Source organism: Micromonospora coerulea, from assembly GCF_016598485.1.
Classification (GTDB): Bacteria; Actinomycetota; Actinomycetes; order Mycobacteriales; family Micromonosporaceae; genus Micromonospora; species Micromonospora coerulea.
Genome location: NZ_JAEMUW010000010.1, coordinates 115,344 through 173,014, shown reverse-complemented (window position 1 = coordinate 173,014; position 57,671 = coordinate 115,344). Strand labels below are relative to the sequence as shown.

44 protein-coding genes (2 of these 44 cut by a window edge) are annotated in these 57,671 nt (G+C 72.4%); 25 read left to right on the top strand and 19 right to left on the bottom strand.

Going from position 1 to position 57,671, the window contains the following annotated elements; all coding sequences use genetic code 11:
• On the bottom strand, positions 1–1,136 hold the 5' portion of the coding sequence (locus tag I8N68_RS15350) for a MalY/PatB family protein (RefSeq protein WP_200210650.1). The gene continues 112 nt to the left of window position 1, outside the view; only the first 1,136 of its 1,248 coding nucleotides appear in the window; its start codon is at positions 1,134–1,136; its stop codon lies beyond the left edge, outside the window.
• Between the two features lie 222 nt (positions 1,137–1,358).
• Positions 1,359–2,762 carry an aminotransferase-like domain-containing protein gene (locus I8N68_RS15345; protein ID WP_200210649.1) on the bottom strand — a complete coding sequence of 468 codons (1,404 nt, stop codon included), beginning with the start codon at positions 2,760–2,762 and terminating at the stop codon, positions 1,359–1,361.
• Between the two features lie 49 nt (positions 2,763–2,811).
• On the opposite strand from I8N68_RS15345, the gene I8N68_RS15340 reads away from it, so the two are divergent.
• The 4 genes from I8N68_RS15340 (at position 2,812) to I8N68_RS15325 (ending at position 6,556) form a co-directional block, all read left to right on the top strand.
• Positions 2,812–3,699 carry a DMT family transporter gene (locus I8N68_RS15340; protein WP_307812835.1) on the top strand — a complete coding sequence of 296 codons (888 nt, stop codon included), beginning with the start codon at positions 2,812–2,814 and terminating at the stop codon, positions 3,697–3,699.
• Positions 3,700–3,701: 2 nt separating this feature from the next.
• Positions 3,702–4,328, top strand: a complete 627-nt coding sequence (locus I8N68_RS15335) for an FMN-binding negative transcriptional regulator (protein ID WP_200210647.1) — start codon at positions 3,702–3,704, stop codon at positions 4,326–4,328.
• A gap of 202 nt (positions 4,329–4,530) precedes the next feature.
• On the top strand, positions 4,531–5,463 hold the full coding sequence (locus I8N68_RS15330) for an NAD-dependent epimerase/dehydratase family protein (protein WP_200210646.1): 933 nt from the start codon (positions 4,531–4,533) through the stop codon (positions 5,461–5,463).
• Between the two features lie 157 nt (positions 5,464–5,620).
• Positions 5,621–6,556, top strand: coding sequence for an SCO6745 family protein (locus tag I8N68_RS15325; protein WP_200210645.1), 936 nt, complete (start codon positions 5,621–5,623; stop codon positions 6,554–6,556).
• A 52-nt stretch (positions 6,557–6,608) separates the two neighbouring features.
• Here the strand turns inward: I8N68_RS15325 and I8N68_RS15320 are convergent, their stop codons facing one another.
• Entirely contained in the window at positions 6,609–7,970 is a 1,362-nt protein-coding gene (locus tag I8N68_RS15320) for a vanadium-dependent haloperoxidase (RefSeq protein ID WP_200210644.1), read from the bottom strand.
• Between the two features lie 465 nt (positions 7,971–8,435).
• On the opposite strand from I8N68_RS15320, the gene I8N68_RS15315 reads away from it, so the two are divergent.
• Both I8N68_RS15315 and I8N68_RS15310 read left to right on the top strand, forming a co-directional pair.
• Positions 8,436–14,060, top strand: a complete 5,625-nt coding sequence (locus tag I8N68_RS15315; protein WP_200210643.1) for a GH92 family glycosyl hydrolase — start codon at positions 8,436–8,438, stop codon at positions 14,058–14,060.
• Between the two features lie 266 nt (positions 14,061–14,326).
• Positions 14,327–15,553: a low temperature requirement protein A gene (locus tag I8N68_RS15310; RefSeq protein ID WP_200210642.1), complete on the top strand. Its 1,227-nt coding sequence runs from the start codon at positions 14,327–14,329 to the stop codon at positions 15,551–15,553.
• Here the strand turns inward: I8N68_RS15310 and I8N68_RS15305 are convergent.
• Positions 15,518–16,702, bottom strand: coding sequence for a low temperature requirement protein A (locus I8N68_RS15305; protein WP_200210641.1), 1,185 nt, complete (start codon positions 16,700–16,702; stop codon positions 15,518–15,520). The two genes, I8N68_RS15310 and I8N68_RS15305, sit on opposite strands and share 36 nt — an antisense overlap.
• 227 nt (positions 16,703–16,929) lie before the next feature.
• On the opposite strand from I8N68_RS15305, the gene I8N68_RS15300 reads away from it, so the two are divergent.
• The 3 genes from I8N68_RS15300 to I8N68_RS15290 all read left to right on the top strand — a co-directional run bounded on the left by I8N68_RS15300 (position 16,930) and on the right by I8N68_RS15290 (position 19,494).
• The gene (locus I8N68_RS15300) at positions 16,930–17,814 is read left to right on the top strand and encodes an NAD(P)-dependent oxidoreductase (protein ID WP_200210640.1); all 885 of its coding nucleotides are present in this window, start codon (positions 16,930–16,932) and stop codon (positions 17,812–17,814) included.
• A 158-nt stretch (positions 17,815–17,972) separates the two neighbouring features.
• Positions 17,973–19,022: an SEC-C domain-containing protein gene (locus I8N68_RS15295; RefSeq protein ID WP_200210639.1), complete on the top strand. Its 1,050-nt coding sequence runs from the start codon at positions 17,973–17,975 to the stop codon at positions 19,020–19,022.
• Between the two features lie 61 nt (positions 19,023–19,083).
• Positions 19,084–19,494 carry a hypothetical protein gene (locus I8N68_RS15290; protein ID WP_200210638.1) on the top strand — a complete coding sequence of 137 codons (411 nt, stop codon included), beginning with the start codon at positions 19,084–19,086 and terminating at the stop codon, positions 19,492–19,494.
• Positions 19,495–19,530: 36 nt separating this feature from the next.
• Here the strand turns inward: I8N68_RS15290 and sthA are convergent, their stop codons facing one another.
• Entirely contained in the window at positions 19,531–20,934 is a 1,404-nt protein-coding gene (sthA, locus tag I8N68_RS15285; RefSeq protein WP_200210637.1) for a Si-specific NAD(P)(+) transhydrogenase, read from the bottom strand.
• 295 nt (positions 20,935–21,229) lie between these two features.
• Between sthA and I8N68_RS15280 the strand changes: the two genes are divergently transcribed.
• The 3 genes from I8N68_RS15280 to I8N68_RS15270 all read left to right on the top strand — a co-directional run bounded on the left by I8N68_RS15280 (position 21,230) and on the right by I8N68_RS15270 (position 23,732).
• Positions 21,230–22,009 carry a basic amino acid ABC transporter substrate-binding protein gene (locus tag I8N68_RS15280; RefSeq protein ID WP_234039747.1) on the top strand — a complete coding sequence of 260 codons (780 nt, stop codon included), beginning with the start codon at positions 21,230–21,232 and terminating at the stop codon, positions 22,007–22,009.
• A gap of 82 nt (positions 22,010–22,091) precedes the next feature.
• Entirely contained in the window at positions 22,092–22,886 is a 795-nt protein-coding gene (locus I8N68_RS15275) for an amino acid ABC transporter permease (protein WP_200210635.1), read from the top strand.
• A 6-nt stretch (positions 22,887–22,892) separates the two neighbouring features.
• Positions 22,893–23,732 carry an amino acid ABC transporter ATP-binding protein gene (locus I8N68_RS15270; protein ID WP_200210634.1) on the top strand — a complete coding sequence of 280 codons (840 nt, stop codon included), beginning with the start codon at positions 22,893–22,895 and terminating at the stop codon, positions 23,730–23,732.
• 59 nt (positions 23,733–23,791) lie between these two features.
• Here the strand turns inward: I8N68_RS15270 and I8N68_RS15265 are convergent, their stop codons facing one another.
• On the bottom strand, positions 23,792–24,292 hold the full coding sequence (locus I8N68_RS15265) for a hypothetical protein (RefSeq protein ID WP_200210633.1): 501 nt from the start codon (positions 24,290–24,292) through the stop codon (positions 23,792–23,794).
• A gap of 158 nt (positions 24,293–24,450) precedes the next feature.
• Between I8N68_RS15265 and I8N68_RS15260 the strand changes: the two genes are divergently transcribed.
• Positions 24,451–25,800: a serine/threonine-protein kinase gene (locus I8N68_RS15260; protein ID WP_200210632.1), complete on the top strand. Its 1,350-nt coding sequence runs from the start codon at positions 24,451–24,453 to the stop codon at positions 25,798–25,800.
• A gap of 43 nt (positions 25,801–25,843) precedes the next feature.
• Here I8N68_RS15260 and I8N68_RS15255 read toward each other — a convergent pair whose 3' ends face one another.
• On the bottom strand, positions 25,844–26,551 hold the full coding sequence (locus I8N68_RS15255; protein WP_200210631.1) for a SanA/YdcF family protein: 708 nt from the start codon (positions 26,549–26,551) through the stop codon (positions 25,844–25,846).
• A gap of 175 nt (positions 26,552–26,726) precedes the next feature.
• On the opposite strand from I8N68_RS15255, the gene I8N68_RS15250 reads away from it, so the two are divergent.
• Together I8N68_RS15250 and I8N68_RS15245 are read left to right on the top strand one after the other, a co-directional pair.
• On the top strand, positions 26,727–28,517 hold the full coding sequence (locus tag I8N68_RS15250) for an HSP90 family protein (RefSeq protein WP_200210630.1): 1,791 nt from the start codon (positions 26,727–26,729) through the stop codon (positions 28,515–28,517).
• Positions 28,514–30,559 carry a hypothetical protein gene (locus I8N68_RS15245; RefSeq protein WP_200210629.1) on the top strand — a complete coding sequence of 682 codons (2,046 nt, stop codon included), beginning with the start codon at positions 28,514–28,516 and terminating at the stop codon, positions 30,557–30,559. The genes I8N68_RS15250 and I8N68_RS15245 overlap by 4 nt, the downstream gene beginning before the upstream one ends.
• Positions 30,560–30,672: 113 nt before the next feature.
• On the opposite strand, the gene I8N68_RS15240 is transcribed toward I8N68_RS15245, so the two are convergent.
• The 6 genes from I8N68_RS15240 to I8N68_RS15215 form a co-directional block, all read right to left on the bottom strand.
• Positions 30,673–31,152, bottom strand: coding sequence for a heme-degrading domain-containing protein (locus I8N68_RS15240; RefSeq protein ID WP_200210628.1), 480 nt, complete (start codon positions 31,150–31,152; stop codon positions 30,673–30,675).
• A gap of 132 nt (positions 31,153–31,284) precedes the next feature.
• Positions 31,285–32,745: an SDR family NAD(P)-dependent oxidoreductase gene (locus I8N68_RS15235; RefSeq protein WP_200210627.1), complete on the bottom strand. Its 1,461-nt coding sequence runs from the start codon at positions 32,743–32,745 to the stop codon at positions 31,285–31,287.
• Positions 32,746–33,011: 266 nt separating this feature from the next.
• Positions 33,012–35,291 carry a DUF4132 domain-containing protein gene (locus I8N68_RS15230; protein WP_200210626.1) on the bottom strand — a complete coding sequence of 760 codons (2,280 nt, stop codon included), beginning with the start codon at positions 35,289–35,291 and terminating at the stop codon, positions 33,012–33,014.
• Positions 35,291–35,683, bottom strand: a complete 393-nt coding sequence (locus I8N68_RS15225) for a hypothetical protein (RefSeq protein ID WP_234039745.1) — start codon at positions 35,681–35,683, stop codon at positions 35,291–35,293. The genes I8N68_RS15230 and I8N68_RS15225 overlap by 1 nt, the downstream gene beginning before the upstream one ends.
• A gap of 385 nt (positions 35,684–36,068) precedes the next feature.
• Positions 36,069–37,679: an ABC transporter permease gene (locus I8N68_RS15220; RefSeq protein ID WP_200210625.1), complete on the bottom strand. Its 1,611-nt coding sequence runs from the start codon at positions 37,677–37,679 to the stop codon at positions 36,069–36,071.
• Positions 37,676–38,563: an ABC transporter ATP-binding protein gene (locus I8N68_RS15215; RefSeq protein WP_200210624.1), complete on the bottom strand. Its 888-nt coding sequence runs from the start codon at positions 38,561–38,563 to the stop codon at positions 37,676–37,678. Before I8N68_RS15215 ends, I8N68_RS15220 begins: the two co-directional genes overlap by 4 nt.
• Positions 38,564–38,798: 235 nt before the next feature.
• Here I8N68_RS15215 and I8N68_RS15210 point away from each other — a divergent pair, with 235 nt between their 5' ends.
• Positions 38,799–40,061, top strand: coding sequence for a cation:proton antiporter (locus I8N68_RS15210; RefSeq protein WP_200210623.1), 1,263 nt, complete (start codon positions 38,799–38,801; stop codon positions 40,059–40,061).
• Here the strand turns inward: I8N68_RS15210 and I8N68_RS15205 are convergent.
• Positions 40,043–41,341 (bottom strand): ArsB/NhaD family transporter, encoded by a 1,299-nt coding sequence (locus I8N68_RS15205; RefSeq protein ID WP_200210622.1) that lies wholly within the window; start codon positions 41,339–41,341, stop codon positions 40,043–40,045. The two genes, I8N68_RS15210 and I8N68_RS15205, sit on opposite strands and share 19 nt — an antisense overlap.
• On the bottom strand, positions 41,338–41,784 hold the full coding sequence (locus I8N68_RS15200; protein WP_200210621.1) for a CBS domain-containing protein: 447 nt from the start codon (positions 41,782–41,784) through the stop codon (positions 41,338–41,340). Before I8N68_RS15200 ends, I8N68_RS15205 begins: the two co-directional genes overlap by 4 nt.
• Before the next feature lie 308 nt (positions 41,785–42,092).
• Between I8N68_RS15200 and I8N68_RS15195 the strand changes: the two genes are divergently transcribed.
• Positions 42,093–43,214 (top strand): DUF3103 family protein, encoded by a 1,122-nt coding sequence (locus I8N68_RS15195; RefSeq protein ID WP_200210620.1) that lies wholly within the window; start codon positions 42,093–42,095, stop codon positions 43,212–43,214.
• Positions 43,215–43,322: 108 nt separating this feature from the next.
• On the opposite strand, the gene I8N68_RS15190 is transcribed toward I8N68_RS15195, so the two are convergent.
• On the bottom strand, positions 43,323–44,072 hold the full coding sequence (locus tag I8N68_RS15190) for an SDR family oxidoreductase (protein ID WP_200210619.1): 750 nt from the start codon (positions 44,070–44,072) through the stop codon (positions 43,323–43,325).
• A 149-nt stretch (positions 44,073–44,221) separates the two neighbouring features.
• Here I8N68_RS15190 and I8N68_RS15185 point away from each other — a divergent pair, with 149 nt between their 5' ends.
• The 3 genes from I8N68_RS15185 (at position 44,222) to I8N68_RS15175 (ending at position 46,971) form a co-directional block, all read left to right on the top strand.
• Positions 44,222–44,851: a TetR/AcrR family transcriptional regulator gene (locus tag I8N68_RS15185; protein ID WP_200210618.1), complete on the top strand. Its 630-nt coding sequence runs from the start codon at positions 44,222–44,224 to the stop codon at positions 44,849–44,851.
• A 111-nt stretch (positions 44,852–44,962) separates the two neighbouring features.
• Positions 44,963–46,501 (top strand): MFS transporter, encoded by a 1,539-nt coding sequence (locus tag I8N68_RS15180; protein WP_200210617.1) that lies wholly within the window; start codon positions 44,963–44,965, stop codon positions 46,499–46,501.
• A gap of 83 nt (positions 46,502–46,584) precedes the next feature.
• Complete coding sequence (locus I8N68_RS15175; protein ID WP_200210616.1) at positions 46,585–46,971, top strand: DUF2267 domain-containing protein; 387 nt, start codon at positions 46,585–46,587, stop codon at positions 46,969–46,971.
• A 101-nt stretch (positions 46,972–47,072) separates the two neighbouring features.
• Here the strand turns inward: I8N68_RS15175 and I8N68_RS15170 are convergent, their stop codons facing one another.
• Entirely contained in the window at positions 47,073–48,095 is a 1,023-nt protein-coding gene (locus tag I8N68_RS15170) for a LacI family DNA-binding transcriptional regulator (RefSeq protein WP_234039744.1), read from the bottom strand.
• 142 nt (positions 48,096–48,237) lie between these two features.
• Here I8N68_RS15170 and I8N68_RS15165 point away from each other — a divergent pair, with 142 nt between their 5' ends.
• The 3 genes from I8N68_RS15165 to I8N68_RS15155 all read left to right on the top strand — a co-directional run bounded on the left by I8N68_RS15165 (position 48,238) and on the right by I8N68_RS15155 (position 51,320).
• Positions 48,238–48,846 carry a CGNR zinc finger domain-containing protein gene (locus tag I8N68_RS15165; protein WP_200210615.1) on the top strand — a complete coding sequence of 203 codons (609 nt, stop codon included), beginning with the start codon at positions 48,238–48,240 and terminating at the stop codon, positions 48,844–48,846.
• A gap of 150 nt (positions 48,847–48,996) precedes the next feature.
• Positions 48,997–49,692 carry an SDR family NAD(P)-dependent oxidoreductase gene (locus I8N68_RS15160; protein ID WP_200210614.1) on the top strand — a complete coding sequence of 232 codons (696 nt, stop codon included), beginning with the start codon at positions 48,997–48,999 and terminating at the stop codon, positions 49,690–49,692.
• Complete coding sequence (locus I8N68_RS15155) at positions 49,689–51,320, top strand: MFS transporter (protein WP_200210613.1); 1,632 nt, start codon at positions 49,689–49,691, stop codon at positions 51,318–51,320. The genes I8N68_RS15160 and I8N68_RS15155 overlap by 4 nt, the downstream gene beginning before the upstream one ends.
• 73 nt (positions 51,321–51,393) lie before the next feature.
• Here I8N68_RS15155 and I8N68_RS15150 read toward each other — a convergent pair whose 3' ends face one another.
• The gene (locus I8N68_RS15150; RefSeq protein ID WP_307812834.1) at positions 51,394–52,272 is read right to left on the bottom strand and encodes an alpha/beta fold hydrolase; all 879 of its coding nucleotides are present in this window, start codon (positions 52,270–52,272) and stop codon (positions 51,394–51,396) included.
• A 133-nt stretch (positions 52,273–52,405) separates the two neighbouring features.
• Between I8N68_RS15150 and I8N68_RS33615 the strand changes: the two genes are divergently transcribed.
• Positions 52,406–55,768 (top strand): ATP-binding protein, encoded by a 3,363-nt coding sequence (locus I8N68_RS33615; protein ID WP_200210611.1) that lies wholly within the window; start codon positions 52,406–52,408, stop codon positions 55,766–55,768.
• A gap of 140 nt (positions 55,769–55,908) precedes the next feature.
• On the opposite strand, the gene I8N68_RS15140 is transcribed toward I8N68_RS33615, so the two are convergent.
• Entirely contained in the window at positions 55,909–57,324 is a 1,416-nt protein-coding gene (locus I8N68_RS15140) for a coiled-coil domain-containing protein (protein ID WP_200210610.1), read from the bottom strand.
• Between the two features lie 225 nt (positions 57,325–57,549).
• On the opposite strand from I8N68_RS15140, the gene I8N68_RS15135 reads away from it, so the two are divergent.
• Positions 57,550–57,671, top strand: partial view of a (Fe-S)-binding protein gene (locus I8N68_RS15135; protein WP_200210609.1) — the start only. The gene runs 676 nt beyond the window's last position; the window shows 122 of its 798 coding nt (coding positions 1–122); the start codon lies at positions 57,550–57,552; its stop codon lies beyond the right edge, outside the window.

Genomic DNA, 57,671 nt, shown 5'->3' with positions numbered 1-57,671 from the left:
GTGCCGAAGACGTGCCCGGAGCTGAGCGCGACCCGCGCGCGGTCGAGGAACATCTTGGCGGGCCCGGCGACCTCGCTGGCCACGCCGGGTTCGCCGTCCGGCGCTTCGGTGGCGATGCCCAGCCGGGTGCAGTCCAGCCAGGCGAGGTAGGTGCCCTCGGGACGGTGGTACGTGATGGATGGGAGGTGCGTTGCCAGCAGCGTCGCCAGCAGCGTGCGGTTGGCGTCCAGCCCGTCGAGGAGGAGGTCGAGCCACTGCCCGCCGGCGCGGAACGCGGCGGTGTGCGCGATGACGCCCAGGTGGCTGGGTCCATGGCCGACCTCTTCCGGCATGCGGTTGAGGTCGGCGGCGGCCTGCGGCCCGGCGACCGCGAGCGCCGCCTTGAGGCCGGCGAGGTTCCACGCCTTCGAGGCGGAGGTCAGGGCGAACGCGTTCTCGGCGCCGGCCACCGTGAGGTACGGGGTGAATTGCGTCCCGGGGAGCACCAGGGGGGCGTGGATCTCGTCGGAGATCACCCGCAGGCCGTGCCGGCCGGCCAGTTCGGCGACGGCCTCGAGCTCGTCGCGTCGGTGGACGACGCCGGTCGGGTTGTGCGGGTTGCACATCAGGAACGCCGGCCGGCGGCCGCAGGCCCGGGCCCGGCGGAAGGCCTCGTCGAGAGCGGCGGGGTCCATCCGCAGGTCGGGTCCGAGTGGGGCCTCGATCACCTGCCGGCCGGCGTGGCTGACGAAGGCGTAGAAGGGCGGGTAGACGGGGGAGCAGACCACCACCGCGTCTCCGGGGTCGGTCACGAGCCGGAGTACCTCGACGATGCCCATCATCACGTCGGCTACGACTCTGGTGTGGTCGACGCGGAAGGTGTGCCAGCCCCAGCGCCGGGCGGCGAAGTCCCCGAGCGCCTCGGCGTACGCCGTCCCGTGCGCGTAACCGGTGTCACCGAGGTCGATCGCGCGGCGGAGCGCGTCGGCCACCGGGGGAGCGAGGGGTACGTCCAGCTCCGCGACCCAGAGGGGGAGCACGTCGGGCGGGTGCATGCGCCACTTCACGCTGGTGCGCTGCCGGAGTTCGTCCAGCGTGAGCAGGGTGAGCGGATTCCGGGCCGCGGGGCCGTCGGCGGAGGGGCCAGGGCTTGCCATGCCGCCCACCCTAAGCCGTACGGTCGACGTCACAGCCGGGCGCCGAGAGACCACAGGGCTCCGAGCTTGGCTTCGAGGCAGGCTTAGCCGGCACCAGGCTGCCGCGGTTACGGGTGGACCCGGCCAGGCGCGGCAGGTTTGCCTAGCGCTCCTTCAGAAGTTGATCGAGCGGAGCCTAGCGGGAAACCAGCAATTGTTCGCTGTGCCTCCGCGCCCTCAAGATCAAATTATCGTTCCTTTGTGGAAGGCGCGAGCGAGGCGGCGGATGGCCTCGTCCATGAGGTCGGGTGGGGCGGCGGCGTAGGTGAGGCGTAGGTGCGCGGCCGGGGGTTCGGCGGCGTACCAGGGGCGGCCGGGGAAGACGATGACGCCTTCGGCGGCTGCGGCGGCGGCCAGCGCGACGTCGTCGGTGCCCTCGGGGAGGCGGGCCCAGAAGTGCAGGCCGCCGCGCGGGACCGGCTGCTGGGCGAGTTCTGGGAGGTGCCGGCGGAGCGCGGTCAGGAGCGCCTCGCGACGGGTGCGTAGCGCGGTACGCAGGGCGCGGCGGTGACGCGCCCAGGCTGGGGCGGTGACGAAATCGAGCGTGGCCTGTTGCAGTGGGCCAGCGACGAAGAAGTCGTCGAGCAGCCGGGCCGCGCGCAGGCGGGTGCCGGCCGGGCCGCGGGCGCCGATCGCGGCGACGCGCAGCCCGGGGGCGGCTGACTTGGTCAGCGAGCGCAGGTAGATGACGTGCCCGTCGGGATCGTCGGCGGCCAGTGGCGGCGGGGTCTCCCCGTCGATGGTGAGGTCGCGGGCGTAGTCGTCCTCGATCAGGAACGCCCCGGCGTCGCGTACGGCCTCGGCGACCTGGACCCGGCGGTGATCTGCCAGTGTCGCGCCGTGCGGGTTGGCGTAGAGCGGCTGGCAGTAGAACAGCCGGGCGCCGGTGCGGGCGAACGCGGCGGCGAGCTGGTCGGGCCGTACGCCGTCGGCGTCGGCGGGCACCGGCACCACCCGCAGTCCAGCTGCCCGGGAGGCGGCCAGTGCGCCCAGGTAGGTCGGCGACTCGACGAGCAGGGTGTCGCCGGGCGCGGTGAGCGCGCGCAGCGCCGTCGACAGCGCGGCCTGTCCGCCAGGACAGATCACCATGTCGTCGGCGCGCAGCCCAGTCCCGGCCTCGCGGGCGAACCAGGCGCGCAGGTCCTCGCGCCCCTCGGCCGGTCCGCGCTGCCAGGACGCGGGCTGCCGGGCGGCGCGGGTGAGCGCGGTGCCGAGCGCGGCGGCAGGCTGCAGGTCCGCGTCCAGGTAGCCGCCGGACAGCGGGATCGCTCCTGCGGGCGGTAACGCCAGTAGCGCCTGCATCTCGTCCTCGCCGGGTCGGCGGGGACCGAGCGCGACGGTCTGCCAGGACAGGTCGGGGGTCCGTCGCTCGTCCGGTCGGGCGGCCACGAAGGTGCCTGTGCCGGATCGTGCCTCGATCAGCCCCTGGGCCACCAGCTGCCGGATCGCCTTGGCGACGGTGACGGGGGAGGCCCGATGCCGGGCGGTCAACTCGCGTACCGAGGGCAGCCGCGTTCCCGGATCCGCGACCGCCACGAGCCCACGCAGATCTTGGATAACTCGTTCGGCTGCGTTACCGTCATTCATGAAAGATCAGAGTAGCGCTACTGCCAAGACCACGGTAACAGCGCAGCGTGTGATCGGCCTCGCCCTCGGCGCGCTGGGCGTGCTGGCCTTCAGCATGTCGCTGCCGGCCACCCGCGTCGCCGTGCAGCAGCTCGGCCCCTGGTTCGTCGCCTTCGGTCGGGCCGTCGGCGCGGCGCTGCTGGCATGGGCGTATCTGCGTTTCACCGGCGCGCCGCGACCCACCCGCAGTCAGTGGCGACGGCTGTCCATCGTCGCCCTCGGCGTCGTCGTCGGCTTCCCGCTGTTCACCTCGCTGGCGCTCATCAGCCAGACCTCCGCGCACGGCGCGGTCGTCATCACCGTGCTGCCCGCCATGACCGCCGTGTTCGCGGTGTTGCGGGCCGGCGAGCGCCCACCGCTGCTGTTCTGGGTCGCGAGCGCCGGTGGGCTGCTGGCGGTGCTCACCTTCCTCGGCGCCAGCGGTGCGGTTCATGGTGCCCTGTCCCTGGCCGACCTGCTCCTGCTGGCGGCGGTCGTGCTGTGCGGCCTGGGGTACGCCGAGGGCGGCGCGCTCGCCCGCGAGCTGGGTGGCGCCCGTACGATCTGTTGGGCATTGCTGCTCTCCCTGCCCGTCACCGTGCCCATCATGATCGTCGCTGCCGTAGCCCATCACCCGCACGCCGACGCCGTCGCGTGGCGGGCGTTCGGTTACCTCACCGTGGTCTCCATGTTCCTGGGCTTCTTTGCCTGGTACGCGGGCCTGGCTCGGGGCGGCATCGCCCAGGTCGGCCAGATCCAGCTCGCACAGCCGGTGCTCACCCTGGTCTGGTCGGCGCTGCTGCTCGGCGAGACCGTCACCCCGGCCTCGATCGCGGCGGCGCTGGCGGTACTGGCCTGCGTCGTACTGATCCAACGCACCCGCAACAGCGCGCAGGTGCCCGCACTGGGAAGGGCCTGACCATGTACGTACCCGCCCACTTCTCCGCCGACGAGTCCGCTGTCCGTGAACTGCTGACCCACCACCGCGCCGCCGACCTCGTCACCGCGACCGCCGACGGCCTGGCCGCGACCACGCTGCCGTTCCTCTACGACCCGGACGGTGGCCCGCACGGCACGCTCCTGGCCCACCTGGCCCGCAACAACGACCAGTGGCGCCAGCCCGTGCTCGGCGAGGCCCTGGTCATCCTGCGCGGACCCGACGCCTACGTCTCACCGAGCTGGTACGCCACGAAGGCCGAGCACGGCCGGGTCGTGCCAACCTGGAACTACGTCGTCGTCCACGCGTACGGCGAGTTGCTGGTGCACGACGACCCGACCTGGGTCGGTGCACTGGTACGGCGGCTGACCGACCAGCATGAGGCCGGCCGCCCGCACCCGTGGTCGGTCGACGACGCACCCGAGGGCTTCGTCACCGGCCAGCTACGCGCGATCGTCGGCGTCGAGCTGCGCATCAGCCGCCTGGAGGCGAAGTGGAAGCTCAGCCAGAACCGCTCCGCAGCCGATGTGGACGGTGTCATCACGGGTCTGCGCGCAACGGGCCAGGACGCCACCGCTACCGCGATGGACCGTACCCGCCCCACCCGCTGACCCTCGGCGCCGCCGGCCGCACGGCCCGCCAGGCGAGCGGCCACGCCACACCGCGCAGGTGGGCGTCGTTACTCAGGTACGTGGCGAACCTGCCCACGGCCGGTCGACATCGGTGAGTTCGCCGAGCCTCCCAGGTCACAGCTGGCCGGGCTGTCTCGTCTCGGGTCTCGGAGACAGATTCGGAATCGGGAAGGTGATGATGGTGCGGGTTTTCGTGGCAGGCGGAACCGGGGTCCTGGGGCGGCGGCTGGTGCCGCAGCTCGTGGCCCGGGGCCACCAGGTGACGGCGACGACGACGAGCGCGGCGAAGCTGGGCTTACTGCAGCAGCTGGGCGCCGAGGCGGCCGTGATGGACGGGCTGGATGCGATGTCGGTCGGTGAGGCGGTGGCCGCGGCCCGGCCGGACGCGATCGTGCACCAGATGACCGCGATCAGTCCCGTGCACGCCGGCAAGCCCGATATCAAGCACATCGACCGGTGGTTTGCCGGCACCATCCGGCTGCGCACGGAGGGGACGGATCACCTGCTGGCCGCGGCGGAGGCGGCCGGGGTATTCCATTTCGTCGCGCAGAGCTACGCCAACTGGAACGGAATCCGGCAGGGCGGATGGGTGAAGACCGAGGAGGACCCGCTGGACCCGGAGACGGGGACGGTAATGCGCAAGGGGGCGGAGGCGATCCGCCACCTCGAGGAGGTCGTCCTCAGGGCTGGCGGCGCAGTCCTGCGGTACGGCGGGCTCTACGGGCCGGGCGCCACTGACGATCAGGTCGAACTCGTGCGCAAGCGGCAGTTCCCGCTCGTCGGAGGCGGCACCGGCTACGGCTCGTGGGTGCATCTCGACGACGCGGCGAGCGCCACCGTCCTGGCGGTGGAGCAAAAGGCGCGGGGCGTCTTCAACATCGTCGACGACGAACCGGCCCCGGCCAGCGAGTGGCTGCCTCATCTGGCTGCGTGCGCGGGGGCGAAGCGGCCGATGCGGGTCCCCAAGTGGCTGGCCCGACTGCTGGCCGGGGAAGCGACGGTGATCATGATGACCGAGGGGCGCGGCTTCTCCAACGCCAAGGCCAAGCGGGAGCTCGGCTGGGAGCTGCGCTATCCCTCGTGGCGCCAGGGCTTCAAGGAAGAGCTGGCGTAACCGGGGCGGAGGAGTTCGAGGACCTGGCCCCTGCTGTTCTCGATCGCCTACCGGATCCTCGGCAGTGTGAGCGAGGGGGCGGGGACTGGTGGGTGACACGGCCCTCGCCGGCATGGGAAGCTACCGACCGGTAACGTCGTCGACGGAAGGCAGCGACATGACGGACGTGGCGGATCCCAGCTGGCAGAAGTCGGCAGCACTCGACCCGGCCGTCGTGCGCCACGCCTGGCGGGTGACCGAGCCCCTGCATGGGATGATCTACTTCGTGCCCGAGGCGCACGAGCGGTACGCCGCCCTCGGCATCGCGGAGCCGGCCGGCTACTTCGCCTCCCGGGCGGCTGCCCTGGGGCCGGTCGGCCCCGGCCCGGTCGTCGCCAGCTTCTTCAACTTCAACCCGGACCTCATTGCCCGGGTGTTGCCGGCCGCCTGGCAGCGGGTGACGCCGTCGGCCGTGCTGGCCGCCCGGCTGGAGGCCGCCGGTGCGGCCCTGACCCGCGCGCTCGGCGACGCGGTGTACGGCCCGGAGATGGTCGAGGCCGCCGAGCTGGCCCGTCGCGCCGCCGAGTCCGCCACCGCCTACCCCGAGGGGCGGCCACTGTTCGCCGCCCACGCCGCGCTGCCCTGGCCGGAGCAGCCGCACCTGATCCTCTGGCAGGCCCAGACGATCCTGCGGGAGTTCCGCGGCGACGGGCACGTGGCCGCCCTGGTGCTCGCCGGCCTGACCGGGTTGGAGGCACTGGTGCTGCACGCCGCGTCCGGCGAGGTTCCGGTCCGCTTCCTGCGCCGCACCCGCGGCTGGACCGGCGAGCAGTGGGCAGACGCGGTCGAGCGCCTGCGTGGGCGCGGGTTGATCGAGGGCGACGAGCCGTCGCTGAGCGACAGCGGACGGGCGCAGCGGGCGTGGATCGAGGCGGCCACCGACCGGCTCGCCACGCCCGCGTACACGGTGCTCGGCGCCGACGGGTGCGCCCGCCTCGCCGAGCTGACCCGGCCGATGAGCCGGGCGGTGGTCGACGCTGGACTGCTCAACGTCGACAACGCCCCGCCGTCGCGTGTCGGCCGGGCTCCGACTTCCCCGCGACTGTCCGATTGAGGGAGTAGCCGGTCCGGCCTGACACGCCGAGCCTGGAGTGCTTGGCGGGAAGTTACCCCAGCGGGCGGAAGTAGTGCCGGATCATGTAGGCCGTGGTCGCCAGGCCGATGCGCGCCCCCTGCAGGTCGGCGCTGCGGGTGTGGATGCCTCCCCAGACTCGTGCGTCGATGACCTCGGTGAGCGCCTGGGAGAAGCTGGTGAAGTACCTTCGCGTGCCGGAGTCGCTGCTGTACGCGCTGAACGAGATGTTGTCCCGGCCGAAGAAGTAGGCCAGCGCCGACATGGTCGCGCCGGTGTTGCAGGTGTGCCCGGAGGTGTAGTCCGGGTGTGGTGGCGTGACAAGCAGGGGAGTCCAGCTGGGATCGGCGATGGTGTCCGGGTTGCCATCGGTGTGGCCCAGTTGAATCGCGGTGACGGGACGCCAGCGGCTCCATGCCTCCTTCTCGTTGAAGCACGCGATCACCGCGTCCGCTTCGGCGAGGTCCACCATCGCGAACATACGTGCGGCCTCGAGAGCATTCAGCCGTTGGGTCGTCACGAGTTGGCGCTTGATCTCCCACTCGCCGAGACGCCGGTCGTGCCACCAGATCGCCGCATCCGTCTGGTCAGCCGTGCGGACGGTGCTGGAAGCCGAGCCCACCGCCTTGATCTCGTTGTAGTCCTCGGCGTACTGGGCGCTCGTGAGCGCGGGCGGCCCGGACGTGCGGAAGGTCGACGCGCTGGGGAGGAGAAACGGGGTCAGGTGGCCGACCCAGCCCCCGTCGTTGGCGAAGAACGGCGGCGTCGGCCGCCACTGGCCGGGTTCGGTACCCACGGCGAAGGTCTGCGGTCCGAACGCGCCGTCGTTCTGCCGGGCAGTGATCATTGCGGCGGCAGCCTGAGTGCCGACGTCGATTCCCCGTTGCGTGGCAGGACCGTTCGGCAGTGCGGCCAGCGATTGGTCGTACTGCGCCCGCAGCGTGTCGTGCTGGTTCGGGAAGATGGCGTTCAGCACCTGATAGGCCGCGGTGGCGACGGCCGCGTCGGTGGACTCGCGCCCGTCGGCGGGCGGTGCGACCAGATACGGCTGGTAGGGGCTACCGGCGATCGCGTTCACCGCGTCGTAGATGGCTCCGTGCACCATCGCGGCGCTGCGTGATTGAACCTGCGGTGCCTGACGCGCGACGTCCCAGATCGCAGTCTCGGCGTTGAGGTCCCAGGTGATGACGGAATCCGCGGGGGTCGCGGCGGTTGCCGCCTGCGCGGAGGGTGGCGCGAATGCGAGCGGCGACCCGGCTGCCAGGACTGCGGTGAGGCTCGTACACAGCAGTGTGCGAACCCTTCGACGTCTGCTTGTCACGATCGTCCCCCCATGCTCCCGACCCGTCAGTTCACCCCGTGTCACGAGGATCGTTCCATTGAGCACGATGACCATAGATGCCAGTCGCTGTGCTCGTCGATAGGCCGAAGGGGCGAACCCGGCCGGCTGTCGGCCCGTCCGTCCAAAGTGGCCCGGCTGCCCGGCCACGCCCTTGCCGTCGTGCCAGAAGGTTTCGCCGCTGTCGGCCTGGCCGATTTTCGCAGGCCGACGTGTGCGGTCTGCCAGTCGTCCGGGTGGTCGTCGTACTCCGGCGTAGGCGCGAGGGCGGCTGATCGGAGCGCGGCCAGGATGACGGAGCGAGGCCGGCGTCGAGGCCGGCGAGGGCGGGGATTGATGCCTTGCGGCGCAGGCAGCAGTGCGGTCATCCGTCGGCGACGGCCTGTTTCGCTTTGATCAACCCATTGACATGGTCGTGGCTTGCCCGGAACTATCAGCGGCAGTCCCTGCGCCTGCCTTCGTAGCTCACGAGTCTCGGTGACAACGATGTCATGCCGCAGGGGAAACTCCGAAGGAGAGTGCATGGCCGAGATCCCCGGGTCAGCACCAGGGGTGCGAGCGCTGTTCGCCACGGCAGCTGCGGTTTTGCTGCCGGCGGGACTGCTCGTCGCCGCACCCCCGGCGACTGCCGCGCCCACTACGGCACTGTCCGGCAACTTCAGCTCCTCGTTCGAGTCGGCGGACCCGCAACCCGCGGCGAGCACTGTGGAGGTCGACGCGAGCGGTAAGCCGGTCCAGGCGAACCTGAGCGGCTCGAGCCCCACCGGGTTGCCCGGCAGCCTGCTCGGCCAAGTCGATGCGGTGACCGCGAGCGCCGAGAACCCGCCGAACGAAACCGCCGCGAACCTCACGGACGGCAATGCCTCCACCAAGTGGCTGGCGTTCAACCCGACCGGCTGGGTGACCTACCAGCTGGCCAGGCCGGCGGCGGTGGTGCGGTACGCGCTGACCTCCGCGAACGACGCCCCGACCCGTGACCCCAAGGACTTCACGGTGCAGGGGTCCACCGACGGCAACACGTGGACCGACCTGAACAGGCAGACAGGACAGAGCTTCAGCGGGCGGTTCGCCACGAACACCTACAGCTTCACCAACACGACCGCCTACGGCTACTACCGCCTGAATGTCTCCGCGAACTCCGGTGACTCCCTCATCCAGCTCGCCGACTGGGACATCAGCGACGGCTCGAACGTCAAGCCGCCGGCCACCCCGATGGGCAGTGTCGCCGGCACCGGTCCGGTCAGTGGCCACAACATGAAACCTGGGGCGGGATTCACCGGGCTGGCGTCGCTGCGATACTCGGGCGGCGCCGAGGTCGACGGCCGCTCGTACGCGACCAACAGGGTGTTCGACGTCGACATCCCGGTCGGGCCGAAGACCCGGTTGTCCTACAAGATCTTCCCTGAGTTCACCGGCCAGGACACCCAGTATCCGTCCACCTATGCGGCGCTCGACCTGCACTTCACCGACGGCGGCTACCTCAGCCTGCTTTCGCCCGTGGACCAGCACGGATACCCGCTCACGGCCGCCGGGCAGGGCGCGTCGAAGGTGCTCTACGCCGACCAGTGGAACGCGGTGCAGTCCGACATCGGAGCGGTCGCGAACGGCAAGACGATCGACCGCGTCCTGCTCGCCTACGACAATCCCCATGCGACGACCTCGACCCGCTTCCAGGGCTGGCTCGACGACATCACGCTGGCGGCCGCTCCGACACCGATCGACGGCTCCCGCCTGACCAGTTACGTCGACACGCGGCGCGGAACCAACGCGTCGGGCTCGTTCTCGCGAGGCAACAACCTGCCGATCTCGGCGATGCCGAACGGCTTCAACTTCTTCACGCCCGTCACCAGTGCCACCTCGAACAGCTGGGAGTACGAGTACCAGCGGAACAACAACGCGGCCAATCTGCCCACGCTGCAGGGACTTGCGATCTCGCACGAGCCCAGCCCGTGGATGGGTGATCGTGACCAGATGTCGGTCATGCCGGTGCCGGCGGGCGGATCGCTCACCGGAGCGCCCAGCCGCCGGGCGCTCGCCTTCAGCCACGACGACGAGATCGCGCGGCCGGACTTCTACCAGGTCACCCTGCAGAACGGCCTGATCGCGCAGCTGTCGCCCACCGACCACGGCGGGATCATGGCCTTCACCTTCCCGTCCGGGCAGGCCACCGGAAGCCTCGTCTTCTACAACGGCACGTTCACCATCGGTACGGACGGCACGTTCACCGGCTGGGTCGACAACGGAAGCGGCCTGTCGGCCGGTCGCAGCCGGATGTTCGTCTCCGGCACCTTCGACCGGGCGCCGACGACGTCCTCCGCCACGTCCGCCACCTTCGACACCTCAGAGAACCGGCAGGTGACGCTGCGCATCGCGACGTCGTTCATCTCGGTCGACCAGGCACGGCGGAATCTCGACCTGGAGGTCACCGGCAACAGCCTCGACCAGGTCCACGCGGCCGCCACCGCGGCATGGGAGGACCGGCTCGGCCGGATCGACGTTGAGGGTGCGACCGAGATGCAGCTGGTGACGCTGTACTCGAACCTGTACCGGCTGAACCTGTATCCGAACTCGCAGTCGGAGAACACCGGCACCGCCGCCGCGCCGCACTGGCAGTACGCGAGCCCGGTGTCACCGCCGACCGGCACGTCGACCGCCACGCGGACCGGCGCGAAGATCGTCGACGGGCAGATCTACGTCAACAACGGGTTCTGGGACACCTACCGCACCGTGTGGCCCGCGTACTCGCTGTTGTACCCCGACGTCGCAGCCAGGATCGCCGACGGGTTCGTCCAGCAGTACCGCGACGGCGGGTGGATCGCCCGCTGGTCGTCGCCCGGCTACGCCGACCTGATGACCGGCACCAGCGCGGACGTCGCGATGGCCCAGGCCTACCTCAGCGGCGTCGAGCTGCCCGACCCGCTCGGCGCCTACGACGCGGCGGTCAAGGACGCGACCGTGGCGTCCGGGCGCAGCGAGGTCGGCCGCAAGGGCATCGAGACCTCCCTGTTCCTCGGTTACACACCGACTTCAACCGGGGAGTCGGTGTCGTGGGCGTTGGAAGGCTTCATCAACGACTACGGCATCGGCAACATGGGCGCGGCCCTGGCCAACGACCCGGCCACGCCGAAGTCGGAGCGCGACCGGCTCAACGAGGAGTCGCGGTACTTCCTGCAGCGGGCCCGCAACTACGTCAACCTCTTCGATGCGAAGACGAAGTTCTTCCAGGGCCGCGATGCGGCCGGCACCTTCGTGGCCGGCGATCCGCTGGACTGGGGTGGCGTCTACACCGAGACCGACGGGTGGAACTACGCGTTCACCGCGCCGCAGGACGGTCAGGGGCTCGCCAACCTGTACGGCGGGCGGAAGGCGCTGGAGCAGAAGCTCGACGAGTTCTTCGCCACCCCGGAGAACGCCGACCATCCGGGCGGGTACGGCGGAACGATCCACGAGATGCTCGAGGCGCGTGCGGTGCGCATGGGCCAGCTCGGCATGAGCAACCAGCCGTCGCACCACACCCCGTACATGTACGACTTCGTTGGCGCGCCGGCCAAGACGCAGGCGATCGTGCGGGAAATCCTGCAGCGCCTCTACGTCGGCAGCGAGATCGGCCAGGGCTACCCGGGCGACGAGGACAACGGCGAGATGTCGTCGTGGTACATCCTCAGCGCGCTGGGCATCTACCCGCTACAGGCCGGCTCCTCCAACTGGGCCATCGGTTCGCCGCAGTTCACCAGGATGACCGTCCACCGGAGCAGTGGCGACATCGTCGTCAACGCGCGGAACAACAGCACCCGGAACGTCTACGTGCAGAGCGTGGCGGTCAACGGGAAGGCGCAGCGCGCGGTCTCCATCGATTCGTCCGTCCTCGCCCGCGGCGGCACGATCGACTTCCAGATGGGGCCCGACCCGTCGTCCTGGGGCACCGGCCAGGACGACGCGCCGCCGTCACTGACCAAGGGCAACGCCGTGGCCAAGCCGTTGCAGGACGCCACCGGACCCGGTCTCGGCACCGCCACCGTGAGCGGCGGACAGGACGCCGCCAAGCTGTTCGACGACTCCTCGACCACCCAGCTGACCTTCGCCACCGGCACCCCGCAGATAACCTGGGTGTTCCGCGGCAGCAAGCAGATGCCGACCTACTACACCCTCACCTCAGGAGCGAGCGCGGGCGACCCGACGGATTGGCAGTTGCAGGGCTCCGACGATGGGATCACCTGGGCCACCGTCGATTCCCGCAGCGGCGAGGCGTTCCGGTGGCGCGACCAGACCCGGCCGTTCAAAATCAGCGATCCGGGGCAGTTCGCGCAGTTCCGCCTGGCCGTGACGAAGACGGTCGGCGCCGCGCGGCCGACCCTCGCCGAGATCGAGTTGCTCGCCGGCGGCGACGTCCTGCTTGGCGGCGGCGCCGTCGCGGTCACCGCCGCGAGCAGCGTGCACGCCACCTCCGGCGCCGCGGTGTCGGTGCCGCTGGCCACCGTCACCGGGGGCACCGCCACCGGCTACCAGGCCACGATCGACTGGGGTGACGGCTCGCCGGCCACCGCAGGCACCCTGTCCGTGAGCTCGCGCGCCGTGTACAGCGTCAGCGGCTCCCACACCTACGCCAAGCCGGGTTACTACCAGGCCGGCGTCACGGTGACCGACGGAAGCAGCCAGAGCTCGGCAACGGTCGGTGTCGATGTGGCCTACGCGCCGAGTTCCGGCCTCACCGCCGCATTCGACACCGTCTGCATCGGCGACGAAGGCACCCTCGCGGCGAACTGCGACGCCAAGTCGTGGGCGTACTCGCGGGCCGCCCTCGCGGCGGCCGGCGTGACCCAGGGCCAGCAGCACCAGGTACCCGGAACGGCGCTGCACTTCACGCTGCCGGCGATCCCGGCCGGGCAGCCGGACGACGCGACCGGCAATGGTAGGACGGTCGTTCTCCAGCTTCCGGCCGACGCCAGGAGCATCTCGTTCATCGGCGCCGGCACGCAGGGCAACCAGAGCACCACCGGCACGGCGACGTTCAGCGACCGCAGCACTGCCAGCATCCCGATCCAGATGAGTGACTGGACGCTGGGTGGCAACGCCAACGGCACCCCGTCCTACGGCAACATCGTCGTCGCCAAGGCCGCGTACCGGCTGAGCGGCACGAGCCGGGACGGCGCACAGCCGTTCCTGTTCGCCACCACGCCGTACCAGATCCCGGCGGGCAAGACGCTCGTCTCGGTGACCCTGCCGACGCAGACCGGCGACCCCGGCTCGGCGGGCCGGATCCACGTGTTCGCCATCGCCGACGACGGCACGCCGGCCGCCGCGCTGGCGACCGCCGCTCCGAAGGACCAGACGGCCATCGCCGGGCAGGTGCTCTCGGCGAACCTCGGCTCGGTGACCGGCGGCGCTCCCGACACGACGGGCTACCACGCGCGCGTCCAATGGGGCGACGGCACGCTTCCGGACGACGTCACGGTCGGCCCGACGGGTGCGATGAGCGGACAGCACACCTACGCGCAGGAGGGCACGTACCCGGTGCACGTCACCGCATGGGACAGCCTGTCGAGCAGCACTGAGACCTTCACCGTGACCGTGGCGGGTGGCGGACCTCAGCCGACGATCGCGGTGTCCGCGTCCGCCACCTTCGCCGCCGGTGACGCGATCACCGTCAACGGCCGCGGATTCGCCGCGGGCGAGCAGGTGACCGTGACCGTCGGCACCGACCCCTCGCGGAGCATGACGGTCGCGGCCTCCACGGCGGGAGCGGTACATGCGTCGATCGCGACGTCTCCTGACGGGGAGCCTGGCCGGTATGCCGTCACCGCCACCGGCGCGTCCTCGCGGACACCGGCGACGGCGACCGTCCGGGTGACCGGGCAGCCGGAAGTGCCGACATATCAACCGCAGGTGGCGCTGTCGACCACGTCGGGACCGCGCGGTACGTCGATCACGGTCGACGGTTCCGGATTCGCGCCGAATGAGGCGCTCACCATCAGCTTCGGTGACGGCCTCGCATCCAGCACCGTGCGCGCGAATGGTGACGGCGTCATCGCTGGCGTGACCGTGAGCGTTCCTGGGACTGCGGGGGTGGGCTCGACCAGCATCACGCTGGCGGGCGCCGATTCGGTGACGCGGGTTGCCCTGCCCTTCACCGTGACCGGCCCGAGCTGAGTCCGGCGGTAGCAGAGCCGTCCTGGGCGGGCCGTTGTCACGGCCCGCCCAGGAGCGGGTGGAGCTGCGGGAGTACGCCGCCGTCGTGGTTCGACACGCGGACCATCCCAGCACCACGTCCAGCTACGTCGTGTCGTCACCCAACCTTGACCAGCCTTTTTGGCAGTACGTCTAGCGGGGGTATGACGTGCGATGTCCGGCTGTCGTCGAACCGGTGCCCGTAGTGTCGTCTGACGAGGGCGGCGCGGCGGTCCCGGAGGAGGTCGATGGCAGCGGAGGGCGGCGCCGGTGCGGCTGCCCCGGCCCAGCGGGATCCGGGGCGGCCGGCGTTCCTGGAACTCTTCTTCGACCTGGTCTACGTCTTCGCGCTGATCGCCCTGGCCAGGACGCTCGCCGACAAGCTGACCTGGACCGGCGTCGGGGAGACGCTGGTCCTGCTGCTCGCGTTCACCCTCGTCTGGGCGGTGACCGCGTGGGCCGCGGACACCCTCGACCTGGCGCGGCCCGCGGTCCAGGTCCAGTTCATCGGGGTGGCGGCCGCCAGTCTGTTGCTGGCGGCGGCGGCGCCGGACGCGTACGGCGAGCGGGGCCTGCTCTTCGCGGTCACCTACCTGGTGATCCACCTCGGCTCGAGCAGCTACTACCTCCTGCTGCGGCGCGACGCGTCCGAGCCGCGCCGCAGCGGCCGGGTCCTGTTCTGGTACCTCATCGCCGCGGTCGGCTGGGTCGGCGGCGGGCTGGCGGCCGGCCCCACCCGCCTGGTGCTCTGGGCGGCAACTGTCGGCGTCGAGTACGTCGCCGCCTCGCTCGGCTGGCCGGCGCCCCGACTGGGGCGGGCCCAGCCGCAGGAGTGGCGGCTGGTCGGCGAGCGGGTCGCCGAGCGGTACCGGCAGTTCGTCATCGTCGCGCTCGGCGCGGCTCTCTTCGTGACCGGGACGACGTTCAGCATGAACGAATACACCCTGGATCGGGCCCGGGCCCTGCTGGTGGTCTTCCTGATCGTGGTGCTGGCCTGGCGAATCTACATCTACCGGGCCGGCGAGCTGCTGACCGACGCCATCGCGCGGTCGACGAACCCGTCGCTGCTCACCCAGTCGGCCGCGGTCACCCACCTGATCATGGTGGCCGGCATCGGCGGCATGGCGGTCACCAGCCACCTCGTCGTGGTGCGTCCGTTCGGGGACACTCCGGCCTCGTGGGCTGCGGTCATCCTCGGCGGACCGGCGTTGTTCCTGGTCGGCCGCGGGGTGCTGGACTACACGGTGTTCGGTCGGATCTCCCGGTCCCGGTTGGCCGGGCTGGTCCTGCTGGCCGGAGTGGCGCCGGCCTCGTCCCTGCTGCCGCCGGTGCTGATCGCGCTGCTCGCCATGACCGTCCTGGCCCTGGTCGCGGCCGCGAACCTGGTGAGCACCCGTTTGCACGCCCGCACGCCGAGGCCACCGCCGCTCGGGGGAGCCTCACCCGGTCGGCACGGTGGCCCGGACCAGCCGTGAGCGTGCCGGCAGCGTCTCCCAGACCAGGGTGAGCAGCAGGACCAGGTTCGCCCCGACCAGGACGGCCAGCGGCGGGAGCAGGGCCGCCGCGGGCGCGCTGGCGCCCAGCAGCACCACCCCCAGTGCCCGGGACCAGAGGACCCGGCCGGTGAGCACGGCGTCGAACAGGCAGCTCCCGATCAGGAACAGGGCCGGCCCGCCGAGGATGACGGCGGCCCAGGCGGGCGGCGCGGCACCGAACGGCCGGTCGATGACCAGCGAGACGCTGGTCGAGACGAGCAGCACCCCGGCCACCATCACCAGGTGGCTGTACGAGGTGGAGGTGCCGGAGCGGACCCGCTCGACCACCGTGACGGCGGGCGGTGCCAGGAGCTGCCGCACCCGGTGGAAGTAGAGCTGAAAGAGCACGACGGCGCTGGCGAACGCGACGGCGCTCGCGGCCACCCGGCCGGCCTGGAAGCCGCTGCCGCCCAGCCCCGTGCCGGCGCTCAGGATCAGCTCGCCCAACGCGATGATGAAGATCTCCCGGTGCCGCTCGGACAGGTGGGTGCCGGTGAAGATCTGACTGGCGAGTTCGGTGCGGCCGAGCTTCGGCGTGGGCCAGCCGATCCGGGCCGATCCGAGGTCGACGACCACCGCGACCGACCAGAGCAGCAGCCGGGCCGTTCCGTGCACGAACGCCCCGGCCACCCACGGCACGGCGGTGACGCCGAACCAGAAGAAGACCCGGATGCTCCTGGCCTGGATCGGGCGGTTCACCCGGGTACCGGGGATGAGGACGGCGTCCCGGACGAGGTGGATGCCGAAGTACGCCGCGACGAGGAGCCACCCGTAGTCGGCGAAGGCGTACGGCACCGCGATCGCCATCAGCAGGGTGCCGAACATGACCGCCAGCACGGTGGCCTGGATGATCGGCAGCCGCGGGTTGAACAGGTCGGTGAGCCACGCGGTCAGCACCCAGACCCACCAGGCGGCACACAGCAGGACGGCGGCCCGGGCGGCGCCCCGGACGGTGAGGTCCTCGGCCAGCGCGGCCGAGAGCCGGGAGAGCATGAAGATGTAGACCAGGTCGAAGAAGAGCTCCAGGAACGTCGGATAGTCGGGCTCGCCGCGCCGGCGAAGGATCCGAGGTAGCGGACTGGACGTCACCGCCTCTGCCTCCTCTGGCACGCCCGTACCGGGGAGCGGAGGCGCGGGCAACCTGGCGCTCCCCGCCAACCTACAAAAGCGGGGTTCAGCGGAGAGTCGAAACGACTGAAGCGACTGCCGTGCCGGTCGTGACCAGCGGAACGTTCTCCACGCCGGCTTCCGCCGGATCGGTCCGCCCGCACCACCTGCTGGCCTACGCTCCCCGGTAGGAGGAGCGGGGGACGTAGATGACGCAGGCGCGGCAGGTGGCGGTACTGGGGCTGGGCGGCATGGGGGCGCCGATGGCCGGCAACATCCTCCGAGCCGGCCTGCCGACGGTGGTCTGGAACCGCCATCCGGAGCCGGCCCGGCGGCTCGGCGACCAGGGCGCGGAGGTGGCCGAGAGCCCGGCCGACGCGGTACGCCGGGCTGACGTGGTGGTCACCATGGTGACCGACGCGGACGCGGTCCGGTCCATCGCCACCGACCAGGGGATGCTGGCCGCGATGGCCGAGGGCGCGGTGTGGGCCCAGATGAGCACCATCGGCGTTACCGAGACCGAGCGCCTGGCCCGGCTGGTCGCCGCGGAGCGTCCCGACATCGTCCTGGTGGACGCCCCGGTCGCAGGCAGCCGGGGCCCGGCCGAGCAGGGCAAGCTCGTCGTCCTCGCCTCCGGGCCCGAGCAGGTCCGGGACCGGGTCGCGCCGGTCTTCGACGCGGTCGGGCAGCGTACGGTCTGGGTCGGCCCGGCCGGGGCCGGCTCCCGACTGAAGCTGGTCAACAACCTGCTGCTCGCCTTCGTCGCCGAAGGGCTCGCCGCAGCGGTCGCGTTCGGCGACGCGCTCGGGTTGGATCGCCCGGCGGTCCTGGGCGCCCTGCACGGTAGCCCGCTGGTCTCGCCCTGGGCGGCGGAGAAGCTGGAGCGGATCGGTCGGGACGACTACACGACGCAGTACTCTCTCGCGCTGGGGCTCAAGGACGTCAACCTGGCGCTGCGCGAGGTGGAGGCGGGTCGCTTCCCGACCGCGGAGAGCCTGGCGTCGGAGTGGCAGTGGGTGGTCGACCAGGGGTTCGGTGCCGAGGATCTGACGGTGGTCACCCGTGCCCTGTCGCGACTGGGCGAGGTGGTGTAAGGCAGATTCCGCCGGCTGCGGGACGTCCATCGTGGCCCACGCGTCGGGCAGTTCCCGCACACCCAGGTGGAGACCAGGCCGCGACCATAGGCGGCGTGAGATCGGCGTAACAGGTGATCAGCCAGCGCTACGGGCGGAAGCCGACGTACCGTGAGATCGTGCCGACGAAAGATGTGATAACCAGCGCTGACCTCGATGAACTTCGCCGCTCGGCGCTCGGCACGGCCAATCCGCTCGGCATCGCCGCCGACCTGGCGGACGCGGTGGAGCAGGGCCGGCTGGCGGAGCCGGCGGATGCCGGGGACGCGCTGACCCTGGCCGCGGAGATTGCCGAGATCCGAGGGCGGCTGGACGCCGCGCTCCGGTACGCGGACCGGGCCGTGGAGGCGTACCCGTCGATAGCGGATGCCCGGGCCGGCTTCGCCCGGGCGCTGCGGGCCCGCATCCTGTTCCGGGCCGGCGGCCGGAAAGACGAGGCGATGGCGGAACTCACCGCGCTGCGCCAGCTCCTGATCGAGCAGCCCGAGGCCCCGGCGTACGTCAGCGCGGCCCTGGACGCCGGCGGTCTCTCGGTGATCGCGGAGGAGTGGTTGAGCGAGGCGGTCGACACCGTGCTCGGCAGGCGCGCCACTGCTGCCGGAGCACCCACGGAAGCCGTACCCGCCGCCGAGGCGACGGTGGAGATCGGCCCTCCGGAGGCGCCCGGCGTCCTCTTCTTCCTGCTGCAACAGCGGCACCGGGTACGCCGGGACTTGAACCTGCCGCACGATCGGCAGGACGATCTGGCGGACCGGCTGGAGGCTCAGCTCGTCCGCCGGGCGGAGGAGCGGCAGGGCACGGAGCCCGACCTGCTCTTCTGGCCCCGGGCCGAGTTCGACCGCCTGCTCGCCGAGCACGCAGAGCTGACCGAGGCGTACGGGCCGGACTGGGACGCGCACCGGGGCCGCCTGGAACGGCACCTCGTCCAGCAGGCCAGGACCGGTCGGACCGGGCTGAGCGTGGTCAGCGCATCGGTGGATGGGCTGAACGGCTACGCCAGCCGGCACAACGGGGATCCGACGGATCCGGAGATCCGCACCCGCTACGCGCGAGACCTGGCGACCCGGCCCGGCGCGCAGATTTCCTGGCCGCCGGAGCGCAACGACGCCTGCTGGTGCGGTTCGGGCCTCAAGTACAAGAAGTGCTGCCTGCCGCGCTCCCGTAGCTGACCGCCCCCGCGGCGCCGACATCAGATGTTCGGCGATACGTCTCCTGTCGGAATCACGGCGGATGACCAAGACTCTGGTGATGTCCCAAAGTATCGGCGGTGCACCACGCACCCAGGTGGCAGTCAGCGTCTTGCTCCTGGTCGTCGGCGTGCTCATCCTCTTTGTCCCCGCCGGTGACGAGGGCCGAGTCCTCGTGCCAGTCAGCGAAGGTCACGGGCTGTCCGCCGTGGACGGCGTGGGGGCAGCACTGCTCGCGTCGGGCGGCACCTGGCTGGAGGTGCTCGTGGTGCGGCGCCTGCCGTACCTCGCCCTGCCCCCGCGGGCCCTGTTCGGACTCGGCCTGCTGGCCGGCCTCGGCCTGGGGCTTCTGATCGCCTCGGTCTTCTCGGGATTCTTCTGGTGGTGGGCTGTCGGCGCCACCACCCTTGGCCTTGCCGTCCTCGTGCTCGTGCCCCTCACCGCCCGACGTTGAGGGCGGCTGACCGAACGGCGGCAGGGGCGGGGCCTCTCAACCGTCGATCCGGGTGATGTTGCGCATCTTGTTGCACGCGTCCAGGGCGGCCACCTTGTACGCCTCGGCCAGCGTCGGGTAGTTGAACACCGTGTCGACCAGGTAGTCGACCGTGCCGCCGCAGCCCATCACCGCCTGCCCGATATGGACGATCTCGGTGGCGCCGGTCCCGAACACGTGCACGCCGAGCAGCCGGCCGTCTTCCGGCGAGACGAGCAGCTTCAGCAGGCCGTACGAGTCACCCACGATCTGGCCGCGGGCCAGCTCGCGGTAGCGCGCGATGCCCACCTCGAACGGCGTCGAGCTGTCGGTCAGCTCCTCCTCTGTCTTCCCGACGAAGCTGATCTCCGGAATCGTGTAGATGCCGATCGGCTGCAACTCGCGCAGCGCGCGGACCGGCTCGCCGCAGGCGTGCTGCGCGGCCAGCCGGCCCTGTTCCATCGACGTGGACGCCAACGCCGGGAAGCCGATCACGTCACCGACCGCGTAGATGTTCTCCACCGCGGTGCGGTAGTTCGCATCGACCTTGATCCGGCCGCGCTTGTCCGCCTCCAGCCCGGCCGCTTCGAGCGCCAGGTCGTCGGTCTGGCCCTGGCGGCCGGCCGAGTACATGACCGTGTCCGCGACGATCTTCTTGCCGCTCATCAGGACGCACAGCGCCGCGGTCTGGTGCTTCTCCACCGCGGCGACCTCCTCGCCGAAGCGGAACGTCACGGACAGATCGCGCAGGTGGTACTTGAGCGACTCGACGACCTCTTCGTCACAGAACTCGAGCATCCGGTCGCGGCGTTCCACCACGGTCACCTTGGTGCCGAGGGCGGCGAACATGGACGCGTACTCCATGCCGATCACGCCGGCGCCGACCACGACCATGCTGCGGGGCACGGCCTGGAGGTTGATGACGCCGTCCGAGTCCACGATCGTCCGGTCGTCGAAGTCGACGCTGTCCGGTCGGGCCGGGCGCGTGCCCGCGGCAATGATGATCTTGTGGAAGGTGACCTTGGACTCGCGCCCGGAGCCCCCGTCCACCCAGATCGCGTGCGGGTCGGCGAACCGGCCGGTGCCGGTGATCATCGCGACCCGATTGCGGGCCAGCTGATTGCGGATGACGTCGGTCTGCCGGCTGATCACATGCTGGGTCCGGGCCGCCAGGTCGCTGACCGTGATCTCCTCCTTGACCCGGTAGCTGCTGCCGTACAGGTCCCGCTGGCTCAAGCCGGTCAGATAGAGCACGGCCTCGCGCAGCGTCTTGGAGGGGACGGTGCCGGTGTTGATGCACACCCCACCGATCATGTCGCGGCGGTCCACGATGCCGACCCGCCTGCCGAGCTTGGCGGCGGCGATCGCGGCCTTCTGGCCACCGGGTCCGGAGCCCAGCACCAACAGGTCGTAGTCATACACAACCGTCAGCGTCCCAAGATGCTGCGGGCCGCGCCAGGTGTGCTGCCCGGGAAGGTTGCGCAACCTGCTGGTGCCGCCACCCGCCGTCCGGTTGCAGATTGAGTGCCGGGTTTACTGACCGTGACGGCCACAGGATTGGCACAACGACTCACGTGATCTAGGTACCGCCTGCCAAATCAGGTACCGTCCCATGTCGCACCGTCTTTGCTTCAGCACTGGCTGCCCGTCACAGGGCGCCGAACCGGAGGGACACAGCGTGACTTTCCAGAGCGCAGTCCGTAAGGCTGGCTTGATCATGGCGATCGCCGCCCTCGCGGTGAGCGCGGGATGTGCCAAGAAGGATGAGGGCGAGGTCCAGGCGGGCGGGGTCAAGCTCATCGAGAAGGGCAAGCTGACCGTCTGCACCCACCTGCCGTACGCGCCCTTCCAGTCGAAGGATGCCAGCGGCAAGGTGATCGGGTTCGACGTCGACGTGATGGACCTGGTCGCCAAGGAACTTGGCGTCGAACAGACGATCGTCGACACGCCGTTCGAGGGGATCAAGTCCGGCCAGGACCTGAACACGGGCAAGTGCGACGCGGCCGCCGCCGGCATGACGATCACCGAGGAACGGCAGAAGGTGATGAACTTCTCCGATCCCTACTTCGACGCAACTCAGGCGATGCTGGTCAAGACCGGCAAGTCGTACAAGTCGCTCGACGACCTGAAGGGCAAGAAGCTCGGCGTCCAGGCGGCGACCACGGGCCGTGACTACGCCCGGAAGTTCGAGGCGGAGAAGGGCTTGAAACTCGTCGAGTTCGAGGATCTCGCCGCCCTGCAGCAGGCCCTCGCCAACGGCCAGATCGAGGCCGCCATCAACGACCTGCCGGTCTGGACCGAGTACATCAAGGAGCACCCGGGCGGCTTCGACGTGGCTGCCGAGTTCGACACCGGCGAGCAGTACGGGTTCTCGGTGAAGAAGGACGGCAACCCGGAACTGCTCAAGAAGATCAACGAGGTGCTGGCCAAGGCCAAGCAGGACGGCACCTACGACAAGATCTACGAGAAGTGGATCGGCAAGCTGCCGAACGCGTGATTCAGACGCCTGGCAGGAGGGCGCGCGCCTGGCGCGCGCCCTCCGCGTCGGCAACCTCCGCACAGTCAAGGAGCGTCGAACGGTGAAGCTGCGACGCCGCCAGCGAGAGCGGCTGTCCCTCTGGCTCCAGTACCTGGCCTTCATCGCCATCATCGCCGTGGTGATCTTTGCCGCGGACTGGGGCAGGTTGAGAGAGGCCTTCTTCCGGGTCGACATCATCGAGTCGATGTTCCCGACGATCATCACCGTCGCGCTGCGCAACACGATCCTCTACACGCTGGGTGCGTTCGCCTTCGGCCTCGTGTTCGGCACCGTCCTCGCGCTGATGCGGTTGTCCCGGGTCGCTCCGTACCGCTGGGTGGCGACGGCGTACATCGAGCTGTTCCGGGGTCTGCCCGCGCTGCTGGTGCTCTTCCTCGTCGGGTACGGCATTCCCATCGCCTTCCCGGAGCGGGAGATTCCGGGCGGGGTGTTCGGTTCGATCGCGATCGGTCTCGGGTTGACCGCCGCGGCGTACATGGCCGAGACCATCCGGGCCGGCATCCAGGCCGTGCCGAAGGGGCAGATGGAGGCGGCACGCACCCTCGGCATGTCGCACTTCACCGCGATGCGCACCATCGTCATCCCGCAGGCGTTCCGGGTCGTCATCCCGCCACTGACGAACGAACTCATCCTGCTCACCAAGGACTCGTCGCTCGCCTACGTGCTCGGTGTGACCGCGCAGACCATCGAGGTCACCAAGTTCGGTCGGGACACGCTGAACGACCGGGTGAACGCCACCCCGCTGCTGGTGGCCGGCTTCGCCTACCTGGTCCTCACCCTGCCCCTCTCCCAGGTGGTACGACGCCTCGAACTCCGCTACGCCAAGGCTCGGTGACCCGACATGACGACTACCCAACCCCGGCCCGCCGTCGAGATCCGGGACCTGCACAAGTCCTTCGGGCCGCTCGAAGTGCTCAAGGGCATCGACTTCGAGGTCGGCCACGGCGAGGTGGTCTGCGTCATCGGGCCGTCCGGATCCGGCAAATCGACCCTGCTGCGGTGCGTGAACCTGCTGGAGGAGCCGACCGCCGGCAAGATCTGGGTGAACGGCGTCGAGATGACCGACCCGGACGTCGAGATCGACTCGGTACGCCGCGGCATCGGCATGGTCTTCCAGTCGTTCAACCTCTTCCCGCATCTGACCGTGCTGAACAACCTCACCATCGCCCAGCGCCGGGTACTCCGGCGCGGTCGCGCCGAGGCCGAGCGGATCGCGCGGGACAACCTGGAGCGGGTCGGCCTGACCGACAAGGCCGACGCGTTCCCGGCGCAACTCTCCGGCGGGCAGCAGCAGCGGGCGGCGATCGCCCGCTCGCTGTCGATGGACCCCAAGCTGATGCTCTTCGACGAGCCGACCTCCGCGCTCGATCCGGAACTCGTCGGCGACGTGCTCACCGTCATGCGCAAGCTCGCCGAGGACGGCATGACGATGATGGTGGTCACCCACGAGATGGCGTTCGCCCGGGACGTCGCCGACCGGGTCGTGTTCATGGACGGCGGCGTGGTGGTCGAGCAGGGGCCGCCGCAAGAGGTGCTCGGTGCGCCGCGGCACGAACGGACCCGCTCGTTCCTCTCTCGAGTCCTCGATCCGACCCATGTCGCGCAGCTTGGTCAGCCCGACCAGTCGCCCGAGCCACCGCAACCGCCTCGCCTGCCGGCCGACGACCGCCACAACCTGTAACGGCGTGCGGCGGTAGGCGTCCTGCCAGTTGACGAGTTGGCGACGCTGGCGCCCGGGGCCTACTGCCGGCCACCTGCCAGGAGATGGGGCGCCATGTAGCGGATCATGGCCGCGTTCGGATCGCGGTAGTCGAGAATGATGTCCGGATCACCACCCGCCGGTGAGTGCGCCCCGCCCGTCTCCCGCTGGCTGACGTTGCCATCGCGTGCCGCGGGTTCGGCCGCAACCACGGTGATGTTCACGTTCAGCACGCCGCGGTCGGTGTCGGTGACCAGTCCGGAAGTGATCAGGACCAGGGTCGAATTGTTCCCTTGGTCGCTCGGGGCCGGACCGCCTGCGTCCACCAGGTTCGGCTGCCCATGCAGACAGCGACAGGCCCGGCCACGGGCATGCAGCGCCTGCGTCAGGTAATCGACCAGGGCGAGGTGTGAATTTGGGCAGGCCACGGCCACCCGAAGGCCCTTGCCGACCGACGCGGCCACGATCGTGTCGGCAATTGTCGCCAGCGCTGCCCGCTCACGTGCGACGACGGAAAGATCAGGCACGCTGGTGCCCTTCACCCAGGCTTGACTTCACCTCGATACAGGCGCGATCAACCGGGTACTTGTTACATCCCTGCCTCAGCCCGCAGGGCGACGCGAGCACGAACAGGCGCTGCACCGGCAGCGGTGCGTGGCGTCCTGGCTTGAGAGACAAGCCCGTGGGGTACGGGAACCGGATGGCAGACGTGGGGGATCTCATCGGCGACCGATATCGCCTGACCGATCGGATCGCCGCCGGCGGCATGGGTGAGGTGTGGCGCGCTGTCGACGAGACGCTGAAGCGAACCGTGGCCGTCAAGGTGCTGCACAGCCGAGTCCTGACAGACGCGAGTGCCGGTGAGCGTTTCCGGCGAGAGGCGCGGGCAATGGCGGCGTTGCGGCATCCCGGTGTCGCGGAGGTCTACGACTACGGCGAAGCCGCCCTGCCCGGCGGATCCGGTCTCGCCTACCTGGTGATGGCGTATGTGCAGGGGCAGCCGTTGTCGGAGCGGATCGCCGAGGCAGGTCGGCTGAGCACCGCCGAGACACTGTCGATCGTCGCGCAGACCGCCCGCGCCCTGCAGGCCGCTCACGATGTCAACGTGGTCCACCGTGATGTCAAGCCGGGCAACCTCATCATCGAGCCGGACGGGCACGTCGTCCTCGTCGACTTCGGTATCGCGCTGTCCGCGGAGGCAACAGAATTGACGGCGGCGAACCAGGTTGTGGGCACAGCCCTCTACATGGCGCCGGAGCAGCTGTCCAAGGAGCGCGTCACTCCCGCTGTGGACATCTATGCGCTCGGAGCCGTGGCATATCACTGCCTCGCCGGCCATCCCCCATTTTTCGGTGACAACCCCGTCGCCGTGGCGCTGCGCCGCCTTGACGAGGAGCCGCCCCCGCTGCCCGATGATGTCCCGGCAGCCGCCCGCGACCTGGTCGCCACCGCCATGGCCAAGAACCCTGATCATCGAATTCCGACCGCCGCGGCCATGGCGGCCACTGCGGAGGCCATCGCTGACTCGTCCGGTGAGCGGCCGGGTCCTGCGCTCGCGGCTCTGGCCGTACCGCGAGCCGCCGACGCCACGGCTCGCTGGTCACCGGAAGCCGCTGGCCCGCCTGGCCGAGGGGTCGGCCGGTGGCATGTGATCGCCGGCATCGTCCTTGCGTTCCTGGCCACTGCGGCAGCCGCCGTGGTGCTCGCTGACCCCACCGGCTGGTCGCCTGGTCCCTCCGGGGTGCCAACGCCCTCCGTGGTCAGGTCAGATCCGGGTTCCGTCGGCGGCGACCCTGGGCACACGCCGACAAGAGCGCGCAGCGCATCGCCTGATCCCGACCTCACCACGCGTGCTGGCCAAGCGTCGGAACCTGCACCCGCTGGCTCCGTACCGTCCAGCAACAACCGGCCTGGTGCGACGCCCGCCACGACGTCGCAGGCTCCTGAACAGTCCAGCAAACCGCCGGCCCCGGCCGAACCTACCGGCGGGCCGACCACCACTGGGCCGGGTCCTCAGTCCGCTTCGCCGTCAGCGCAGGCGACCGATTGATCGCGCCGCTGCCCTGCCGCACGGCGGCCGGTGCCGGTCGTCGTCAGCCGGCCCGGAGAGCGTCGTCGATGCCGGTCTCGCGGCGGCCGAGATGGACCGGGTCGCGGCCGGAGAGCAGGTCCAGCGCCGCCTTCACGCAGGCGCCGTACTCGCGGGCGGAGCTGACTCGCCACCGCTGGGCGTACCGCTTGGCGGTCTCATCGCCCACACCGTTGGCGTCGATGCCGAGGCGCCGGCACAGCGTCACCGCCCGGGGCAGGTGAAAGGACTGGGTCACCACGGTCGCGCGCTCCACCCCGAAGATCCGCTTCGCCCGCGCGCACGAGTCGTACGTGTCGAAGCCGGCGTGGTCCAGCACCACCCGCTGCGCCGGCACGCCCCGGTCGACCAGCCAGCGCAGCATCGCGTCGGGCTCGTTGTAGTCCGCGTTCATGTTGTCGCCGGACACCAGGATCGCCCGTACCTTGCCGCCTTCGAACAGCCGCCGGGCGATCTCGAGCCGGGCGGCGAGGAACGGTGACGGCGTGCCGTCCGGGCCCACCCTGGTGCCCAGGACCAGGGCGACCGGCGCGTCCGGCACGTCGGCCTCGCGGTAGATGTGGCCATCCGCGCCACCGCGGATCCACGCCGCACTGGCCACGGTGCCGCCGGTCAGCAGCACCGCACCGACAACCATCGCGACGAGCGTACGGCGGACGAGCCGCCTGTGCTCCCCGCACCACCGCCTGACCGCGGCGAATCGCCCCCGCATGCCGCGAGACTATTCCTGATCCGCCGCCCGCCGGCACTTGCGGCGTTGCCCGACCTTGAGGTGGGGCGCCAGCTCGGCGCGTCTGGGGCGGCGCGGACGGCCCGCAGATCGGGCCCACCGGTCGGACTCGCAGCCGCTAAGGTGCTCCCGACCGGATCACGGGGAGAGGGCGGTTGTGAGCTACGCGTTCCACGTCGACCTGCGAGGCATCGTCGACCTGCTCAGTCATCACCTGTATGCCAGCCCGCGCGTCTATGTCCGGGAGCTGATGCAGAATGCCGTCGACGCCATCACCGCCCGGCGGGCGGGCGATCCGGGCGCGGCGGGTGAGATCCGCATCCACCCGGCGGAGTCCACCCGGGACGGCACGCTACGCGTCGAGGACTCCGGCATCGGTCTGACCGAGGCGCAGGTGCACGAGTTGCTGGCCACCATCGGGCGTAGCTCGAAGCGAGACGAGCTGGGTTTCGCCCGCCACGAGTTCCTCGGGCAGTTCGGCATCGGCCTGCTCTCCTGCTTCCTGGTCGCCGACGAGATCCGGGTGAGTACCCGGGCCGCCGGTTCCCCTACCGTGGAGTGGATCGGCTACGCCGACGGGCGCTACGAGCTGCAGGTAGCCCCTGCGGAGCGGGAGCGCGCCGGGCAGGGCACCACGGTCACCCTGGTGCCGCGTCGGGGCGAGGATCACTGGCTACGGCGGGACGCCGTCATCGAGATCGCCTCCCAGTACGGCTCCATGCTGCCGACCCCGGTCTACGTCGGCGACAAGCTGATCACCACGGGACTCGCACCGTGGGAGACCGACGGCGCGGAGTCCCCGGCCGCCCGCAGGGCACGGCTGACCGCGTACGCCGAGGAGGTGTTCGGTTTCGCGCCCTTCGACGTGATCGACCTGGCGGTGCCGGCCGCGGGCCTTCGCGGGGTGGCGTTCGTGCTGCCCATGCCGGCCAACCCGGCGTCGCGGGTGGCCCACCGGGTCTACCTCAAGCAGATGCTGCTCTCTGAGGACATCGAACGGCTGCTGCCAGAGTGGGCGTTCTTCGTCCGCTGCGTGGTCGACACCGGCGAGCTGCGGCCGACCGCGAGCCGAGAGGCGCTCTACGAGGACGCCCTGCTCGACCAGGTCCGCGAGTCGCTGGGCGACAGCCTGCGCGGCTGGCTGACGCGGCTCGGGCGGAGCGACCCCCGGCGCCTGCAGGCGTTCCTGCGGGTGCACCACCTCGGCGTCAAGGCGCTCGCCGTGCACGACGACGAGATGCTGCGCCTGGTCGACCATTGGTGGCCGTTTGAGACGAACATGGGCCCGCTGACGCTCGCCGAGTTCCGGGAGCGGTACGGGATCGTGCGGTACACCCCCTCGGTGGACGAGTTCCGCCAGCTCGCCGCAGTCGCCGCCGCGCAGAACATCGCCGTGGTCAATGCCGGGTACGTCTACGACGCACAGCTGGCGGGCCGGCTGCCCGACCTGGACCCCGAAATCGTCACCGAGGTGCTCGCCGCGAGCGACCTGGCCACCCGGTTGGAACCGCTCGATCCCGACGCCGATCTCGCGGTGCGGCCGTTTCTGACCCTGGCGCAACGCACCCTCGACCGGCTCGGTGTGGAGGTGCTGGTTCGCGCCTTCGAACCGGCCAGCCTGCCGGCACTGCACCTGCTCGACGGAGACACCGCGCTGGTGGTGGACCTGCGCCACGGGCAGGAGCAGGCGGACGAGCTCTGGTCATCGATCCTGGGCGCCTTCGCCCAGGGCCGCGACGACCGGCCGCAGTTGGTGTTCAACTATCGCAACCCGCTGGTGCGGCAGGCGATCGCGGCCAGCGACGAGGAGCTGACCACTCTCGCGGTCGAGGGCCTGTACGTACAGGCCCTGCTGCTGGGCCACCAGCCGCTGCGACCGGCCGACACCGCGGCCTTGAACCAGTCGTTCCTCGGCCTGCTCGCCCGGGCGATGGGAGGACCGCGATGAGCAGCTCCACACAGGAGTTGCGCGACCGGCTCACCCAGGCGTACGCGTTGCCCCGTGGCCCGGCCAGGTTCGCGGCGCTGGACGCGGTCTTCCGGCACGCTGACGCGGCCGGCGACGTGCCGTTCGCCTTCTCCGTCCGGATGAACGCGATCAGCGACTTCCATCACGGCGGTGACCCCACCCGCGCGTTCCTCGCCTTCTCCTGGTGCCTGTCGGTCTTCGACAGGCAGCCGGAGTTGGTGGGCGGGCACCACGCCCAAAGGCTGCTGTGGGACTTCAAGTGGATCGTCTGGGCGCTGCCCCAGTTCCCGGACATCCCGCTGGACCGCACGATGGCCGTACTCGACGACATGCAGCGCCGCTACCAGTTGGCCGGGCATAGCCTGCACGCGGTCCACCAGCACCGCTGGCTGGTCGCGCACCACGTCGGCGACATGGCCGCCGCGCAGGAGGCCTACGACCGGATGCTGACCGCCAAGCGGGACGCGATGTCGGACTGCTCGGCGTGCGTACCGTCGGGTCAGGTCCGGCATCTCACCTCCCTCGGCCAGTTCGAGGAGGCCATCGCCGTCGGGGAGCCGTTCAAGCGCGGCGGCTGCTCCGAACAGCCTCAGTGGATGCTCAGCGAACTGCTCACGCCGTATCTGCAGACCGGCCGGTTCGACCAGGCCGTCGATGCGCACCGGGACGGCTACCGCCGGATCCGGGACGACCGGCATCACCTCGACAACCTCGCCCAGCACGTGCTGTTCTGCGGGCTGACCGGAAACGAAGCGCGCGGGCTGGAGCTGGTGGAGCGGCACCTGAGCTGGCTGGAGCGGCCCTCGTCGCCCTATGCCGCGATGGAGTTCGCCGCCTCCGCCGCGCTGGTCCTCGGCCGGCTCCGCGCGTCCGGGCACGGCGACCTGCTGCTGTGCCGCCGCTCCGACGACGGCACCCGCCGCTGGGAGGCGACCGTGGCGGAGGTCCACGACGAGGTGACCGGGCAGGCCCGGGTGATCGCCGCGCGGTTCGACGCCCGAAACGGCAACCGGCACCAGAGCGATCGGATCGAAGCGCGGATGGTTGCGGCGCCGGTGACCGAGCAGCTACCGCTCACCGTTCTCGCCGGACGCCCCACCGGCACTACCGGCCACGTCGACCCGAAGCTGGCCGCCCTCGTCGAACGGGTCGCCGCGCTGACCGTGGCGGGCGATCTGGCCGGCGCCGCGCGGGCCCGGCTCGACGTGGCACACACCCTGCGCAACGCCGGTCGGTGGGAGGACGCCGTCGAGGCCGCCGAGGAGGCGGTCCGCAGCCTCGACCGCGCCGGTCTGCGCGACGACTCGGTCCGCTGCCGCTACCTGCTCTGGGAGCTGTACCGCCGGGCGTACCACCACCGTGCGGCCGCGCGCGCACTGTTGGCGGAGCTGAGCCAGCTGAAGCACCTGCCCGACGGGGTGCCACCGCTGGAGGCGATTCTGGAAGACGCCGCCGGATCGATGCATGGCGAGGACGCGGTCACCCACCTGCTCACCGCCGCCGACCGGCACCGCGTCAACGGCAGTCCGGACGCGGAACTGCGGGTGCTGCGCAAGGCCCTGGTCCTGCTCGCGCACCGGCCGCCCGGCGACCCGGCTTGGACCGAGCTACGCCGGGTCGACGTGCTGGGTGCGGCGGAGGAACACCCGTCGGCGGAGCAGGCGGGCAAGGCCCAAGCGGCTGCCGCCCGCCTGCTGGCCGCTGCGGGCCGGCTCGACGAGGCGCTCGCCCGACTCGACGCGGCCGTGACCTGGTTCGGCCCCGAGGAGCTGGCCGATGAGCGCCGGGCGGCCCGGCTGCACCGGGCGCGGCTGCGGCTGCGGGCCGGCGAGCCGGCCCTCGCCGAGGCGGAGGCGCGGGAGCTGCTGGCCGAAGACGCCGACGAGTACGGCTGGTCCGCCGCCGCAATCCTGGCCCGGGCGCTGCAGGCGCAGGGCCGCACCGACGAGGCGACCGAAGTCCTGGCTCAGCACGACATCGACGCGGAGGATCTCGACGACGACGACTTCGACGAGGACTGACCGTCCCCGGAGCCGGGTCGACGGGCTACGGTGCGTGCCGCACGTCTCGGTTCCGAGACGTCGTCGCAGAAACCGGCAGTGCGGAGTGGATCTGCGGCTACGGCACCGAAGCCCTACTGTCGCGAGATCGCGCGAAGCGTGTCGACGACGAAGCGGTGGTCTTCCAGTTGCGGAAGCCCGGACACGCCGAACCATCCCACCACGCCGGTGGCGCGAACGCGCAGTGGCACTGCGCCCCCGGCGGCCGCATACCTCGAGGCCGGCAGCCCGAACTTCTCGACCAGCGTCACCTGCTGGTCCTGGCAGAGCCGTGCCATGTACAGCGACGAGTGCTCGAACCGCATCACCACCCGTCCCTTGCGACGCAGCCACTGGTCGTTGTCCTGCGTCGAACCCGGCAGGCCGCAGTGGAACAACTGGCGCCCGGCCCGCCACACACCCACCGCGATCGGAAGCCGCTGCTCCCTCGCGGCGGCAACGGCCAGCATCCCCAACTCGTACGCGTCCGACTCCGACAGGGCCGGAAGCTCCAGCTCGGCCTCCTCGCGCCGCAGCTCCTCCAGCGTCGGCCACGGTTCACGGTCAAGGGGCATACGCACCTCCTCTTCGTCGAGTGGGGGCCTGCCCCCCCGGGTTGGGTTGACTCGCGGCGTTTGAGTGGTTCAGGCCGCGTGTGCGTGCCGGTTGATTGTCGCAAAACCGATGGGTGTGCGTCGGCGCGCCGATCACCAGGCGCAGGGCGCGTAGTCCTTCAGGAAGCAGCCGTACAGATCTTCGCCCTGTTCGCCGCGGACGATCGGGTCGTAGACCCGGGCCGCGCCGTCGACCAGGTCCAGCGGGGCGTGGAAGCCAGCGTCCGCCAGCCGCATCTTCGTCGGGTGGGGCCGCTCGTCGGTGATCCAGCCGGTGTCGACGCTGGTCATCAGGATGCCGTCGGCCAGCATCTCCTCCGCGCTGGTCCGGGTCAGCATGTTCAGCGCGGCCTTCGCCATGTTGGTGTGCGGGTGCCCCGGCCCCTTGTAGCCGCGGGCGAACTGGCCCTCCATCGCCGACACGTTCACCACGTACTTACGGCGGGCAGTCGCCGCGGCCATCGCCGGGCGCAGCCGGCTGACCAGCACGAACGGTGCCGTCACGTTGCACAGTTGCACTTCGAGCAGCTCGAGCGGGTCCACCTCGTGCACCCGCTGCACCCAGCTGTTTACCGGGTCGAGGTCCGGCACCAGACCGCCGGCGTCGATGGCGGTGGCCGCCGCGATCCGCTCCGGGGAGGCGGAGCCGCTGGTCAGCGCCAGCGCGGTGAGCGCGTGCGGGGTGATCGCGGCCGACTGCGGCGAGGCGATCAGACTGCTCGCCCGGTCGCCCCGGCCGGCGGGCTTGGTGAACGTGATCACCTCCGGCAACGGACCGTCCGGCAGGGCCGCCGCCTCCGCGGCGACGAGCTGCGCGTACGCCCCGGGCGTGCGGCGAACGGTCTGCGCCGCGTTGTTGATCAGGATGTCGAGTGGCCCTTGGCCGCTGACCGAGTCAGCGAGGGCGATCACCTGGGCGGGGTCGCGCAGGTCGATCCCGACGATCCGCAGGCGGTGCAGCCAGTCCCCGCTGTCCGGCATGGCGGCGAACCGGCGGACTGCGTCGTGCGGAAACCGCGTGGTCACCGTGGTGTGCGCGCCGTCACGCAGCAGCCGCAGCGCGATGTACATGCCGATCTTCGCCCGGCCACCGGTGAGCAGCGCGCGCCGGCCGGTCAGGTCGGTGCGGGCGTCCCGGCGCTCCCGGTTGAGCGCGGCGCAGGACGGGCAGAGCTGGTGGTAGAAGGAGTCCACCTCGCGGTAGCGCTGCTTGCAGACGTAGCAGCCGCGCGGGTTGTGCAGGACGCCGGCCGTGGCACCCACGGTGGGGGAGGCGAGCGGGATGCCCTGGGTCTCGTCGTCGATCCGCCCCGGGGCGCCGGTGGCCGTGGCCGCCGTCACCGCGCGGTCGGCCGCCGCGATGGCATCCCGCCGTTCCTCGCGTCGCCGCTGCTTGATCACCTTGTAGAGCTTCGCGGTAGCCCGTTGCACCCGCACCACATCGGGGTGATCGGGCGGCAGAGCCTCCAACGCCTCAAACACGCTGAGACAGGTCTCCAGCCGGCCACGGTCAATGCCGTTTTGACCGGTTTCCGTAATGTTGTCCGCCGTCATGCCGTCGCTGTCTCGTCCCATTTCCTGCGCCGGATCTACCCGGCCCACCCCAAGTCCGACCCGGAACTGTACGCACCGCACGGCCTCCGATGCATCCCGCGTCTGTTCGTCAGCCCGAAGACCGTCGAGGCCAACCCGCGCCCGGGTCTACGGCGGGACGACCGCGTCGGAGGATGCGAGGTCGCACCGGCGCACAGTCAACGCCACCGCTACAAGATCGGCAGGACACGGAGCCGGCGGCTCGGCCGTCTCCCGGGGCCCGGTGGTCAGCGCCGGATCTGGGAGACAATGGTGGGGTCGTTGATCGTGCTGTCCCTGGCCAGGAGCAGCGCCTTGCTCAGGATCACCCCGAGCATCCGGTCGCCCTCGAACGGCAGGAACACCTGTCCGTCGGTGGTGCCGACCGTCTGCTTGGGAACGATGCAGAGGTACTGGTCGTTTGGTGTCATCAGGATGTTCCCGGAACCCAGGTGAATCTTGTAGGTGCGCAGGTCGCCCCGGACGGTCAGGAAGCGCCCGTCGAGGGCGCACCGGTCGGCCACCGCGAGCCGGGGCACCAGCCGGGTCAGCAGATCGCGACGGGTCTCGGCGGTGGCTGACAGCTCGCCGAAGCTGTAGGACTGCCAGTACTCGCGGTACCTGCCGGCCGGTCCGCCGTCCTGCCAGGTGGGGTCGTTGCCAACGCTGGCCACACCGACGAACAGGTCGACGTCGCGCATCACCTCGCTGAACACCAGCGGCGGGATCCGGTCCAGCGGCAGCGGGTCGACGGGCCGTTCGCCCATCGGCACCCACTGCGTGTAGCGGCCCTCGCCGGCCTGGGTGTTGTTCTCCGGTGCCGCGACCGGATAGAAGCGCACCTGGTCGGTGCTCAGGCGCAGGTACGCGCCCGCCCCGGTGGTCTCGTCGCCGATGCCCTCCACCCAGAACTCGGCGCGCAGCCCCCAGCCGGGCAGCTCCCGGGTTGCGGGCGGGTAGGTGTCGTCGACCATCAGCCGCAGCTTGTTGCGCCAGCCGCGGATCGCCGCGAGGGCGTGGAACTGGTGTTGACGCAGCACGTGCGCGGCGAACCGGTTGGAGTAGACCCCGGTGCGTTCCTCGGCAGCGGTGAGCAGGTAGACCTCCCGGTGTGCCTGCTTGAAGGGCTGCACCACCGCGTGCCGCTCCAGCCACGCCCGCCAGGCCACCACCTCGTCGACGTGCCGGCCGATCGGATGCCAGAGCGTCACGACCGCGTCGTCGGCGGGGGAGACGGGAGCGTCGTCGACGGTGCGCAACGCCCCGTCCGCCCAGCCGCAGGGTGTCCCGTCGATCAGCCAGATGAGTCGGCGGGCCACCGTGCCGACCAGCGGGTGGTCGAGGTAGCGGAGCCGCCAGGACCCGTACGACCAGGTGCGTTGGGCGAGGAACTGCCGGTCGAGGCGCTCGGCCTGCGCGGCCAGCATCTTCTCCATGTCCTTGGCGGCCGCCTTCAGGTCGCGTACCTCGTCGGGGTGGTCCCGACGGGCCGCGGCCGGCGTCGACTTCACCAACCGACCGGCGGCAGTCCGCCAGGCCAGCTGGACGGTGGGGCCGGTGACGGTCAGCTCGGCCGTGACGTCGCCCAGGGGCTCCACCCGCAGGCCCACTGCGCTGAGCCCGTACGTGGGCACGGCCAACTCCTCGACCTCGTCCCGGGAGAGCCCGAGCGCCGACGCACGCCGGTCCAGGGCCGCGTTGAGCTGGTTGAGCGTCCCCTTGTACGTGACCCGGCTGACCAACCGCGCGAGCTGGGCCAGCGCCTGCTCCCCGTCGAGTTCGGTGAGCGCGTGGACGGCCGCATTGGCGATCTTCGGGTTGCGCGGCCCGAGCCCGGCCACCCTACGCAGCGACGTCTCCACCAGCGCACCGAGCGCCCGGGCGACGTCGGCGTCGTCCTCGCTGACGGCCGACGGCAGCAGCCAGAGCAGCCCGCGCAGCGCGATCGCGTTGAACGGGTCGTACGCCTGCCCGACGTCGTACCCCCAGTAACCGCCCTGCACCGGCAGGGTGCGCGGCCGGCCGACCAGAGCCAGCCACCCGACCACCCTCTCCCGGTACGCCGCGGCGCCCACCTCGGCGAGCAGGGTGCGCCCCCGCGCGGTCCAGCGGGCCGTCGGTTTGCCGGCGGTGGCGGTCAGCGCGTGCGCCAGCAGCTCGGGCCAACCCTCGCCGGCGGCGGGCAGCGCGTCCAGCACGGCGTCGGCCCACGCCTCGCCGGGATTGAGCACGGGCCGCTCCAAAGTGGAGGCCACCGTGGTCAGCTCCCCAGCGTGGTACTCGTGCGTCAGCACGGTGCGCCGGGCGGTCGCCACCGTCGCCCCCGGCACCGGGACACCGGACTGTTGGGCGAGCCTGAGCAGCGCGGCGAAGTCGTCGCCATCCCAGCAGGACCACGAGCCACCCAGGTGTTCCAGGAACATGCCGACGTCGGTAGCGGCAGCCCGCTGCTGCTCGGGCGGCTGCCGCGACATGAGTCGGGACGCGAGGATCTGCAGGTACCGGGTGTCCGCGGAGGCGATGGACATCAGCCACCGACCAGCGGGACGAGCTTGAGGAAGGAGATCTCGGTGCCGTTGCGCAGCTCGATCTCGGAGTCGAGGTCCTCGATCTGACGATCGTCGACGAGCACCACGAACCCGTTGCGCCCGAATGCCTCGACGGCGCGGCTGAACTGCTCCTCGGCGTCGACCCGCCGATGCTTGGGCAGCCGCCAGCCGTTGAGCGTCCGCTCGGTGTCGCCTGGCTGTACGAGCCCGTGGAAGACCTCCGGCTGTCGAGCGTGGTACTCGGCGACCTCCTGAAAGACGCGGCGGCGGATGACCTCACGCAGCGTCAGCCGCTCCTCGAAGATCTCCAGATGCCACGCCTCGCTGCGATCACCTGCTGTTGTCTCGTCCACGAAACTCACCGTCGCCATGGCCGGGAGTGTAGGAACCCGCACCGACATCGAACCGGCTCGGCGCGGCGTGCGCACATCGGTCAGTACGAGAGCAGGCTGCGGCGGCTCGACTCTGGATGCGCGGATCGACACGGCAGCCAACGCGGACCATGCGAGCGGTCCCGCCCGTCGGTCTGGTCGGCCCGGTGCATCCAAAGCCAACGCACACCGCTGGCCGCCGCCATCCTGCTCCACAACGGCGGCTACCACCTGCTGCTCGGCGCCGTCATGTCCGCGTGCCTCCTGGCCGCGGCCGGCATGGTGACCAAGCGGGGGGAGGACACGCGGCAGCGGATGAATTCGCGGCCACGGCCCGGGCCCAGCTGCGTTCCGCTCAGCTCGCCGCCGCGCATCCGGCGGACCCTCAGACGTGTAGATCGCGACGCCGGTAGCCCCACGCGCCGACCAACACCGCCACACCTGCCAGCGCCGAGATGACGGCCGCCGCCGGCCAGTCCGGGCCCGCGGCGGGCACGGCGGCGAGATGCGCGAACGGCGACAGCCCGCTCACCCAGGCCGGGGCTTCGACGCTGTCGGCGACGACCTTGAGCAGGAAACCGCCGGCGGTGGGTACCAGGCCCACGGCGGTCACCGCGTGCGGCGCGCGGCCGAGAGCCAGGACCGCGGCCCCGACGCCGAGCGACGCGACCGGCAGGACGTTCCAGGTGCCGGCGAGGGCGGCGGGCAGCGCCAGGTCCGCACCCACGATCGTCGCACCGAGCCAGGTCGCCACAGCCGCCACGGTGACGAGGACCGCCATGCCGACCGCGGTGATGGCCACCTCGGCGTAGCTCAGCCGGGTACGGGTGACCGGGCCGGCGAGCAGCAGGGTCAGCCGCCCGCTGGCCTCGGCCGCGGCGAGCGCGGCTAGGCGGACGGCGGCGAAGGCGCCGACCGGTACGGCGAGCAGGGCGAACAGGGTGGCGGTGTAGCCGCGGACGGTGCCGAGGCCGGCGAAGCCTGCCTGCCCGGCGAGGTCGGCGAAGCGGGGGTTGTCGGCGAGGAACCCGGTCATGGAGTCGGCGAGCAGGCCGATCAGCAGGAAATACGCCCCGATTCCGGCCGACCAGCCGGCAAGCGGACCCAGCGTTCGGCGGGCGGCGAAGGCCGCCACCGAATGGAGCAGCCACCGGCGGGGCGGTCGGCCGGTCGCCGGTCGGAGCAGGCCGTCGCGGACATCCCGCCGTTCGGCCAGGGCGAGGGCCGCACCGGCCAGGACGATGCTGGCGAGGACGAGGACGAGCAGCGGCGCCCACCGGTCGTCGCGATAGGGCCGGGTCAGCGCGAGCGGCCCGTACGGGGGCAGCCAGCGCAGCCAGCCGAGGACGGGCACACCGTCGCCGACCATCCGCGCCAGCAACCCGACACCGAGGAAACCCAGGGCCGCCCCCGTGGCGCCGGCTCTGGCGGGGAAGACCTGCGCGGCCACGGCCGCCGCCGCGACGGCGAGGGTGCCCGTCAGCACCAACCCGGTGGCGTGCAGCAGCGCTCCGCGAGGCGGGGTGCCGGCCGCGATCAGTGCCGCGGACAGCGTGACCCCGATCAGGGCCATCGCGGCCGTCAGGACCGCGAGGTGCCGGCCGAGCAGCGCCGGCCGGGTCGGCCGGCCGGCGAGCAGCAGGTCCCACCGGCCGGTGTCCTCCTCGCCGCGGGTGACGCGGGTCGTGGTGAGGACCCCCCACACCGACAGCAGGACGGCGAGCACGGTGCCGGTGCGCCAGACGGTGAACCCGCCGGCGGTGTCGAGCGCGACCGGCTCGCCGAACAGCGTCCGGATCGCCGGGTTGCGGGCCAGGGCGGCGAGCGCGCCGGCGTCGAGCCCGGCGCCGACGGTCCTGAGATAGGTGGCGGCGACCAGCGTCGACATGCCGACCGTCACGGCAAGTATGACGAGCGCGCCGCGTCGGACCTGACGCACGGCGAGACGGGTGACCGCGCTCCCGGCGGCGACTGCGGACAGCGTGCTGCTGGTCATCGGGTCGCCTCGCCGTAGTAGTCGAGGAAGATCTCCTCCAGGCTCGGCTCCCGGACGCTGAGGGCGGTGAGGTCGGCAGCAGCCAGGGCGGCGAGCGCGGGCGCGGGCGGTCCGGTCAGGGTGAAGCGCACCGAGCCGCTGGCCTGCGTGACATTGTCGACACCAACCAGGTTGTGCAGGTCGGGTACGGGGCCGGCGAAGTGGGCAGCCACCTCGGTGCGGTGCAGCCGGCGCAGTTCGGGCACGGTGGCGACGTCGACCAGCCGGCCCGCCCGCAGGATGGCCACCCGGTCGCAGACCGCCTCGACCTCCGCGAGTTGGTGGGAGCAGAGGAAAACGGTCTGGCCGTTGTCGCGAGCGGCCGCCACGGCGCGGCGGAACTGCAGTTCCATCAGCGGGTCGAGTCCGCTGGTGGGCTCGTCGAGGACCAGCAGCGGCGCGCGGGTGGAGAACGCGGCGATCAGCGCCACCTTCTGCCGGTTGCCGGTGGAGTAGGTGCGGGCGGGCTTGGACAGGTCGAGGTCGAAGCGGTCCACGAGCTCGTCCCGGTAGGCCCGGTCGACGCCCGGCCCGGTGGCGGCGAGCAGGCCCAGGGTTTCTGCGCCCGTGAGCTGCGGCCACAGCGCCACGTCCGCCGGCACGTACGCCAGCAGCCGGTGGGCGGTCGCAACGTCGGCCGCGTCCGTGTCGAAGATCCACGCCTGGCCGGCGGTGGGGCGGGCCAGGCCGAGCAGCAGCCGGATCGTGGTGGACTTGCCGGCGCCGTTCGGGCCGAGGAAGCCGAAGACCTCACCGGCCGGCACGCTCAGGTCCAGCCCGTCGAGGGCCAGCAGGGCTCCGTAGCGTTTGGTCAGCTGGTGGGTGCGGATGGCGGGTGCGGCCATGGGTGCCTCCGGTCGACAGCGGGTCACGACTGCCGACCAGGCTTCCCGGCGCACCACCGGCCACCGTACTGGGTCGCGTCAACCCCTTGACAGCCGCCGGATCGGGGCGGGCCGCCCGGCCGCGTTCCGGGGGAGTCGTGACCGGCGCCCAGCACCGCTATGATCGCCGGGATCCGTGGAGCGCCGGGAAGTCTGGTCGGCACCGTGATGACCCGTGCCCCCGGAGGATGTACCCGTGTTGCTGCTGTGCTTCGCCGTCGTCCTGTTGGCTGCCGTGCTCGTGTCGGCGCTGGCCCACCGCACCATCCTGTCCACCGCGGCGCTGTTCCTGGTCGCCGGGTTCGTGCTCGGCGAGGACACCACCGGGGTACTGCAGCTGCGGGCCGACTCGCCGATCGTGGCGCAGCTGGCCGAGCTGGCGTTGTTCGCGGTGCTGTTCACCGACGGCATGCGGGTCGGCTGGGCCGACCTGCGCTCGGCGTGGCGGCTGCCCGGCCGGGCGTTGGGCTGGGGGCTGCCGTTGACCCTCCTGGTGACGGCGGTGCTGGCCCACTACGTCGCGGGGCTGGACTGGCCGGAGGCGCTGCTGATCGGCGCGATCCTCGCCCCGACCGACCCGGTGTTCGCTGCCGCGCTGGTCGGAAACGACAAGGTGCCGGGCCGGCTGCGGCATCTGCTCAACGTGGAGTCCGGTGTCAACGACGGCCTGGCCCTGCCGTTCGTCGTGCTCTTCCTGGCCGTCGCTGCCGGCTCGCACGACCTGCATCTGGGGGAGCTGGCCAACGAACTCGCCGTCGGATTGCTGATCGGCGTGCTGGTGCCGCTGGCGGCGATCGCGTTGGAGCGGACCCGCTGGTTCGCCGCCTCGGCGGCGTACGCGCCGCTCAACGGGGTGGCGATCGGGTTGCTGGTGCTGGCGCTGGGCAAGGTCACCCACGGCAACCTGTTCCTGGCCGCGTTCGCCGCGGGGATCACCGTGGCCACGTTCGGGCCGCGGGAGCGGGCCGCCTTCGAACACTTCGGGGAGAACGTCGCCGAGCTGCTGAAGCTGGGCGCGCTGCTGGTCTTCGGGGCACTCATCTCGGTGGAGTTCCTGGGTGAGATCTCCTGGGCCGGTTGGGTGTTCGCCGTCCTGGCGATCATCCTGGCCCGGCCGGTCGCACTGTGGATCTCGTTTCTGCGCTCCGGGCTGAGCCTGCGGGAGCAGGCCGCCGCGATGTGGTTCGGGCCGAAGGGGTTCGCCTCGGTGGTCTACGGGCTGCTGGTGCTGGAGTCCGGCATCGCCGCCGCGGACGAGGTGTTCCATCTGGTGGCTTTGACGATCGTGATCTCGATCCTGGCGCACTCGTCGACCGACGTGGTGGTCGCCCGGGCCTTCGACGACAGCCGGGAGACCCCGAACTGGCACGGGCTGCTGCGCCGGGTACAGCGGGCCCGTGCCGTCGAGCGGCCGGGCCACCCGGGCGACGGGAACGAGGGTCAGGCGAGCACGAAGTAGCGCAGCCACAGGTACGGCATGGACAGCCCGACGGTGACCAGGGTGACCACGAGGCCGTACTTGGTGAACTGCCAGAAGGTGATCTTGTGGCCGGCCCGTTCGGCGAGGCCGAGGACGACGACGTTGGCGGAGGCGCCGACGGCGGTGGCGTTGCCGCCGAGGTCGGCGCCGAGGGCGAGGGCCCACCAGAGCACCCGGGACTGGTCGGTGTCGCCCTGGGCGTGGACCAGGTCGGCGACGACCGGGCTCATGGTGGCGACGTAGGGGATGTTGTCCACGATCGCCGACAGGGCCGCCGACCCCCAGAGCAGCAGCATCGAGGCGGGCAGGAGTCGGTCGGCGGTGGCCCCGATGGCGGCGCGGGAGATCTGCTCGACGACGCCGGTGTTGACCAGGGCGCCGACCATCACGAACAGCCCGGCGAAGAAGATCAGGGTGGGCCATTCGACGTCGCGGCTGACCTCGCCGGCGTCGAGCCGGGACAGGGCGAGCAGCAGCAGGCCGCCGAGCAGGGCGACCACCGCTGGTTCCAGGTGCAGGGTGGTGTGCAGGACGAACGCGGCGGTGACCGCGCCGAGCACGGCCAGCCCCAGGGCGAGCAGGCGTCGGTCGCGGATCGCATCGGCCTCGCGCAGCGTGGCGATCTGCGCCGCGCGGTCCGGGTCGTACCGGAACGCCCGGCGGAACAGCACCCGGCACAGGCCCAGGAACACGATCAGCAGCAGCACGATGAACGGGGCGAGGTGAACCAGGAAGTCGTTGTACGTCAGCCCGCCCCGGCTGGCGATGATGATGTTCGGCGGATCGCCGACCAGGGTGGCGGTGCCGCCGATGTTCGAGGCCATCGCCTCGGCGATCAGGAACGGGACCGCCGGCACGCCGAGGCGTTCGCAGACCAGGAACGTCACCGGGGCGATGAGCAGCACGGTGGTGACGTTGTCCAGGGCCGCCGACGCCACGGCGGTGATGAGCACGAGGATCACCATCACCGGGAAGGGTCGGCCCCGGGCCCGCTTGGCGGCCCACACGGCGACGTACTCGAAACCGCCGGTGCGTTTGAACACGGCGACGATCAGCATCATGCCGACCAGCAGGAAGATGACGTTCCAGTCGATGCCGGCCCGCTCGGAGAAGAACGCGTGCTCGGTGTCGGTGGCGCCGATCAGGAACATCACCGCCGCCCCGCCCAGCGCGGCGGCGACCCGGTGGACCTTCTCGGTGGCGATGAGGACGTAGGCGACGGTGAAGACGGCCACTGCCGCCCAGGCGACCGCGCTCACGCCGTCAGCATCCGGTCGAGCAGCGCGTCCAGGGTGATCCCGCCGAGCATCGGCCCGCCCCGAGCGGCGACCGCCACCAGCGGGCTGCGCTTCTGGGCCATGACCGCGGCGACCTCCAGGACGGTGGCCTGGGGCTCGACCACCGGCGGCTCCGGACGTTCCCGGGGCAGTAGGTCGGCGACCGTCTTGCCGTCCGCCCCGCGGAGGAAGACGTCCGCGGAGGGTTCGTCGATCATCCGGGCCAGGGTCGGATCCTCGCGGCAGTAGCCGGGGATGACCAGGCGCAGCACCTGCGTACCGGGCAGCACCGTGACGGGGCAGCCGGCACTGTCGACCACGATCAGCCCGGGCAGGTTGTATCCGGCCAGTAGCCGGGCTGCCTCCAGCACGGGCGCGTCGACGGTGATGGTGGGGAAGGGCACCGCCAGGTCTCGGGCACGCACGTCGGCTCCTGCTGGTCTGGTCGGGACACGTTTCGTCGCACGCCGACCAGACTTCCCGGCACACCGGTGATCACCCTAGCCGCCCGGTGGTGGAGCTGCGTCGGAACCCCGGACCGACCATCGCGACGAACGTCCGGGTCCGCGCCGGTCAACTGGTCTCGCTCGCTCTTGTCGGCAGGTGGGCTCCGGTTGGTGCGGCGGGGGCCGCAATTGCTTGTCATTGACCAACCCCTATGTCTGGATGCGATCATCTGGCATCGCCTGCGGGCCGGTCACGAGCCGGCACCGCGACCGGCAGAGGAGTCCGTATGCGTCCACGTTCGTTCCGGCTCGGCCTGTTGTCCCTGGGCCTGGCGGCAACCACCCTGATGGCCTCGACGGCGACACCCGCGCAGGCCAGCCCCGACTCCACGCGCCAGCTCACCCTGGCGGCCCCGTCCGGTGTCGGCCCGGTCTTCTCAGCCACCGACCGGCTCGCCCGTCAGGTGGCCGGCGCGCTCGCCGATCCCGCCACCCGCGACCGGGTGGTCGCGGCCGTCACCGCCGGGCCGGTGGATCTGCTGACGGCCCGACTGAATGCCCGGACCGACCGCGGCGCTCAATCGGCCAATGCGGCGGTGCTGGCGGCGAAGGGGCTGCCGGCGGCCACCGGCTCGGTGCTGCAACTCCGGCTCGGACATCAGGACATGGCGGCTGAGTTGGCCCGTACCGAGCGCCCGCTCGTGGCGGCGGCGTCGACCGACGACGCGATGACCGGCGTGGTGGCCTACGAACCGGCCGGAGCGCAGCTCCTCCTCGATCCGGTCCGGCTGCCCGAGCGTCCGGTGCTGGTGGTCGAGGTCAACGTGGCGAAGGCGATGCAGCGGGGCCTGGCGCAGGTGCGGCAGGAGTTGACCGCGCGGCGGTTGACCAGCGTCACCTCCGCCGTGACGACGCAGGGCGGTTACTGGGCCACCAAGGTCAACGCCATCCGGCTCAACAATGACCAGGAGCCGTGGGTCAAGGGCAGCGCGGAGATCTTCAACGTCGTCGGCGGCACCGGACTCGACGGCAAGGCCACGGTCAACATCGTGGAGATGCCCTACCTCGACAACGACGGCACGGTCTACTACCCCAACCAGTTGCTGGTCCACTTCAACAACTACAAGTACAACCTGGCCGACGTGGTGATGTGGGAGGACGACGGCGACACCAACTACCGCGACCTGGCCACGGCGCTGATCACCGCCCTGCTGACCGTCGTCGACTACGGCACCTACACCCCGCTGGTCACCGCGATCATCAACGCGATGCCGGCCAGCTGGTGGACCGACGACCCGGACTACGTCGACTCCTGGTACACCCTCAGCACCGGCAGCTCCGGCCGGCTCAACGGCGCGGCCGCCAACGGCTGGATGGACGTGGCGCCGTACTGGGTCCAGCAGTTCTGAATCTGGTCGCCTCCCCCGTGCGGCAACGCCGGGGGAGGCAGGCGGCCGGCGTCTTGGGCCGCGAGGGGGCCGGGGACGCCGGCCGCGAACCGGCGCGACGCGGATCGGTCAGATCTGCTCGGCGCCGCCGTCGACGTAGAGCTCGCCGCCGGTCATGAAGCTGCTCTGGTCGCTGGCGAGGAAGAGCACGGCGTTGGCGATCTCCGCCGGCTGGCCCATCCGGCCCATTGGCACGGTGGAGGCCAGCATCTGGATCAGGCCGGCGGCCTCCTCCGGGCTGTTCGCCAGTCCGGTGATGCCCGGGGTCTCGGTGGGGCCCGGAATGACGGTGTTGACCCTGATCTTCCGGCTGGTCAGCTCGGCGGCCCAGGTGCGGCCGAACGAGCGGATGGCGGCCTTGGAGGCGGCGTACACGCTGAACGCCGGCGTACCGTTGCTCGCCGCGGTCGACCCGGCCAGGATCACCGACGCGCCGTCGTTGAGCACCGGCAGGGCCTTCTGGACGGTGAACACCGTGCCGCGCACGTTGCGGTCGAACGTGTCGGTGTAGTGCGCCAGGCTGATGTCGCCTAGCCGAGCGAACTCGCCGCCGCCCGCGTTGGCGAAGAGGACGTCGAGGCCGGCGCCGCGGGCGGTGATCGCCTCGACCACCAGGTCGAGGTCGTCGAGGTTGCTGACGTCGCTGCGGATGCCGGTGGCGCCGGGGCCGATCGCGGCCACGGCCTCGTCCAGCTGTGCCTGGCGGCGTCCGGTGATGAAGACGTGGGCGCCTTCGGCGGCGAAGCGCTGGGCCGCCGCCAGGCCGATGCCGGTGGTGCCGCCGGTGACCAGGGCCGTCTTGCCGTTGAGCTGTCCCATGGAACGTTCTCCTTGCCGGGTCGATTGAGCGGTCGGAGTTCCGTACCGCTCGGTACAAAAGCAAACCTAGCAGGGGCCCCGGCCAGTCGCCAAACTTTTGTACCGAGCGGTTGGGCGGGAGTATCGTGGAGCCCGAGGAGGTGGCTCAGATGCCCCAGACCGGACGACCGCGGGCGTTCGACGCCGAAGCGGCCCTGGACCGGGCCGTGGAGGTGTTCTGGCGCCAGGGCTACGAGGGTGCGTCGCTGACCGACCTCACCAACGCCATGGGCATCAACAAGCCCAGCCTCTACGCCGCGTACGGCAACAAGGAGGGCCTCTTCCGTAAGGTCGTGGCCCGGTACGCCGACGTCGAGATGGCGTACGCGCGGGACGCGCTGACCCAGGCCACCGCGTACGAGGTCGCCGCCGCGATGCTGCGGGCGAACGTGGTCGCCCTGACCCGCCCCGATCGCCCGGCCGGTTGCCTGTCGATCCAGGGCGGCACCGCGTGCAGCACCGAGAACGCCGGCATCGCCGCGTTCCTCGCGGCCAGCCGGCTGGCCGGCGAGCAGGCCCTGGCCGAGCGCTTCGCCAGGGCGGTCGAGGAGCACGACCTGCCGGAGGGGGCCGACCCGGTGGCGCTCGCCCGGTTCGTCTCGATCGTCACCGAGGGGCAGGCGGTGCACGCCGCCGCCGGTGTCACGCGCGCCCAGCTCGAGCAGGCCGCCGAGATCGCCCTGCACGCCTTCGCCGCCGCGGCGTACCCGGACCGGCCGGTCTCCTCCACCGGCCGCTGACCCCTCGCCCGAAGCGCCGAGTTCCGCTGCTCCGCGCCGGTAGGTTCGGGGCATGGCCAGCGACCGTGATCCGGCCGGCGTCCGGTGAGCCAGGATCGACGCTCTCCGGACATGCCGGGGCTGGCCCTGGCCGGTGCTCGCGGTCGGTGGCTGTTGATCGCCACGGTCCTCGGCTCGGCGCTGGCGCAGCTGGAAGCGACCGTGGTCAACGTGGCGCTGCCGGTGATCGGCCGGGAGTTGGGCGCCGGGGTTTCCGGCCTCCAGTGGGTGCTCAACGGCTACCTGCTGACCCTCGCGGCGCTGATCCTGCTCGGCGGCTCGCTCGGTGACCGGTTGGGCCGTCGCCGGGTCTTCGTCCTGGGCACCGTGCTGTTCACCGTCGCGTCCGGGGCCTGCGCCGCCGCCCCGACCCTGCCGCTCCTGGTCGCCGCGCGGGTGGTGCAGGGCGTCGGCGGGGCGCTGCTCACCCCGGGCAGCCTGGCCATGCTGGAGGCGCTGCTGCGACCGCAGGACCGGGCCAAGGCCATCGGCGCCTGGTCGGCGCTGGGCGGCGTCGCCGCCGCGGCCGGCCCGCTGATCAGCGGCTGGTTGGTGGAGTCGTCCTGGCGGTGGGTGTTCCTGCTGCCGATCCCGCTCGGCGTGCTGGTCGTGCTCATCTGTCTTGCCCGGGTGCCCGAGTCGAGGGACCCGGACGCCCGGGGCCGGCTGGACGTGGCCGGGGCGGCCCTGGCCACGCTGGCGCTGGCCGGGCTGACCTTCGCCCTGGTCCAGGCGTCGAACGGATTCGGGCTGCCGGTCCTGCTCGCGGCGCTGGTCGGCCTGGTCGCCAGCGTCACGTTCGTCGTGCTGGAGCGCCGCCGGCAGAACCCGATGCTGCCGCCGAGCATCTTCGCCGACCGGCAGTTCACCGCCGCCAACGCGGTCACCTTCGCGGTCTACGCCGCGCTGGGCGGGGTGTTCTTCCTCTTCGTCATCTTCCTCCAGGGCGCGCTGCGGTACTCGCCGTTGGCGGCCGGCGCCGCCTCCCTGCCGATCACCGGGATCATGCTGGCGCTCTCGTCGGCCTCCGGCGCACTCGCCCAGCGGATCGGACCGCGGATCCCGCTCACCGTCGGCCCGCTGCTCATCGCGGCGGGAATGCTGCTGATGCTGCGCATCGGCCCGGACAGCCGGTACGTGCCCGACGTGCTGCCCGCCGTGGTGGTGTTCGGGCTGGGGCTGGCCGCCGTGGTCGCCCCGGTCACCTCCACCGTGCTCGCGGCGGCCAGCGACCGGCACTCCGGGATCGCCTCCGGGGTCAACAACGCCGTCGCGCGTACCGCGCAACTCGCCGCCATCGCCGTGCTGCCGCTGGCGGTCGGGCTGACCGGCAGTCAGTACACCGACCCGGACGCGTTGACCGACGCCTTCCACCGCGCCATGCTGCTGACCGCCGGGCTCTCCGTCCTCGGCGCTCTCATCGCCGTCACCACCATCCGCGCCGACGTCCTGACCCGGGCCGGCCAGGGTGTCGGGGGAGACCGCCGGCACCGCCTGCGAACGCTGCGGCACCACCTGCACCTCGGCGTGGCGGGTCCGCCGGCCCGGGTGTCCACCGCCGAACAGCCGAACCGCCAGCCCGGTGCGACCGGGCCGAAGAACCCCCGCTGACCGCCGCCCCGGTCCGGCCCGCGGCGCGTTTGTCGTCGGGGGCCGCGGGTAGCCACGCTGTCTCCGGACGGGAAGGACGTGGCATGGCCGAGCTCAGCTTCTTCGACAAGGTCGCTGCCCGAGCGGGTGTCTCGCCGGAGGCGGCGCAGCCCCTGACCCAGGCCACCCTGCGTACCCTCGCGGAGCGGATCAGCGGCGGCGAGGCGGCGGCCCTGGCCGGCCACGTCGCCAACGAGCTGAGCCCGCTGCTCGTCAAGGGCACCGAGGATCCGGAGGCGTTCGGGTACGACGAGTTCCTGCGCCGGATCGCGGACCGCGCGGGAATCGATGGCGGCGCCGCGGAGCGGGGCGCCCGGGCCGTCCTGCAGACCCTGCACCGGGTGGTCGGGCACCGCGAGTTCACCAACGCCATGGCGCAGCTGCCCGCGGACATCCGCGCCCTGGCCGAGCCCCTGCCGCACGGGCCCTGACCGTCGTGGCCGGCCGCCGCACCGCACCGGCCGCGCCTGAGGTTGCGCGAAGAGCAGGTTGAGGCGACCAGGCGCCCTGCCGCCGGGGCACGGCCGTCCGGTCAACCGGGCAGCGGCCGACCGGCGGGCGTGGCCGCGCCGCTGCTCTCCCGGGGCCGCACCGCGTGGGGTGCGGTGATCTCGACGGGTGCGGCGTCCGGCTGGTCGCCGCGGGCCGCGATCCGAGCGACGGCCTCGCGGGCGATGAAGGCGGTGTCGACGGCGACGGTGCTCAGGGCCGGCCGGGAGTAGCGTCCCTCCTCGATGTCGCCGATCCCGATGACGGCGACGTCGTCGGGCACCCGCAGCCCGGCGTCCACGACGGCGCGTACGGCGCCGATCGCCAGCAGGTCCGAGTGGCAGAAGATGGCGTCGGGGGGCGCCGGCCCCGCCAGGAGGGCCCGGGCTGCCCGGTGGCCCTCGGCGCGGCGGTGCCACCGGACGGGTTGCTCGTCGCCCGGCCGCGGGGCGAGGCCGACCCGGCGCAGCGCCTGCCGGTAGCCGGCGGTGCGCGGCCCCGGCGCGGCCGGGGACTGGTCCGGGTGGCCGCCGATCGCGGCCACCGTCCGGCGTCCCGCGCGCAGCAGGTGCTCGGTGGCATCCCGCGCGGCACGGGCGTGGTCGATGGCGACGTGGTCGCCGTGACCGTCCCGGGTCTCGCCGAGCCGGACCAGCGGGGTACCGGCGGCGGCCTGCGCCTGGATCGGCTCCGGCGGTGTGCCGTCCGCGGCCAGCAGCACGCCGTCGACCGCCATCGGGCGGGCGGCGCCGATGGCGGCCAGGTCGCCGCGTTCGACGACGACGCGGTAGCCGCGGTCGGCGGCGGCGGCGGCGACGACGTCGACGGCGAGGTCGTCGAGGTACGGCAGGCCGGTCCCGGTCACCACGAGGGCGAGCAGCCCGGTCCGCCCGGCGCGCAGGTGCCGCGCCGTCGGGTTGGGCCGGTATTTCAGCTCCTCGATCGCGGCCTGCACCCGCCGGCGCATGTCGGCGCTGATGTACGGGTAGCCGTTGACGACGTTGGAGACCGTCTTGACCGACACCCCGGCGTGCCGCGCCACGTCCTTCAGCGTGGAAATCCGCAACGCATCCTCCCGTCCGCGGCGACCCGGGCGTTCGCCCCCGGCTCATACCGGCGAAAGCGATTCGGTGGTGTACCAGCCGACCCTCGCAGAGGCAGTTACACCTGTCAAGGCGGTACGCTGGTGTGACGAAAGGGGGTCGACCGTGGACGAGGAGGCAGCGATCACGCCCGCAGCCCGGCTGGTGCGCGACTTCGTCAACACCCTCGAACCGCAGGTCGACGAGGAGCTGCTGACCACACCGGACCGGCTGCGCGACTGGTTCGCCGAGCGCGGGCTGCTGCCGGCCACCACAGCGCTCCGCCCGGTCGACCTCGCCGCCGCGGTGGCCATCCGGGAAGGCCTGCGCGCGGTGCTGCTGCGCCACGCCGGTCACGACGCCGACCCAGGCACGCTCGCCGGGCTCGACCGGGCACTGGCCCGGGTGCCCGTCCGGATGACCCTCGACGCCGGCGGGCCCCGCCTGGTCGCCGTCCGTGACAGCGCCTCCGACGGCGCGTTGGCCGGACTCGTCGACGCGGTCCGGCGGTGCGCGGAGGAGGGCACCTGGAGCAGGCTCAAGGTGTGCGCCCGCGACACGTGCCGCTGGGCGTACTACGACGCCTCCCGCAACCAGGCCCGCCGCTGGTGCTCGATGGCCGGCTGCGGCAACCACATCAAGATGCGGCGCGCGTACGCCACCCGGCGACGCCGCGAGCGGGCGGCCGTACCGCCCAGCCAGGACGCGGGCGGTCCCGGGCCCCGGTCGGGCTGACCGGCGATTCCCGCGGCCGCTGCGGCGTGCCGTCCGCAGCGCTGTCGTCGGGCGGCACCACCGTCCGATCAGCGATCACCGGACGACGTGTGGACCGTCGGTGAGCGGGAACGCTGCGCCGTCGCGCGTCCCTGTGGCGGCGGGAGGAACATGGGCGCCAGAACCTTCGTGGTGGTGGGTGGCACCAGCGGCCTCGGCCTGGCGGTGGCCCGCCTGCTGGCCGACGAACACCGGGTTGCGGTCCTCGGTGACGTGTCCGACGAGGTCGCCGCCGTCACCGACGAGCTGGGCTGCGCCGGCGGGGTCTGCGACGTCTCGTCCTACGAGCAGGTCCGGGACGCCTTCGCCGCGGTGGCGCGGCGGTACGGGGTGATCGACGGGGTGGCGGCCTGCGCCTCGGTGTGGGCCGGCGGCGACCTGGCGCAGCTGTCGCCGGAGCGCATCCGGCGGACCGTGGAGGTCAACGCCCTGGGCACCACGTACGTGCTCCGGGAGGCGCTGCACCACCTGCGCCGGCAGAACCACGGCAACGTGGTGTACATCGGGGCAATGGCGGTGACGAAGCCGCGGCCGGGCATCCCGCTCTACCGGGCCACCAAGAGCTACGGCAGCAGCCTGGTCGAGTCGCTGGCCGAGGCCCAGCACAGCAACCGCGTGAAGGTGATGCAACTGCATCCCGGGCCGATGCCGACCCGGTTGCAGGACCGGGTCGGTGACGCCTTCCTGGACGAGATCTACGCGCTGCCGGAGCAGGTCGCCACGGAGGTCGTCCGGCTGCTGCTGCTCGCCCCCGAGGACCTGTACGTCTCCGGCGAGCACGTGCTGCGCGCCGACGGGCGGTGGTGACGGCCGGCGGCGCCGACGCCGAGCCTGCCGTCTCGGCGTGGGCGCCGCTGCGGACCGCCGTCTACCGCAACCTGTGGCTGGCCCTGCTGGCCGCCAACGTCGGCACCTGGATGCAGACCGTCGGCGCGCAGTGGCTGCTGATCAACCAGCCGAACGCCTCGACGCTGGTCGCCCTGGTGCAGACCGCCAGCCTGCTGCCGGTGCTGCTGCTGGCCCTGCCGGCCGGCGCGCTGGCCGACACCTTCGACCGCCGGCACCTGCTGATCTCGGTGCAGCTCTTCCTGGTCGCGGTGGCGGTGGCGCTCACCGCGCTCACCGCCACCGGGCGGATGCCGCCGGCGCTGCTGCTCACCCTCACCTTCGCGTTCGGCGTGGGTCAGGCGCTCACCCTGCCGGCGTGGGCGGCGGTGATCCCCGAGCTGGTGCCGCACGCCCAGCTCCGGTCCGCCTCCGCGCTCGGCTCGATCAGCGTGAACGTGGCCCGGGCCATCGGCCCCGCGGTGGCCGGCGTGCTGATCGCCCGTACCGGGGTGGCGCCGGTCTTCGCCCTCAACGCCGTGGCGTTCCTGGTCTTCGCGTACGCCCTGGTGCGCTGGCGCCCCGGCAACGCCCGTGCCGTCGAGGTCCCGGAACGCTTCACCGCCGCCCTGCGGGCCGGCGGCCGGTACGTGCGCCACTCGCCGATCGTCCGGCGGCTGCTGCGGCGCGCGCTGGTCTTCGTGATCCCGGCCAGCGCGCTCTGGGCGCTGCTTCCGGTGGTGGCCAACCGACGGCTCGGCATGGACTCCAGCGGCTACGGCATGCTGCTGGCCGCCCTGGGCGTGGGCGCGATCGCCGGTGGGCTGCTGCTGCCGTGGATCCGGACCCGGATGTCGGCCAACCAGTTGCTGCTGGTGGCCGGAGCGCTGTACGGCGGCACCCTGCTCGTGGTGGCGTCGGTGCGGGTCGTGCCGCTGGTGCTGGTCGCGCTGCTGCCCGCCGGGCTGGCCTGGGTCACCGTCCTGGCCAACGTCAACGCCGAGATCCAGCTCTTCCTGCCCGGCTGGGTACGCGCCCGCGGGCTGGCCGTCTACCAGATCGTGCAGGGCGGCGGGCAGGCCGTGGGCGCGTTCGCCTGGGGTGTGGTGGCCGACCTCGCCGGACTGGTCGTCGCGTTTGTCGCCGCCGGCGCGTTGATGCTGGTCGGCGCGGTGACCAGCCAGATCTGGCCGCTGCCGGAGCTGCGGGGGGTGAACAAGGATCCGGCCACCTACTGGCCGCGGCTGCGACTGGCCCACCAGCCGGACCCCCGGGTCGGCCCGGTGCTGGTGCTGGTCACGTACACCGTCCGGCCGGACCGGGAGCGGGCGTTCCTCGACGCCATGGACGTGGTGCGGGGCGCGCGGCAGCGTACCGGGGCGATGCGGTGGGGGCTGTTCCGGGAGGGCGAGTCCCGGGACCGGTTCGTCGAGGTCTACCTGGTGCCGTCCTGGGACGAGCACCTGCGCCAGCACGGGGGCCGGCTGACCGGCGCCGACCAGGAGGCCGAGGAACGGGCCCGGGAGCTCGCCGACGGCGTGCCGGAGGTACGGCACCTGCTGCCGGCCGCCGCCGGCCCGGCGCTGGCTGACAACCGGGAGGCGGCGTGAGCACCCCGGGTGCCGGCTCGGCCGCGGTGCCGGCCCGGCCGCGCGCTGGCCGGCCGCACCCGCGTCGACGCCGCTACCGGGTCAGCAGCGCGCGCAGCGCCCGCACCACCTCGGCGGGCGCCTCCTCGGCCATGAAGTGGCCGTAGGAGACCGACCGATGCGCCAGGTCCGGCGCCCACGCCCGCCACCGCGCCGCCGCGTCGAAGCCGAGCGCCGCGCCCCAGTCCTGCTGGAGCACCGTCACCGGCATCCGCAGCCGGTTGCCGGCCGCGCGGTCGGCCTCGTCGTGCGCGACGTCGATCCCCGCCGAGGCCCGGTAGTCGGCGACGATCGAAACCACCGCCTCCCGGGACGCCCGCAGGTAGGCGGCCCGCACGTCGGCCGGGATCGCGTCCGGGTCGCCGGCCCAGCCGTCCAGGAAGTGGCCGAAGAAGGCGTCCGGGCTGGCCCCGATCATCCGCTCGGGCAGGCCGGGCGGCTGCGCCATCAGGTAGAGATGGAACCCCACGGCGGCGCTGGTGCCGTGCAGGACGTCCCACATGTCGAGGGTCGGCAGCACGTCCAGCGAGGCGAGGTGGGTGACCGCGCCCGGGTGGTCCAGGCCGGCCCGGATCGCCACCAGGGCGCCCCGGTCGTGCCCGGCCAGCGCGAACCGGTCGTGCCCCAGCTCGCGGGCCAGCGCCACCACGTCGGCGGCCATGGTGCGCTTGGCGTACGCCGTGCCGTCGGTGTCCGCGGGCTTGTCGCTGGCGCCGTAACCGCGCAGGTCGGGACAGATGACGGTGTGATCGGCGGCGAGGTCGGCGGCGACGTGCCGCCACATCAGGTGGGTCTGCGGGAAGCCGTGCAGCAGCACGATCGGGCTGCCGGAGCCGCCCACGGCGGTGTGCAGCGTCACGCCGTCGGCGACGGTGACGCGCCGGTAGTCGAAACCATCGATCCTGGGTTCCACGGGAAGCCTTTCTGTTCGGATGTCCGGTGCTTGTCGAGCCTGCTCCGGGCAGATCAGCGGCGGATGAGCGTCCGATGAGTGGCCCGGCCGGCGCGCCGGTGCGGCGACCCGCGGCCTGCCTAGAGTGGGCGGCATGACCAGCCAGGCGGGCCCCCGGTTCGGCGTACTGGGGCCGGTGGAGGTGGTCGGCGCGGCGGGCCCCGTACCGCTGAAGGGGACCCGGCAGCGCGCCGTGCTGGCCCGGCTGCTGGTCGCCCGGGGCCGGGTGGTACCGGTGGACCGGCTCGTCGGTGCCCTCTGGGACGAGCCGCCGGCGGGCGCGGTGGCCGCCCTGCGCACCTTCGTCGCCGACCTGCGGCGCGCCCTGGAGCCCGACCGGCCGCCGCGGCAGCCGGCCCGGCTGCTGGTGACCACCCCGCCGGGGTACGCGCTGGCCGCCGCGCCCGACGCCGTCGACGCCTGGCGGTTCGAGGCGGCGGTCGGCGGGTCGGCGGAGCTGCTGGCCACCGGGCGTCCCGACCGGGCCCGCGCCGACCTGGACGCGGCGCTCGCCCGGTGGCGGGGGCCGGCCTACGCGGAGTTCGCCGACCAGCCCTGGGCCCGGGCCGAGATCGACCGGCTGGACGAGCTGCGAATGCTGGCCGTGGAACGGCGGGCCGAGGCGCTGCTGGCACTGGACCGTCCCGCCGAGGCCGCCTCCGACCTGCGCGCCCACGCGACCGCACAGCCGCTGCGGGAGGATGCCTGGCACCTGCTGGCGGTCGCGCTCTACCGGGCCGGCCGGCAGGGCGACGCGCTGGCCGCGCTGCGCCGGGCCCGGGCGACGCTGGTGGGGGAGCTGGGGGTGGACCCGGGCCCGCGGCTGCGGCAGCTCGAAGCCGACATCCTCGCCCAGGCGCCGCAGCTCAGCCCGCGGGCGGCCACCCCGCCGCCGGGCCGGGCGCCGTCCCCGGCCGGTGGCGCGTTGCCGGCATCGGCGCCCCGGGACGCCGCGGCGCCGATGCCGGCCGCCGGTGCGGCGGACCGCCCGCTCCTGGGGCGGGGGGAGGAGCTGGCCCGGCTGGAGCGGGCGGCCGGCGAGGTGACCGCCCGCGGCCGGCCCGGGCTCGCCCTGGTCTCCGGGGAGGCGGGTGGGGGGAAGACCGCGCTCGTCGAGGCGCTCACCGCCGGGCTGGCCGCCCGCGGCTGGACCACGGCGTGGGGTCGCAGCCCGGAGTACGCCGGCGCCCCGGTGGCCTGGCCCTGGGCGCAGGTCACCGCCGCGCTGACCAGCGGTGGGGCGGCCGGTCCGGGGCCGGCCGGCGCCGAGCCCTCGATCGGTACGGGGGCGGACGCCGGTGCGCCCGGCGACCCGTCGCCCGCCGGCGCCGCCGGGACGGCGCAGGAGGACCCGGCCGTGGCCCGGTTCCGGCTGCACCGGGCCGCCGTGGCGCGGCTGACCGCGGCGGCCGCCCGGACGCCGGTGCTGGTCGTCCTCGACGACCTGCACCGCGCCGACGCCGACACCCTCGACCTGCTGACCGCGCTGCTCGGCGGGCCGGAGCCGATCACCGGACCGGTGCTGGTCGTCGGCACGTACCGGGCCACCGAGATCTCCCCGGAGCTGACCGCGACCCTGGCCCGGCTCGCCCGCACCGAACCGGTCCGGGTCTATCTGGGCGGACTGCCCGAGGCGGCGACCGGCGAGCTGGCCGGCGTCGTGGCCGGGCGGGAGCTGGACGCGCCCACCGTGCGGCTGCTGCACCGGCGCAGCGGCGGCAATCCGTTCTTCGTCCGGGAGCTGGCCCGGCTGCTCGCCGCCGAGGGCACGGCGGCGCTGGCGGCGGTCCCGGCCGGCGTGCGGGACGTCATCCGGCACCGCCTGGCGCGGCTGCCCGAGGCCACCCGGACCGTGCTGCGGCAGGCCGCGGTGATCGGCCGGGACGTCGACCAGGACGTGCTCGCCGCCCTCGCCGGCGACGAGGCGACGCTCGACGCGCTGGACCAGGCCGCGCAGGCCGGCTTCCTGACCGCGCAGGGCACCCGGTTCACCCACATCCTGGTCCGCGACACGCTCTACGGGGACCTGTCCGGGCCGCGCCGGGCCCACTGGCACACCCTGGTCGGGGAGGCGATCGAACGGCTGCGCCCGGACGACGTGGCCGCGCTGGCCCACCACTTCGCCCACGCCGCGAGCCGCGCCACCGCCCCGCGCGCCGCCCGCTACGCGCGGGCGGCGGCCGAGCAGGCCGAACGGCGCTTCAATCCGCACGAGGCGGCCCGCCTCTGGCGGCAGGTGCTCGCCGCCCACGACCGGGCCGGTGGCGAGGACGTACCCGGGCGACTGACGGCGGTCATGGGGCGGGGCCGGGCGCTCGCCGTGACCGGGCACCTGGCCGAGACGCGCCGGCTGCGGGCCGACGCGGTCGCCACCGCCGAGCGGCTCGCCGACCCGGTGCTGACCGCGACCGTGCTGGCCGCCTTCGACGTACCGGCCGTCTGGACCCGCAACGACGACGAGGAGCTGTCCGGCCACGTCGTCGCCGCCGTCGAGCGCGCCCTGGCCGGGCTCCCCGCCGAGCAGGCGGAGCAGCGCAGCCGGCTGCTGAGCACCCTGGCGCTGGAGCTGCGCGGCACCACGTCGGACCGTGGTCACCGGGCGGCATGCGAAGCGGAGACCCTCGCCCGCCGGCTCGGCGACCCCGCGCTGCTGGCCTTCGCCCTCAACGCCCGCTTCATGCACAGCTTCCGGCGGGCCGGTCTGGCGCCCGAACGCGCCCGCCTCGGCGCGGAGCTGGTCGACCTGGCCGGCCGGCACCGCCTGGTGACCTTCGAGGTGCTCGGCCACCTCATCGGCCTGCAGGCGCACGGCGCCCTCGGTGACCTCGCGGCGGCCGACGCGCACGCCGCCGCCGCCGACCGGCTCGCCGCGCGGTACGAGCTGCCGCTGGTCGCCGTCTTCACCCGGTGGTACGCCGCCCTGCGCCTGGCCGTGACGGGTGACCGGGCCGGGGCGGAGGCCGCGTACCGGGCCGCCGCCGCCACGCTGGCCGGGGGCGGGATGCCGGGCATGGCTCGCGGGCTACTGCCCCTGGCCCTGCTCGGGCTGCGACTGTCCACCGGGGACGACGACGCTCCCGCGCTGGGCGCCGGCGTGGACTGGGGGCCGTACGAGCCGTGGGTCCGGCCGCTGGTCCTGCTGGCCGCCGGCCGCCGCGATGAGGCCGCCACCGCGCTGCGGGAGCAGCCGGATCCGCCGCACGACCTGCTGCGCGAGGCGCTGCTCTGCCTGGCCGCCCGCGCCGCGCTCGCCCTCGACGACCGTCCCCGGATCGCGCGCCACTACGCCGAGCTGCTGCCGGCCGCCGCGGAGCTGGCCGGGGCGGGCAGTGGGGCGCTCACCCTCGGCCCGGTGGCCCGTTACCTGGAAGACCTGGCCACCGCGCTGGGCCATCACGACCAGGCGGCGGCCCATCACCGCCGGGCGCGGGACCTGCGCCCGCCGGGGCGCCACTGACCGGGCCGCGCCTGCCCGCCGGATGCGACATCCGGCCCCGGGCGCCGGCACGGCGCCCGGGGGCAGGGCCACCGGGGCCATGATGGGGACGGCGCACGGCGGAGGGAGCCGGAAATGAGCCCGGAACGCGCGTGCCAGGTTCAGGCGGTCGCCGCGACCTCCGAACCGGACTGCTCCGCCGGCTCCTCGACCGTCCGCTCGGCGGCCGGCGCCTCGGCGGGCGTCCGCACGGCGAACGCGTCGAACGGCTCCCGGGGCGCGGGCACCGGCGCGGCGTGCACCGGCGCGGCGGCCGCCGGCTCGGCGGCCACCCGGGGGCCCACCTGCGGGTACTCGGCGGTCTCCCCGCCACCCGCGGCGGCCGCCATCACCGCCGCCGCGGCCAGGTCGGCGACCCGCTTCGCCTCCCGCTGCACCCGGGCGCGGACCTCCTTGGCGTGCTGCTCCGCCAGGTCGGCGGCCCGCCGGGCGTCCGCCAGCCGCTTCGTCTCGGTGGTCAGGTCGCGGCGGACCCCGACCAGGCGCTCCTCCAGCTCGGCGCCCTCCCGCTCGATGCCGGCGATCTCCTGCCGGGACCGTTCGAGCTGCTGGCCGGCGGTCTCCAGCTCGGCCTGCAACTGGGCCAACGCCTCCTGCCGCTGCTGGACCTCCTGCTGCACGGCGATCAGCTGCTCCTGGTGCGCCGCCGTCTGATCGTCGGCCCGCTCGCGGACCTCGGTGGCGTACTGCTGGGCCTCGGCGACCAGCGCGGCGATGTCCCGCTCGGCGGCGGCGGCCCGGTCGGCCAGCTCCTGCTCGGCGGCGGCCCGCCGCTCCTCCAGCTCGCGGGCCATGTTGGCCTGCCACTGGGCCAGCTCCTGCTGGGCCTTGCTGCGGTTCGCCTGCACCTCCTGCTGGATCTGCGTCCGGGCCGCCTTCACCAGCGCCTCGGAGGCGGAGCGGGCCTGCTCGACCTGCTGGTTGCTCTGCTCGGCGATCCGCTTCGCCTCCTGCTGGGCCCGCTCGTGGGCGGCCTGACCCTCGGTCCGCAGCTTCTCCGCCAGCTCGCGGGTGGCGGTGAGTTCGGCCTGCGCGGCGGCCCGCCGCTCCTCGTGCGCCTGCTCCTGCTCGGCGCGCCGAGCGTCCAGCTCCTCGTCCAGCTCGCGCAGCTCCCGGGCGGCCTGCTCCCGCGCGGCGGTGAGGGCCTTCTCCGCCTGGGTGTGGAGCTCTGCGGCGCGTTTCGCGGCGGTCTCGCTGATCACCCCGGCCTGCTTCTCGGCCAGGTCGAGGATCTGCTCGACCATCGGTCCCAGGTCCCGGAAGGAGGCCCGGTCCACCTGCGCCGGGCGCTGCCGCAGCTCCGCCACCTCGGTCTGCGCCCGCTGCAACTGCACGGTCAGCTCCTGGACCTGGCGGTACGCCCGGTCCCGGTCGGCGGTCAGCGTGGACACCTCGCCGTCCAGCCGCTTGACGTACCGGTCCACCTGCCGCTTGTCGTAGCCGCGCAGCGCGAGCTCGAAGCTCGGCGGGGCCGACGCGTCGTCGTGTGGTGCGAACGGTTCCTCGCCGTTGGACATTGCGCCATCCTCCGTCGGTTCGCCAGCGCCAGGCCGGCGGATGACCGCCCCGCAGGGCATGATGAGGCGCAACGGTACCGTCACCCCGCAACGGCCCGTCGGCGTGCCCCACCACCGTCCCGCGGGCCGCCGCACCCATGGCGCTCGCGGGATCGCTGGGGCACACTCGACGGATCGCGGGACAGCCGCGCGGCGGGCCACCGGGACGCGACCTGGGAGGGCTGGATGCGGATCGCTCTCTTCGTCACCTGCCTGGCCGACACCCTCTTCCCCGAGGCGGCCAAGGCGACCGTCCGGCTGCTGGAACGGCTCGGCCACCAGGTCGTCTTCCCCGCCGACCAGACGTG

Coding starts and splice junctions, on each gene's coding strand:
- I8N68_RS15310 (WP_200210642.1), top strand. CDS start 14,327: ATGGCAGCGGAGGGCGGCGCCGGTGCGGCTGCCCCGGCCCAGCGGGAT.
- I8N68_RS15260 (WP_200210632.1), top strand. CDS start 24,451: ATGGCAGACGTGGGGGATCTCATCGGCGACCGATATCGCCTGACCGAT.
- I8N68_RS15345 (WP_200210649.1), bottom strand. CDS start 2,762: ATGAATGACGGTAACGCAGCCGAACGAGTTATCCAAGATCTGCGTGGG.
- I8N68_RS15230 (WP_200210626.1), bottom strand. CDS start 35,291: ATGTCCATCGCCTCCGCGGACACCCGGTACCTGCAGATCCTCGCGTCC.
- I8N68_RS15280 (WP_234039747.1), top strand. CDS start 21,230: ATGGCGATCGCCGCCCTCGCGGTGAGCGCGGGATGTGCCAAGAAGGAT.
- I8N68_RS15160 (WP_200210614.1), top strand. CDS start 48,997: ATGGGCGCCAGAACCTTCGTGGTGGTGGGTGGCACCAGCGGCCTCGGC.
- I8N68_RS15255 (WP_200210631.1), bottom strand. CDS start 26,551: ATGCGGGGGCGATTCGCCGCGGTCAGGCGGTGGTGCGGGGAGCACAGG.
- I8N68_RS15190 (WP_200210619.1), bottom strand. CDS start 44,072: ATGGGACAGCTCAACGGCAAGACGGCCCTGGTCACCGGCGGCACCACC.
- I8N68_RS15245 (WP_200210629.1), top strand. CDS start 28,514: ATGAGCAGCTCCACACAGGAGTTGCGCGACCGGCTCACCCAGGCGTAC.
- I8N68_RS15195 (WP_200210620.1), top strand. CDS start 42,093: ATGCGTCCACGTTCGTTCCGGCTCGGCCTGTTGTCCCTGGGCCTGGCG.
- I8N68_RS15240 (WP_200210628.1), bottom strand. CDS start 31,152: ATGCCCCTTGACCGTGAACCGTGGCCGACGCTGGAGGAGCTGCGGCGC.
- I8N68_RS15185 (WP_200210618.1), top strand. CDS start 44,222: ATGCCCCAGACCGGACGACCGCGGGCGTTCGACGCCGAAGCGGCCCTG.
- I8N68_RS15215 (WP_200210624.1), bottom strand. CDS start 38,563: ATGGCCGCACCCGCCATCCGCACCCACCAGCTGACCAAACGCTACGGA.
- I8N68_RS15320 (WP_200210644.1), bottom strand. CDS start 7,970: ATGGTCATCGTGCTCAATGGAACGATCCTCGTGACACGGGGTGAACTG.
- I8N68_RS15225 (WP_234039745.1), bottom strand. CDS start 35,683: ATGGCGACGGTGAGTTTCGTGGACGAGACAACAGCAGGTGATCGCAGC.
- I8N68_RS15335 (WP_200210647.1), top strand. CDS start 3,702: ATGTACGTACCCGCCCACTTCTCCGCCGACGAGTCCGCTGTCCGTGAA.
- I8N68_RS15270 (WP_200210634.1), top strand. CDS start 22,893: ATGACGACTACCCAACCCCGGCCCGCCGTCGAGATCCGGGACCTGCAC.
- I8N68_RS15220 (WP_200210625.1), bottom strand. CDS start 37,679: ATGACCAGCAGCACGCTGTCCGCAGTCGCCGCCGGGAGCGCGGTCACC.
- I8N68_RS15235 (WP_200210627.1), bottom strand. CDS start 32,745: ATGACGGCGGACAACATTACGGAAACCGGTCAAAACGGCATTGACCGT.
- I8N68_RS15290 (WP_200210638.1), top strand. CDS start 19,084: ATGACCAAGACTCTGGTGATGTCCCAAAGTATCGGCGGTGCACCACGC.
- I8N68_RS15180 (WP_200210617.1), top strand. CDS start 44,963: ATGCCGGGGCTGGCCCTGGCCGGTGCTCGCGGTCGGTGGCTGTTGATC.
- I8N68_RS33615 (WP_200210611.1), top strand. CDS start 52,406: ATGACCAGCCAGGCGGGCCCCCGGTTCGGCGTACTGGGGCCGGTGGAG.
- I8N68_RS15140 (WP_200210610.1), bottom strand. CDS start 57,324: ATGTCCAACGGCGAGGAACCGTTCGCACCACACGACGACGCGTCGGCC.
- I8N68_RS15315 (WP_200210643.1), top strand. CDS start 8,436: ATGGCCGAGATCCCCGGGTCAGCACCAGGGGTGCGAGCGCTGTTCGCC.
- I8N68_RS15300 (WP_200210640.1), top strand. CDS start 16,930: ATGACGCAGGCGCGGCAGGTGGCGGTACTGGGGCTGGGCGGCATGGGG.
- I8N68_RS15325 (WP_200210645.1), top strand. CDS start 5,621: ATGACGGACGTGGCGGATCCCAGCTGGCAGAAGTCGGCAGCACTCGAC.
- I8N68_RS15175 (WP_200210616.1), top strand. CDS start 46,585: ATGGCCGAGCTCAGCTTCTTCGACAAGGTCGCTGCCCGAGCGGGTGTC.